The following is a 57092-nucleotide window of genomic DNA, read 5'->3' on the forward strand; positions in this document are numbered from 1 at the left end:
CTGACGGTGGTGACCGGCTGGTTGAACGCGGTCAGCCCATCGGTCCACGGCGCGTTGCCGCCGCCGGACGTGAATAGCGCCAGAAACTTCCAGAACGCATCGACGATCGACGACGCGAACTCGGCGGCGCGCGTCGCCAGATAGGCGAACCCGTCGGTCGGCGCGGCCTCCTCCGGCAACTCGATCACCGGCGAGGGGGCGGGATCGGGCGCGAGGGTGGGCGTCGGGACCGGCGTGACCATGGGCGTGGGTGTCGGCATCGGTTCGACGATCACCACCGGCGTAGGCGTCGGAGTGGGCGTCGAAGACGACACCGGCATCGGCATCGGCATCGGCATCGGCATCGGCACGGTCGTGGGCGACGGCGTGGGGCTGGGCGCAGGCGTGCCCGGCACGACAGGTGTCGGCGTCGGTGTCACCGCTGGAGTGGGCGTGGGGGTGGGCGTCGCCACGGGTGTGGGCGCGACGATCACGATTCCGCCGTCGCTGGACGTCGGGAGCGGGCTGGGCGTGAGACCTGGTCCGGCGCTTCCGGGTCCGACGACCGGAGGCGGGGTAGGGGTGGGCGTCGGGGCCGTGACGACGACCACCGGCGCGGTCGAGCCGGTGCTCCCGCCGCCACTGCCGGCGCCACCGCCACCGCAGCCGGCCAGCGTGAGCGACGCGGTCGCCAGAAGAAGATGTGTACGTAGCCGCGAGATCGACACGATGTCTGCCCGAATCCAAACTGTCACCGCCAATCCGGCGGATGGCAAGCAGTTACGCGGTGCGGCTAAAGGCGAGGTTAATTGTCGGGAAATGTTGGCAGGGGAACGGTGTTCTCGCAACACGTTGCGACGATGCAACGATCGGCGTGATGACCTGACCGATATGGCTTACCCGATGTTAACGGGTTGGGGATACTATGAAGGTCCGCCGATGTAGTTGAGGAAGTTTGGCATGATGGAAGCGACGATCAGGGGGACGACCGTGAACGACGACGCCGCAGCCGCGTTGCGTCGCGGTGTCGGCTTCGCTGCGTTGTTCGGCCTGGCCGGCGTGGCGGCGATCGCCTGCACTGCGCGCGGGGCAGCGCCCGTTCCGGGCCCTGCGACCGATCGCCTGCTGGCACAGGAAGCGCTGTGGACCGCCGAACTGACCGGTGCGTCCACACTGGCCTTTGCGCCGGGGCTGGTGGCGCGGCGTAACGATCCCGTCGCCATCGCGGCGATGGCGGATGCCCGCCGGAGGCTGATGGCGGATGCCGCCGCCGCCGAGGCGCGCCGTGGCGTGGTGCTGCGGCGGATCGACGACGCGCGCGCCGAACGCGACCTCAACGAATCGCGCAACACGGTCGTGATGCTGAAGCTGGACTCTGCACTGGAGAAGCGGTCCATCGCGCAGCAGCGCGGCGACCGGGTGGAATATGCCGCGCAGGATCAGGCGATTCGCACGCTGAGGATCGTGTCGGCCAAGGCGATCAACGATGCCGCCGCTGCCAGCCGGACCATCAATGCGCTGGGAGAACAGATGGCGGTACTCGCCGCGCGCGACCGAGATCACGCACAACGGCGACTCGACGATGTACGGGCCAAGCTGCGCGGCGCCTGATCCTCAGACGCCACGCGCGTGAAGGTCAGTAGGAGCCGCGCTGAAGCAATACGCTGGGCACGGTGTAGGCGATGATCTTCACGTTCATCGCGCAGGACCGCGCGCGGCTGTAGGTTACATCGTAAGCGACACGGCGACGATACGACACGTCGTTGCGCCCGCCGACTTGCCACAGGCCGGTGATCCCCGGGCGCACGGCGCAATAATGTTCGAAATACCGCCCGTAGCGGCTGATCTCGCCGACGACGATCGGTCGCGGGCCGACCAGGCTCATGTCGCCCCGCACGACATTCCAGAGCTGCGGCAGCTCATCGAGGCTGGTCTTGCGCAGGAACTTGCCGATGCCGATGACGCGCGGATCGTCGCGCAGCTTGTGGTCGCGCTCCCATTCCGCCCGTGCCTCGGCACTGGTCTCCAGCAGGTGACGCAGCCGCGCATCGGCATCGACCACCATGCTGCGGAACTTCAGGCACGGAAAGGAACGCCCGCCACGGCCGATCCGCTGATGCGCGAAGATCACCGGGCCGGGATCGAGGAAATAGATCACCGCCGCCACGACCGCCATTAGCGGGGCGAGGATGATGAGCGCGATGACCGCCAGCGTCACGTCGAGGACGCGACTGGCGATATCGTCAAGCCGTTGCCAGCCGCTCGAGCCGTTGGCTACGCCGGTTTCTACCGGCATGGCCGTGATGGTCGCTTCATGCACGGGCTCGCTCCCTGGACGTCACGCTGCATTGCAACAAATAGAACAATAAGGCGATGGTGAAAACCGGAAGAAGTTTACACTTCGCTCGCCTCACCGCGCCGCCACGACGCTCCGTCGCGGCATTAAATTGTTGTTAACGTGTTCGGTTCCGGATCGGCAACCCCGATGTGCGGTGCAACCATCCTCGCCCCGCGCTCGCGAAAGAGCCCGTCCGCGAATGCCGTTTCGCCCACGCCAGGCCGGCGTCGGTCGCGAGGCGGGAGGTCGAGCCGAGCGGTTGTTTCAAGGGCGTCGTGGGTGTTGCTGATCGTGTCGGGAGGCACGCCGCGACCGCGCCGCTCCGTTGCCCGGAACGGTTCGCAGTCGGCAATCCAGAGGACCGAAAGCCGCGCTGGACGGCTTGTCGTCCTGTTCCATTTTGGGGCGTAAACGCGATTGAAGGACGAATTTGCCGTGCAGTGCCTCGATACGGCGCGTCGGCTCCCGATCACCGCGTATTGCCGGTCGACGGGCAATACGGCCGGATCGTCAGTGCGATAGCCAAGTCGCCAATGTGTCGCGACTCGGCCAAGACGCCTTAATTCCGCACTGACCCGATACGGCGATCGTACCGCTACCCAAGGACGGTCGGCCATCGTCGGGGGCTAGAGCAGGCTGGTCAGACCCTTGGCGATTCCCGCCCACAGCAGTGCCGAGCCACCCAGGATCACCGTCAGGCGCACCGCGCCCGGCAGGCGCCGTATCACCGGTTCAGGCAGCGGAGCGACCATCGGCGCGCTCGATGTCATCTGGATGACCGTGCCGCCACGAAACGTCTGCATGACTTCCGCCCGGCCCAGCGCATCGACGAATTCGCAGCCGTAGCCGCCGCTCACCTGGCGCACGACCCGCGCGCTGGCGCGGCCGCGACCGGGCAGGCCGATGGTCACAGTGCTGCCGATCTCAAGCCGCGAATCGGTCGCCACGCTGAACCCCGTCTCGGACAGGTCGCGGACATAGACATCGGACGCGTGGGCGCGCTCGTCACGCAGCGTGGATGGTTGGTTGATCGGTTGCCGCTCGGCAGAGCGGCGATCGTCGGTATCGCTGGGTAGCAAGATCGCTGGAAGCAGCATCGCCGCACCTTTCGTTGATTTTCAGGGGACTAGCGCCACGCCACCTACCAGCGGGTTAACGCGGGGTCGGTTTGCGGACGACGGAAACTTCGCGGATGCACTTCGTTCATCGAGGTGACAGGTTTCTGTGCCGTTCCGGGACGGGTCGGCGACAGGGCAGCGAAAGGAGAGACGGGTGGCCTTCGATCGTGCGGAACCATACTCGCTTAGCGGCGTGCCCCTCGTCTTCGATCGGTTCGGCCTGATCGGCCCGTTCGTGGCCGACGTGACCGACCCGCTGGAGGCCGCGCGCGGCGTGCTGTTCGGCATGGCGCTGGCGCTGCTGATCTGGACGGCGATCGTCGCGTTGGTGGTGTAAGCGGCGTCGCCCGCACGGTGGTGGGTCACGACGCCGGCACCACGTGTGGCTTCGCCGTCCAGCTAAATCCGGCGAACATTTTCAGCTGCTTGCCATTGCCCAGGTCGCCACCGTTGCAGCTCAGCAGCTTGTTGATGCAATTGTCGGTCCACATCTTCATGGCGCCGTCGTCCCACGCCCCGAACCAGTCGGCGTGAAAGGTGCTGCCCGGGCGCATCACCGGCATGCCCGGCATTTCATCCGATGCCAGATGCCAGGTCGGCTTGCTGCGGTCCCACGTTCCCGACGTGTCGAGATCCGCATCCACGGTGTACCAGACGCCCATCGTGAACGCCGGAATGACATAGGGATGCGTGGCCGGGCACTTCTCGTAACCCCAGTCGCCGTAGCTGGTGTACGCGATGTGCGAGCGGTGGTCGGCGCTGTCGAGGTTCTTGCCGTCCCAGCAACTGGGGGCGGTAATGATCGCGCCCAGCTGATTGCCGACCCCGCAATGCTTCGCGGCTTCGACGATGTCCGTAAAGTGGCCGGACGTGGCGGTCGGTCCCTGACAGTTGAAATATCCGGCCCCGGTTTTCGGCGCGCCGTTTATCATGTCATAGCCGAAGACGAAGCGCAGGCCACGCGGCAGGGCGACGCACGTCTTGCCCATGCGCTGGCACGACGGACTGCTCTCGGGCAGGCGCTTGTAATAGACGCTGATGAAATCGGGACGGACGACCCCGCCCTTGCCGTTCAGCATCGCCGGCATCCAATAGGCGCTGCGATTGAGCGGACTGTTGCACGTGCTCGCACCGCTGGTGCGCAGGCTCTGATAAGTCGAATGGGCGTTGGCCAGCGTGTTGCCGAAGAACTGGTGCAGGTGCGACTTGCCGGCCTGACCGGGGAAGACGACCGGATCGTCGCGCAGCTCGTGGCTGGGATTGCAGATGAAACGGAACGCGCCGACTACATCGGGCGCTGCGCTCGCCGGCGTCTCGCCGGTTCCCCACGATGGCACCAGTTCGCTGGCGACATCGAAGTTGCTGGCGATATGCGACGCGTCTTCCTCGATCGACAGGCTGCCCGGGCTGACCGTGGCCGGCGTGGGCGTGGGCGTGGGCGTCGGTAGCGGGGCGGGGGCCGGGGTCGGCGAAGGGGCGGGCGCGACGGCGACCGGTACGATCGCCGCCGTGGCACCGGTTCCGCCGCCGCTGCCACCCCCGCCGCCACCGCACGAAGCGAGGGCAAGCGCCGCGACCATGTACGTGAGGGATCGACCGGCATCACGCGTCAGCGTGCCCGGTGCCGCGCGCCGCAGCGACATCATGCGAGAACTCCATGCCCGTGATCGCGGAACCGCGTTCCGTGGGGATGGCTCGTTCTACCGCGGGCTGGTTAGGGCGCGGTGAAGGCGCATGGTTAGGCGCTGGTAAACCTTCCCGCAGCGTCCGGGCCGGAGACGGTGCCGCATGTACGCGCCGTCTCCGGACGGCGCGCGGCACCGACCGGGTCAGGCGGCCTCAGGCCGGTACGGGGTCGGAGCGAGCCTCGTCATCGTCGTCGGGGGTCGGTCGAGCGGCCGCCCGGCGGCGGCGCACGGGCGTCCAATAGCCCATCTGGTGGCACAGGCCGGCGATCATTCCGACCAATGTGGCATACAGATACTGTACGGTCGCCAGCACGAAGATCCATTCGTACATCGAATGGACCGCGACGACGATCAGCGCGGCGGCGGCCCCGACCAGCAACTCGCCGCGTGGATCGCGCCTGAACCGCCAGGCGCAGCGCAGCGCGACGATGATCGGCCACAACATCATGATCGTGAAGGTGACCGCGCCGGCATAGCCGGTTTCCGCGGCGGTCAGCAGGTAGACGTTGTGGACGTGTGCGCTACGGCTGCCGAACACCGGCGCGACGCCGGCGCGGCTGGAATAGCCCTGTGTGTTGGCGACGATCACATAGTGATTCGCGCCGACCCCGAACGGATAGTCGTGGAGCATCGCGGTCGCCGCTTTCTCGAAGGCGGCGCGTTCGTCGTAATCGCCTTGCAACGGCGCCTTTTCGAACCGGGCACCCAGCGTGGCATAGGCGAGCGGCGCGGCGATCGTCATGGCGGCGATGGCGAGCATCGCCCCCTTGCGCTTGCGCGCGGTGGAGTGTCGCAGCAGCGACAGCCCGAAAAGCAGCACATAGCCGAGCCCCGCCAGCCCGATCGTCGCGCGTGAAGCCGCCAGAATGGCGATCAGCCCGCCCGACACCGGCCCCAGCCACATCCACTTGATCTTCTTGGTCGCCAGCAGCAGCGCCAGCGAGGGGAAGACGACGAAATGCGTGATCATGCCCAGCAGGTTCTGGTGCCCGAACGTGCCTGCGGCCTGCACCACGCCGTGCGCACGCTCGTTGATCGACATCACCGCCTGATACGCCAGCCCGAAGATCAGCCCCTGCAGCAGCGCCTTGGGCGTGCGCGGATCGCGGCAGGCGATCGCCACGGCGGTGACCAGCAACGCCACGCGGCCCAGCTGCCACGCATAGAACAGTGTCGGCATCGGGACGTCGGTGCGTGTCGCGCTGAACAGGACCGGGATCGCGAACAGGCCGATCGGCCAGCGCAGGTTGGCGACCCGCGACCGGGCGGGCGCGGCCGCGATCACCACGACCGAGATCGCGTCGACCACCGACAGTTCCAGCCCCTTGTTGAACCCCGGCCACATCGCCCAGGAAATCGGGGCGACGGTGAGGTGCAGGATGCCCGAGAAGAACTGCGCCAGCCCCAGCCCCATCATCACGCGTGGCAATTGCTGCGGATTGCCGCGCAGCCAGCCGATCGCGACCGGCAGCAGGCCGAGGACGAAAAGGAGTGCGATCCACTTCATGCGAACGCCGCCACCAATGCTGCCGCCACCACGCCGCTGCCCAGGATCAGCGCGCGCCGGAACGCGGCCGGGTGGCGGGTCGCCAGCCGCTTGCTACTGCGCGCGAAACCGGCAACCTCCTGCAGGCCGCGCCACCGGTCGAAGAACCGCAACGATGCGATGTCGGTCCGCGACGGGCGCTGGTCCGCGATCGGCGGCAGCGCGAAATGCGTGACCAGTCCGGGGTGTGCGCGGCGGAACCACACATAGGCACCATCGACCGGCGGATGATCCGCCCGGCCGAGCAACTCACGCAGATACGCCGCCAGCCGCGGCACCACATCGGCGCGGAACCCCATGCAATGCGCACCGATGATGTCGCTGCGGTGCAGGTCCTCCGGGGTCGTGGCATAATGGCCGCCGTAGAAGATCTGCCAGTCGTCGGGCAGTACGGCGTCGCGCGCCGTAGCGGTGAAATCGACGTCGTCCTCCAGGATCAGCACGCTGGCCCCGTGCGTCGCGGCATCCTCGAGAATTGCGAGATGGCTGTGATAGACCCCGCGCGCGCCGATCGAGCTGAACGTGCCCGCCTCGTCGAAACGGCACGCATCGAAGAACGCGACGCGCGGATCGTGCCCGGCACCCAGCCGGCGCAGTTCGCCCTGCATCTCGGCCCGCCGGTCGGTGCGATGCTTCAGGTTGATGATCCGCACCCGGTCGAAATGATCGAACAGCATCGCCTACTTCCCGCCGAACCGCTGTACGAGCGGGGCGACCGCCGTCGCGATGTCGAACTCACGTTCGACCTTGGCGCGCGCCGCCGCCGCCAGCCGGTCGCCAAGCGTCGGCTCGTCCAGCAGGCGAGCGATCGCGCGATGCAGGTCCGTCCAGTCGCCGGGCCGGAACAGCAACCCTTCCACGCCGTCCTCGATCAGCTCCGGAACCCCGGCCACGCGGCTGCCGATCACCGGCACGCCCATCGCCATCGCCTCCATCAGCACGATCGGCAGCCCTTCCATGAAGCTGGGCAACACCAGCAGGTCCGCCCGCGCGATCGCCGCCAGCGTCGCCGCCTCGTCCAGCCGCCCGGCGAAATGCACCCGGCCGGTCAACCCGAGCCGCGCGACCGCCGCCTCGATCTCGCCCAGCATCGGCCCGTCGCCCACCAGCGTCAACGACGCGTCGAGCGGGGCGATCGCCTCCAGCAGGCCCAGATGGCCCTTTTCGGCCGAGAGCCGCGCGACGCATACGATCGCACGGCGCGGTCCGGCATTCCGTGCGGCGGGCGGGGGAAGTGCGGGCAGGTCCAGCCCGCAGCGCACGACGGCGAACTTGTGCCAATGCGCCGGTGCGGTGACGCGCATCGCCTGCGCACGGCCGAACCACGACACGCAGGCGGCAAAATTCGCCGCTTGCAGCTTCGCGCCCAGCATCAGCCCGGCGGGATAATCGGTTTCCGATATACCATGCAGCGTCAGGCTCCATGGCAGCCGCGCGAAGCGCGCTGCCATCATCCCCACGGTCGCGCCGGCGTTCGCGAAATGATTGTGGACGTGGGTGATGCCGTCCACGCGCAGCATTCGCGCCAGCACCACCGCCTCCGCGAAATGGAACATCGCCCACAGCAACGCCTTCGTGCCCGGCGCGCGGTGGCGCATGGCGAGCCGCAGCAGCGACAGCCAGTCAGCCGGCCGGGTGAAGAACGCCCGCAAGTGCGTGCCCAGCAAGGCAAGCGGCGACAGGGGCAGTACGAAGCGGGTTTCCGCGAAGGACGCCTTGTCCTCCGGTGCCTGCATTTCCGCGTCGGACGGCCGGCGGATGCTATAGGTCTGGATATCCACGCCATGACGGCGCAGGCTGTCTACTTCGCGCCGGATGAAGGTGTGCGACGATGCCGGATACTGGCTGACGACATAGGCGATGCGCGGCACGGTCATTTGTAGGTGATCGCCGATGTGAGGTGGCGTTGCCGCCGGTAGCGGACGATGCCCTGCATCTCCGGGAACTTCGCCAGCATCGTGAAGAAGGCGTGCGGCCACGCCATCCCGCGCGGCGCATGGCCCCGCAGCGCGATGCGGGCGACCTGGGCGGCGAAGGCGACGACCGGCAGCAGCAGGAAAGCGGGATGGATGAACAGCGCGAGCGCGACGCCCACGAACGGGATGATGCATGTCCACAGGGTCGCGCGTTTCACCTCGGCGCGGTACAAGGGCGGGGGCAGCGCGGCGGTGGCATCCCCCGCCTGCGCATAGCCGAAACCGCCACGGACGGCGCGCCACCACCATTGACGAAAGCGCAGCATCGCGGCGTCGTGACGCGTCATCTCCGCATCGATCCGCCACACCCGCGCACCGCCGGCGCGCAGCCGTGCACACAATTCCGGTTCCTCGCCCGCGGTCAGGTCGTCGCGGAAGCCGCCGGCGCGGCGCACCACGTCGGCGCGCATCAATGCGTCGCCACCGCAGGCACCGGCCTCGCCCACGGGCGTGTCCCATTCCATGTCGCACAGCCGGTTGAACACCGACGCCGCCGGAAACCGTTCGCGCCGCCGGCCGCAGACGACCGCGACATCAGGATGCGCGTCGAGGAAGGCGGTCGCGGTAGGCAGCCAGGCGGCGTCCAGTTCGCAATCACCGTCGATGAACTGCACCAGCGCGACGTCGGGCAGCGCCGCCAGCCCGGCATTGCGGGCGCGCGCCGCGGTGAACGGCAATGCCATGTCGAGATCGACGACCCGTGCGCCCAGCGTACGCGCGCGATCCGCGCTGCCGTCGGTGGAAGCGGAATCGACATATACCACCGCCGCGCCGCTGCCCTCGACCGAGCGCAGGCATCGCGTCAGCCGCTCGCCTTCGTTCCGGCCGATCGCGACGATGCCGATCCGCGTCGGCGTGGGGGAGGGGGGCGGGGTGAAGGTCATGCGGGCGAAGCGGTCGTCCAGTGAGCGTTGCGAATCAAGACGGATTGATCCACCGCCGGCTCTCTAGCACCGCAGGCGTTAAATTCGAGGCGCCGTGCGACACCTGCGCCAGCGATGGCGCGACACAAGGACATGACGATGCGCATATTGTTCGCGCTGCCCGGGTTTCACCGCTTCGAACGCGGCGCGGAGATCGCGCTGCTGTCGCTGGCCACGGAACTCGGTCGGTCGGGCGAGCAGGTGACGGTGATCGGGTCGGGCGAGCCGCGCACCGGCACGCCGTACCGCTTCGTCCATGCCGGATCGGTACGACGCGAGCGGCTGGAGCGGATGCCGCGCGTGCCCGCGCTGCGTAGCGAGACGGGGTGGGAGGAGGCGACCTTCGCCCCGGGGCTGTTGCGCGCTTATCGCCCCGCCGACCATGACGTGACGGTCACCTGTTCCTTCCCGTTCACCAATTGGGTTCTGCGCCGCCCGGTGCTGGGCGGCCGTCGCCCGCCGCACGTGTTCGTCACGCAGAACGGCGATTGGCCGGCGGTGTCGAACGACGCCGAATATCGCACCTTCGGCTGCGAGGGACTGGTGTGCACCAACCCCGATTACCTCGCGCACAATCGGGATAGCCGGCGCTGCGCGTTGATCCCCAACGGCATCGATGCGACGCGCTTTATTCCCGGGGCGGCGGAACGTGCGCGGCTGGGCTTGCCGGAACGCGGGCCGATCGTGCTGATGGTCAGCGCGCTGATCCCGTCGAAGCGTGTCGCCGACGGCGTGCGCGCCGTCAGCCACCTGCCCGACGCGCAGTTGGTGGTGGCGGGCGACGGGCCTGAACGCGATGCGGTCGACCGGCTGGCGGGGGAGTTGCTGCCCGGTCGCTTTCGCCGCCTGACGGTGGCGGCGACCGAGATGCCGGCGCTGTACCGGTCGGCCGACGTGTTCCTGCACCTGTCGAAGGAGGAATCGTTCGGCAACGTCTTCATCGAGGCGCTGGGCTGCGGCACGCCGGTGGTCGGGCACGACTCGGAACGGCTGCGCTGGATCGTCGGTGAGGATGCGGTGCTGCTCGACACGCAGGACCCCGTCGCGGTGGCGCGCGCACTGGGTCAGGCGATCGCCGCCCGCGACACATTGGTGCCGCGCGGGGTAGCGCGCGCCGCGAACTTCGCCTGGCCCCGCGTAGCCGCGCAATATCGCGCGTTCTTCGAGGAAGTGATCGCCGCGTCGCGTTGATCCTCGTCCCGTCCTCCGGCACCGGTGCCGGAGGACGGGACGACGGACGGACTTACGCCACGAAGTCGCGGAAATAGTCGATCGTGCGTTCCAGCCCCTCGCGTAGCTGCACCTTCGGCTCCCAGCCGAGCTTGCCGCGTGCCAGGGTGATGTCGGGCTGGCGCTGCATCGGGTCATCCTGCGGCAACGGGCGATAATCGAGCGTCGAGGTCGAACCCGTCATTTCGATCACCAGTTCGGCCAGCTCGCGGATCGTGAACTCGTTCGGGTTGCCGATGTTGACCGGGCCGGGGAAATCCGGCTCGCTGTCCATCAGTTTCAGGAAACCCTCGACCAGGTCGTCGCGGTAGCAGAAGCTACGGGTCTGCGATCCGTCGCCGTACAGTGTGATCGGCTCGTTCTTCAGCGCCTGCATGATGAAGTTGCTGACGACACGCCCGTCCGCCGGATGCATCCGCGGACCATAGGTGTTGAAGATGCGCGCGACCTTCACGTCCACGCCCAGCTGCCGGTGATAATCAAAGAACAACGTCTCGGCACAGCGCTTGCCCTCGTCATAGCACGAGCGGATGCCGATCGGGTTCACGTTGCCCCAATAATCCTCCTTCTGCGGATGGACGTGCGGGTCGCCGTACACTTCGCTGGTCGATGCCTGGAAGATGCGGCACTTCAGTCTTTTGGCCAGCCCCAGCATGTTGATCGCGCCGATCACGCTGGTCTTGGTCGTCTGGACCGGGTCGTACTGATAATGGATCGGGGAGGCCGGGCAGGCGAGATTGTAGATCTCGTCCACCTCGACGTAGAGCGGGAAGCATACGTCGTGGCGCATGAACTCGAAGCGCGGATTGCCGTGCAGATGATCGATGTTGCGCTTGGCGCCGGTGAACAGATTGTCGACGCACACCACCTCGTCGCCACGCTCCAGCAGCCGGTCGATCAGGTGCGAGCCGAGGAAGCCCGCGCCACCCGTGACCAGGACGCGCTTACGTGACTGATAATTCCGGGCCATTCCGCTCAAATCCCCTGCTCTGCCTGTTGCGCTGCGATCACGAAGCGTTAGTCGGACGGCTACTAAGGACGCGTTACGCAACCCGCAAACATTGATATGGAAACCGCACGATGAAGCGGATCGCGATCCTCGACGGCTGGCGTGCGCTCAGCATCCTGCTGGTGCTCGCCGGGCACCTGTTGCCGTTGGGGCCGGCGCGCTTCGCGATGAACGGCGCAGTCGCGGCGACCGGCATGGCGCTGTTCTTCACGCTGTCGGGCTTCCTCATCACGCAATTCCTGCTCCACCGGCCGGACGTGCGGGCGTTCCTGATCCGGCGACTCTTCCGGATCCTCCCGCTGGCATGGGCGGCGATGCTGGCGCTGGTGGTGGCGACCCGCGCCGATGCGACGACCGCGCTGGCCAATGTCCTGTTCTTCTCCAACCTGCCGCCCACCCGGTTGCTGCACGGCGGCGAGCATCTGTGGAGCCTGTGCGTCGAGGTGCAATTCTATCTGGGGATCGCGTTGCTGGTCGCGGCGTGCGGCGTGCGGGGGCTGCGCGTCCTGCCGGTGCTGTGCGTCGGCGTGACAGTGGTGCGAATTCTGCAGGGCGCGGTGATGAGCATCTATACCTGGCAGCGCGTCGACGAGATCCTGGCGGGTGCGACGCTCGCGTTGCTGCATGCCCGTTATGGGGGACGGGAACGTGCGTGGCCGCAATGGCTGCCGTTGCTGCTGCTGGCGGCAACCATCGCGTCCGCGCATGATGCGACCGGCGCGTTCGGCTATCTCCGCCCGTATTTCGCGGCCGCGACGGTCGGCGCGTCGATCGTCGCCGCGCCGGCGTGGATGCAGCGGCTGTTCGGCTCGCGTCCGGCGCGCTACATCGCCGAAATCTCCTATGCGTTGTACGTCTTCCACGGGATGCTGTCGGCGACGTGGCTGGGCAGCGGCGACAAGGTCGTTCGTTATGCGAAGCGTCCCTTGCTGTTCGCGGTGACTTTTGCCGCCGCGCACCTGTCGACCACGCGCCTCGAACAGCCGATGATCGACCTGGGCAAGCGGCTGGAGCGTCGTCGCGCGCCCGTCGCCACGGGTTAGCGCCCGGCGCGCAGCCAGCCGGTCGGCCGCTTGCGCGCCAGCCCCAGGTACAACGGGATCTTCCACAGCACGTACAGCGGAAGTCGCGCAGCGGCGCCACCCGACAGAAACGGCCGCCCGACCCGCATCCACGCCACGACCAGCGCTGCCAGTGAAAGCGCCAGCAAGCCCCCGAGCAGCGCCGCCGGCGCGGCGGACGCACCCGCCAGCATCAACAGGCCCAGCACCGCCAGCCCAGCCCCGTCCAGCAGCAACAGCAGCGTCAGCGGCGGCACCGCGAGGCTGAGTCCCGCCCACAACGCGCGGGGATCGCGCGCGCGCAACGCCGCGCCGATCGCGGGGAGCGCACGGGTGCGCGAGGTGGCGATGAAGCCGCCTTCCCAGCGCGTCCGCTGCTTCAGCGTGCCCTCCGCGCTGCTCGCTGCGCTCCACACCGTCGCGTCGGCGGCGAAGCGCGGCAGCAGCCCGCGCCGCGCCAGTTCCAACCCCAGCGCCAGATCCTCGACGATATCGGCGGTCGCCAGTCCGGCATCGCGGAACACCGGCCACGGAAAGGCCATGCCGGTTCCGGTCAGGTTCACGCGTCCCGCCAGCCGCCAGAGCCCGCGCTGGCGCACCAGATTCTTGATGACGAACGCGAAGTTCGACACCTGCACCATCGGCGCGGCGGACAGGTCGGGGCTGAGCAGATTGACGGCCTGCACCGGCCGTTGCGACGCGGCACGCGCCATCGCGACCAGCGAGTCGCGATCGGTCGCGCCGTCGGCGTCGAGCACCATCACCACCGCGGGCGGTGCGGCGGCGAGATGGTCGCGCGCATGGGCCAGCGCATAACCCTTGCCGCGCCGCGCCGGGTCGTTGCGGCGGAGCACCTCCACGCCGGCGCGCTCCGCGGCCGCGGCGGTATCGTCCTCGCAATTGTCGGCAACCACCAGCACCCGGCAGGCCGGGGGAAGTTCGGGCAACAGGCGCGCCAGCGTGCCGGCGATGATCGTGCCCTCGTCATGGGCGGGCATCACGATCACCGTCGCTGGCGGCGGCGCGCCGTCGGCAAGGGGCGTCGACGGCGCGGCGCGCAGGCCGGCGATCACCTCGACCGCGAAGGTCGCGGTCATCAACACCAGCGGGATGGCCAGCATCACCGCCGCGATCGTCGCGATCACCTGCATTGTCGACACGCCCCGTTCCTTCGCCCTTGCCCGCGTGGTGCCTGTAGGCGGTGGCGCGCGCAATCGCCATGCCATGCCCGCAGTTTACCGGACCTTGACGATCCCGGGCGCAAGAAGCCGCCGTCCCGTCGCGGGAGCGTCCGGCCGCCGGCGCGGTGTCGCGTCGGTTGCAGGGGAGGATGGGCTTGTCTACATGGGGGAAGCCGGAAGGGGCGCCGGTGCCAGCTCGGATTGTGCCCGCGCGTCGGAATAGAAAAAGGTGAATAACGAAGCCGTCGGAATACGGGAGGCCGCGGATGGCGGGCCGGTGCAACGGCGCGCTCCGCTGCGGTGGCCGGCCTTGTCCGCCGCCGCGTGGTTGCTGATCGTCGGCATCGTCGCGCTGGCCGTGCCGACCATGATGACCATCGCACGCGTCAGTTGGTCGACCGAACAGGGTGGGCATGGCCCGCTGGTGCTCGCCACCGGCCTGTGGCTGATGTGGCGCGAGGTGCCCGCCGCACTTGCGCTGCGGACGCCCGGTAACGGCCTGCTGGGTGCGGCATTCGTTCTTGGATGCCTGCTGGCCTATATGATCGCGCGCATCACCGGGATCATCGAGGTCGAGGGGTTTGCGCTGTACGGCGCGCTGCTCGGCACCGGCTATCTGCTGTTCGGCGGCGCGGTGTTGCGTGAATTGTGGTTCCCGCTGCTCTATCTGGGTTTCATCTTCCCGCCACCCGATCAATTGGTGGCGATCATCACGCAGCCGATCAAGATCATGATCTCGGAGCAGGCGGTGAACCTGCTTCATGCGCTGGGCTACCCGATCGGCAGTTCGGGGGTGTCGATCCAGATCGCGCAATACGACCTGCTGGTCGCGGCGGCATGCGCCGGGCTGAACTCGATCATCAGCCTGACCGCCATCTGCCTGTTCTACGTCTATGTCCGCCACCGCGCCAACTGGCGCTACGCCGCATTGTTGATGCTGACGATCGTGCCGATTGCGGTATTCGCCAATTTCGTTCGCGTGATCCTGTTGATCCTCATCACCTATTATTTCGGCGATGCGGTCGCGCAGGGGTTCGCGCATGATTTCGCCGGGCTGGTCATGTTCCTGATCTCGGTACTTACGATCTTCGCGCTGGACGGGCTGGCGACGCCGCTGCGCCGCGCGCTGGGGAATGGCGATGACGACTGACCGCTTCGACGGCCCGATGCTGAACCGCCGCCGCGCGATGCTGGGCGGTGCGTTTCTGCTGACTGCGGGCGTGGCGGCGGCGCGCGTGCCGCGCCACCACATCGACCTGCTGGGCAGCCGCAAGCTCGACAAGCTGATCCCCAACCGGATCGGTCAGTGGGAATTCTATTCCAAGAGCGGGCTGGTCGTGCCCCCGGCGGACCAATTGTCGGACGCGCTCTATTCGCAGCTGCTGACCCGCGTGTACCTCGCCGCCAATTCGCTGCCGATCATGTTGCTGATCGCGCAAAGCGGCGGGCAGACGGGGGTATTGCAGGTCCACCGTCCCGAATATTGCTATCCGGCGGGTGGCTTCACTCTGTCGCAGCGCGCTATCATGCCGGTGCAGTTGCCCGGCAGCACGCTGGATGCGACCGCCATTTCGGCGCAGTCGGACGATCGAAGCGAGCAGATCCTGTACTGGACGCGGGTGGGCGAGGACATGCCCACCACCTGGGCGCGGCAACGCTGGTCGGTGGCGCGGGCCAATCTGAAGGGCGATGTGCCCGACGCGGTGCTGGTGCGCGTGTCGACGCTGACGAGCGATCGCGCTGCCGGGATGGCGGCGATGACGGAATTCGTGCGCGACATGTTCGCGCAGGTCGCACCGGACGTGCGCCGGATGCTCGACATCGACGCGCGCTGACATTCGCCGTGCGCGCCGTCGCGCCGGCCGCGCGATCAGGAACGGCGGGGCAGGTCGATCGGCTTCAGGACCAGCAGGATGAAAGCGAGGTTGGCGACGATCAATGCGCTGGCCAGCAGGTCATGACCCTCGTTCCCGAGATAATTGGCCAACGCGCACATCGCCGCACCCGCCATGTAGGCGATCATCGAATCCTGGCGATCGTCGGACATCGACCGCTGTAGGAACAGCACGACGAGGCCGGCGAAAATGGCCAACGTGACCCAATCGTAAACCGTTTCCATTCAAAGGTTCCCATATCCCGCACCGAAGCACTACAGGATTTGTTCAGGCGGTGCTAGTAACGGTGCCTTATCGATCGAGGGGGTAGTATATGTTTAAGCGTAGTGCATTGCTTGCGATGACCGCACTGTCGCTGGTGACGGCGGCCTGCGATCGCAAGGCCACCGGACAGAGCGTCGCCGTGGTGAATGGCGAGGAAATCTCGGCCGGGGAACTCAACGGCGAGCTGCAGCGCGCGAACGTGCCGCCGAGTGCCGACCAGAAGCTGGCGCGCCAGCAGCTGTTGCAGGGATTGATCGATCGCCGCCTGCTCGCGCAGGAAGCGCGCAAGAACGGCGTCGACAAGTCGCCGGAGTTTCTCAGCCGCCAACGGCTGATGAACGACGAATTGTTGATCGCGATGAATGCGGAGCGGCAGGCCGGCAGCCAGAAGCTGCCCGATCAGGCCGCAGTCGACGCCTTCATCGCCGAGAACCCCAACGCGTTCGGGCAGCGCCAGATCCTCGCATTGCAGCAGATCGCGCTTGATGCGCCGTCCGATCCCAAGGTGCTGGCGCCGCTGGCCGATGCGCATTCGCTGGATGCCGTGGCGGCCACGCTGACCCGCCTGAAGATCCCGTTCACGCGCACCAGCGGACGCCTCGACACCGCCAGCGTCCCGCCCGAGGCGCTGAAGCGGATCTTCGCATTGCCGCCGACCGAGCCGTTCGTGCTGCCCGCGAACGGCAAGTTGTTCGCCAACGTGATCGTCGCGCGTGAGCCGGTGACGATGTCGCAGGAGGACATGCGCAAGGCCGCGATGGGTGCGCTGCGTCAGCAGAACACGCGCACCGGACTGACGGATGAGGTCAAGCAGCTCCGTTCAAAGGCGAAGATCGAATATCAGGCGGGTTATGCCCCGGCCGCTGGCGCCACCCCGGCGGCGGGCGCCACCAAGAAGTAACGGCACCGGGCGGGCCGGCGATCAGCCGGCTCGCCACGGATCAGGCGGTGCTTGCCTCTTCGCGTGTTGCATGAGTAATACACCCCTTTGGTTTTGGGGAAAGACGATGCGGATCGGAGCGGTGATGCGGGGCGGGGTGATCGTCCTCCTCGCCGGGATGACGTCGTTGGCTGGCGCGCAGGACTACCGGCCCGTTTTCCGCCCCGACCGACTCAAGGGGCCGCCGCCTGGCCCGCCGAACCAGGTATTGGTGCTGGGCAGCCCCCACCTGTCTTCGTACAAGACGCTTCGTTCCGACGCGCTGACGCCGTTGCTCAACCGGTTGTCGGCATGGCGACCTGAAGCGATCGCCACCGAAAATCTGTCGGGGATGCAGTGCGAGTCGCTGCGCCGCTATCCCGCGCGGTACGAACAGGGCACGCTCGATTATTGCCCCGATACCGACGCCTTCGGCAAGACGCTCGGCCTGGACGTGCCGGCGGCGACGGCGGCGGCGGAGCGGATGCTCAGCGACTGGCCCGCCGCCCCGACCGCGGCACAACGTCGGCGGCTCGCCGCGCTGTTTCTGGCGGCTGGGGAGCCGGGCTCGGCGATGGTGCAATGGCTGCGGTTGTCGGGCGGGGAGCGCCGCGCCGGCGACGGTCTCGACGCCGCGATGATCGCCGAACTGACGCGGCGCCGGACGCGCCCGAGCGAAACCGAATGGGTCGGGTCGGCGCTGGCTGCGCGGCTGGGACTGGAGCGCCTCTACAGCGTGGACGACCATAGCGCCGACTTCCCGACGCCGCCCGCGCTGGAGAAAGCGTATGAAACGGCGATCACCCGCGTCTGGGATAATCCGGCGGGCAAGCGGCGGCGGGCGATACTGGCACCGCTGGAGGCGGGTTTGGCAGTGCCGGGCGGTATGCTGTCCTTGTACCGCGGCTACAACACGGCCGCGGCGCAGGAGCTGGCATACCGCAGCGATTTCGGCGCGGCGTTGCTGGAGCCTTCGCCGCAACGGTTCGGCCGCGGTTATCTCGGTTATTGGGAAGTACGAAACCTGCGCATGGTCGCCAACGTGCGCGACGTGCTGTCACTGCATCCCGGCACGCGGTTGCTCGCCATCGTCGGGGCCTCGCACAAGGGCTATTATGAAGCCTATCTCAATCAGATGCACGATGTGCAGCTGGTCGATGCGGCGAAGGTGCTGCGGTGAAGCGGCGGGCGCCCGGCCGGGCGCCCGCACGCCGGATCACTTGTTGTAATAGTCGCTGTAGCCCGCGCCATAGCCATAGCCGTAATTGTCGGTCAGCAGCCCGCCGTCGAAGCGGTTGAGCACGACTCCGGCGCAGGGTGCCTGATCCAGCACGTGCAACGCATCCTGGATCTGCTTGCGCGTGGTGCGCCCCTCCTCGACGATCATGATGAACGCGTCGAGCTTGGTGGTGACGATGGTGGCGTCGTCGTTGGCGAACACCGGCGGCAGGTCGCACAGGAACATGCTGTTGGCTGGCCGCGCGCGCATCGCCGCGATGACCGCATCCATGCGCGACGACGACAACAATTCCGCGGAGCGTGCCGCGGCATTGTCGGTCGGCAGGATCACCAGCCGCTCACCCTCTGGATGCATCGCCAGGTCGAAAAGCGCGGGCACGGTTCCTTCCAGATAGTCGCGCATGCCGCGTTCGACCGGGATGCCGAAATTGGACGCGATCGAGCCGCGGCGCAGGTCGAGGTCGATCAGCGTCGTGTCGATCCCGGGGGTGCGCGACAGTGCCGCGGACAGGTTGGTCGCGATGAACGACTTGCCCACGCCCGGCGTCGCCGACACGATGCCGAACAATCGCCAGCCCTTGTTGCGATGAAGCTTCAACAGCCGCGACCGCAGCATGTTGAACGGACGCGAGCGGACGTCGCGGCTGTCGAACCCGTAGATGCCGCGTTGCTTGGCGAGCGCGGTGGACCATTCGAATTGCCGCGCCTCCTGCAAGGTCGGGATCGATGCGTCTGGCCGCAAGTCGTCGGCGATCTTCGTCATCACTACCTCGGTCATCACAGCGCCCCCTGCGGCGCGTCGGCCTTGCGGCGACGCCGCGGCCACGCGGGCAGGCGGAAGCGACGGCGGGGTTTCTCACCCGGCGGCAAGTCCGGCGTGAAGGTCGGCACCAGCGCCAGCGGCTCCAGCCCCAGTCCCTGGATCTGTCCCACGCCGCGGATCGGGCGGAACAGGAACTCGACGGCCAGCGCGAGTACCAGCCCCAGGCCCAGCCCGCCGCCGATGCCGCCGCCGATCAGCATCAGGCGATTGGGGGACACCGGCTTGTCGGGGGCGGAAGGCGGGTCGACCACGGTCAGCCGCTCACCCTTCTGTTCCTGCGCCATGCGTGCGGAATTCTGCGCGCGCAAAACGTTGCCCGAAATTTCGCGAAGCTGGTCGCGCAGCCCTGCGGCACGCGCCTCTAGTTGCGAAACCTCTTCCTGCAACGCCGGGCCGCGTGCCTGGGCGGCCATGCCCGCCGCGGCGCGCGCGGTATCCTGCGCACGATATTGCTCCAGCTGCGCGATCTGCGCGTTGTTCGCCTGGATCTGGCCCTGGATCAGCGTCGTGTCGGAGGTCGATCCTTGCGCCGCGGCGATCTCCTGCGCCTGTTGCAGGCGAGCCTTGGCGCGGACCACGTCCGGATGGCTTTCGGCGAATACCGCGCGTGCCGCCACCAGCGCCGATTCGGCCTGCTGGACGATCGGGTCCTTGCCGCCGCTGCGCCGCGATTGCGCGATCAGCTGCCGGTTCTCGCTTTGCAGCTGCGCGATCTGCGCGCTGTAGCTGCCCGTGTTGGGCGCCATCATCACGCCACCGCCGGCCAATGCGGCGCCGTTGCGCGATTTGATCGCGGTAATCTGCGCCTCGATGCGATTGATCTCGCTGGTCAGCTTGCCCGATTGATCCTGAAGGAAGTCGACGGTGTTGTTCGCCTGCGCCGCCATCGTGGTGGCGTCGATTTCCAGGAAGCTGCTGACGAAGCTCTGCATCACCGCCTGCGCTTTCGCGGGATCGGCGTAATCATAGGTCATCGTGAACGCGATCGTGCTGGTGCCGCCGGGCTGCGCGCTGGCCCCGGCACCGATGTCGCCGCTCACCGCCTGCAGCTTGGTCGCCTCCTGCATGGTCGTCACGATCGACGACAGCGGCTTGGAGCGCCGCTCGCGCTCGTACAGGCCGTTCTGCTCGATCAGCTCGATCAGGTCGCCGCGGCTGAGCACCTGTTCGCGAATCTTGGCGATCCGCTGGTCGATGATCGTGTTCATCGGCGAACTGACCAGCGTGGACGGAAGCTCCTGCGATTCGACCAGCAGCGTCGCCGTCGACCGGTACACGCGCGGCAGGACCAGCGCGGTCACCACGCCCGCGATCGACAGCAGCACGAACGGCACGATCACCAGCCACTTGCGCTCCCACAGGATTCGCGGAATGTAGTTGATGAACCCGCCGCCCGCGGCCGGTTGTTCTTCACCCAGATCTACGCTGTCACTCACCGACGGTCGCCCAATCTCGTTCGCAGGAAAAGTCTGAAGGTCAGGTCGGACGGGTTGCCCAGTCCGCCGCCGGTCGCCTGCCGGTATCCTGCCGATGCGCCGACGAAGAGCCGTTGCGTGAAGCTTCGTTCGTAGCTGACGATCCCGCTCAGGAATCCGACCTGCGGCACCTGCAACGTGTCCGACGTGGCGGTCAGGCGCGAATAATCGATCATGCCGCGCAGGACGTCGTTCTCGCGCAGGCGATAGGAATAATCGAACGATCCGCCGTAGCGCCGGGAGATGTCACCAAGCCCGGTAGCCTGCGCGTCGCTGAACGCGCGCACGCATTGCGCCGAGCGTCCGGCGGTGCGGCAGCCGTCGAAGGTGCCGGAAAACCCGGTGGCCTTGGTGGTGCGCAGCGGCGTCGTCGAGGAGATGAAGACCGCGCCGAGGCCGAGCGAGAACCGCAGGCGTTGATCGATCTGGTGGCTCAGCGTGCCCTGCGGCGAATAGGACGCACCGGAAAAGCCGCGTCGATCGTAGTCGGTCCACGATCCCGTGCCCTGAAAACCCACGCTGGTCCGTTCAGAAAGGGCGCGGCTGTAGCCGAGTGTCGCCCCGGTGGTTCGCGACGACAGCAACGCGCCGCTTTCCCCGCCATAGCTGATGCGATTGGCGCTGGCGCGCCCGGTCAGCGTATCACGCGGACCGAAGCGCCAGTCCGCACCCAGCGAGGCTACCAAAGAGTTCTGCCGCTGGTTCAGCCCGATCAGCGAGATATCGGGGGTGCCGAGGTCCGGACCGGGATTCGGATCGACGACGCCGACCACGCCCAGCCCGCTCTGTCCGACGATCGAGCTTTCGTAGGACACGTCGGCGCGCGCGCTCAACGTCGAGGTCAGTGCGCGGCGCGCCTGCGCCTGCACGCCATAGCCTTCGGCGGCGTTGTAACGGTTGAGATAGTCGCTGCGCCGGTAATGAGCGATCAGCGACGCTTCGTTGCGTTCGTCGACGACCGTCAGCTGCGGCGAGATCATCAATTCGGTGGCCACCGCACCTTCCGCGTCGCCGCGGATCAGGAACGGATTGGTCGAATAGCTGCCGCCGGCAGAGACGTCGACGGCCAGCCGCGTATCCTGCGCGGCGGCGGGGAGCGCCGATACACCCGACAGCGCGACCGCCAGCGACAGCGCCGCCCGGCGGCGCGGATGAGTGAACGGCACGATCACGGGACGATGACCGTGTCGCCGCCGCGTACCATCGGCAGGGTTTCGTTGTTCACGTCCGCGACCGAGCCCTTCATCACATCGCTCAGTCGCACGCGGATCGCCTGCGCGCCGGTGGGCGTCTTGCGGATGATAATGACATTGCCAAGCTGCGCGAACTCGGCGGGACCGCCCGCGAAGCTGAGCGCCTCCAGCACGTTGACGTAGCGACCGGGGTTGAACGACCCCGGGCTGCGCACCTTGCCCAGCACCGAGAATTGCAGACCGGCCGAGGTCTTCACCGACACCGTCACCTGCGGCACCGCGGTGCGATATTGCGATTCGAGTCCTTTGGTGATCCGCGCCTCGATCTCGCCGGGCAACGCGTTCATCGCATCGACCTTGCCGACCAGCGGGAAGGAGAAGGTGCCGTCCGGCAGGACGCGCACGCTGCGCTGCAGGCGTTCCTCACCCCAGACGAAGACGTCCAGTTCGTCGCCCGGGTTGATCCGGTACGCATTCGGCGCGGCGGCCGAGGCCGCAGCGGCGCGCGGCGCGGCTGCAGGCTGTTGCGCCAGCGCCGGTGCGGCCTGCACCAGCAGCAGGAGGATGCCGCAGAAAAGCTTGGTCATCATGTCTTCCCCCACGCCCGCGTGCAGGGCAAGTGACGCCGTCCTGCACAAGGTATTCGATTATTTGCCAGGCCGTCCCTTATCGGGTAATGCGCCGATCGTCAGGTGCCTTACAGCATTTTCCTTACGAAATACGTACGAGATTGTCGGGGGCGGGCAGTATCCTTGTGCGCGGTAACGGTAAGGCGGGGGTGAGGCGGCCTTGATAAAGCGTATGACGGGCAAGGGGGCCGGCATCGTGGCGGCGGCGCTGCTGGCGTTGCTCGGCGGTTGCCGTTCGCCCGAGGATCGCGCTGCGAAGTTCGCGGCGATGTACGAAACCGCGATGGCGGACAACAATCCCTATATGGCACGACTGGCGATGCTGCAGGCCGTCAGCCTTCAGGATGCGAACCCCGATTACTGGCGTTCGCTGGGCGGCGTGCAGCTGTCGCTCGGTGATTATTCCGGCGCGTTCAATGCTTATCTCCGCGCCAACGAACTCGACCATACCAACCCGCAGGTGCTGCAGGCGTTGGCGGATCTGGCGGTGATCGGCGGTCATACCGAGGATGCGCAGCGTTATGCCAGGCAGGTGCTGCTCCTTCGCCCCGACGATCTCGCCCCGCAGACCACGCTCGGCTATGTCGCGCTGCGCAAGCGCAATTACGACGCCGCGCTGCAACATGCCGATAAGGTGCTGGCATCGCGGACCGACGATTCGAATGCCACCATTCTCAAGGCGCGTGCGCTGGCCGGCAACGGGGATGGCGATGCCGCGCTGGGCCTGTTGCGCGATTATGTGGCCGGGCATCCCGACGATCCGGCTGCGCTGGACGCGCTGGGCGATTTGTCGGGCCGCCTCGGCAACCTGGCCGGTCAGAAGGACGCGCAGCGCAACGAGCTGGCGCTGCGCCCCAAGGACCTGGCCCTGCGGGTGAATTACGCGCGCACGCTGTACCGGCTCGGTGAACGCGGGCCAGCGCACGATCTCACCTTTCCGATGGCGAGCGGCGGCGCACACGGCGGGTTGCTGATCGACATCCTCGGGCTGTGGCTGCGGTACGAGCCGCGCGACCGCGCGATGGCGGAGGTGCGGCAACTTGCAGCGCAGGCGTCGCCGGCCGACAAGATGCGCTACGCCTATTTCCTGATGATGGCTGGCGCACCCGACGAGGCGGAGGCGATGGTCGCACCCTTGGTGTCGCCGCCCGTCACCGCCGCCAATGCCGCGCCGCTGGCATTGCTGGCGCAGGCGCAGGCGATGCAGGGGCGCGATGACGAGGCGCTGAAGCTGCTGGGTACGGTACTGGCGTTCGACCAGGGCAATATCGTGGCGTTGCGCGCGCGCACGGACCTGTACCTGCGTACCGGGCGCGGCAGGCCGGCGGTGTTCGATGCGCAACGGCTGGTCGCCAGCAAGCCGCGATCCGCCGACGATCGCGTGCGACTGGCGCGCGCCTATGCGCTGGCCGGGCAGCCGCAATTGGCAGAGAATACGTATCGTGCGGCGATCGAGGATATCGGGGGAGCCGAGCCGAAGCTCTTCGACGGCCTGCGACGGTTTCTGGTCAAGACCGGCCGCACGGACGAACTGGCGGACGTCGAGCAGCAATTTGTTGAGCAAAAGCGGTTAGCCCGTTCGCAGTGGTAAAGCGGACCGACGGTGATCTTGGCGTAATGGAGCAGAGGCGGGTGGGGGGTTCTCGTACGACACAAGGGCGGCGCTTCACGTCGAACGTCATCCCCTCGATGGTGTTCGTCATGGACCTGTTGTGCCTTGTCGTCAGCGTTCCCGTCGCCGTGATCCTGTACACGGTCAGTACGGGCCTGATCGTGGTGCCGGGCGTGCACACCGCCGCGGGCTTCATCGCGGGCGTGGCATTTTTCCTGATCCGGCAGTCGCGTGGCGTGTACAGCCAGTCGTTCGTGCTGCTGCAATCGGGCGATACGGCGGTGGCGCTGGATTATCTGGTGTCGGCGCTGCTCAGCAGCGCCATCGTATGGCAATTCGGGCTGGTCGACGAGTTTTCACGCGGGCTGACGCTCGCCTATGTCGGTTCGGCGACCGGTTCGCTGTTCGTCAGCCGCTTCGTGCTGCGGGTGGCGCTGCGCCGACTGGCCGATGGGGGGCGCATCCGGCAGCGGGTGGTGCTGTATGGCGCCGATCAGGATACGGTGGAGCGGACGTGCCGGATGCTCGATCTGCAGGCGTTGCCGCAATTGCTGCTGGTCGGGGTTGCGGACGATTACTCCCGGCCGACCGCCCCTGGGTCGCTGGGCAACCTGCCTTTTATCGGCGGCTTTCCGGAGTTGCTGGCAATGGCGCGCGAGGGCGAGGTCGATCAGGTGCTGATCGCCTTGTCCGACATGACCCGCGAGCGCATCGACCTGATCATCGAGAAGCTGAGCGACGTGGCGATCGACGTGTCGCTGATCCCGCGTGAGGCGATCGCGCTGGCGCCGGACTATCGCGTCAACTTCGTCGGGCAGATCCCGGTGCTGACGCTGTGGCAGCGGCAAATGCGCGACGGCAACACCATCGTGAAGGATGTGGAGGATTTCGTCGTGGCGACGCTGGCGCTGGTGTTCCTGGCGCCGTTGTTGCTGCTCACTGCGCTGGCGATCAAGCTGACCAGCCGCGGGCCGGTGATCTTCAGGCAGCCGCGGTTCGGGTTCAACAACCGCGAGATCATGGTGTGGAAATTCCGCTCCATGTACACCGACCGCCAGGACGTGAGCGGTGCGGCGCGCACCACCAGGGACGATCCGCGCGTCACGCCGGTCGGCCGCTGGATCCGCAAGCTGAGCATCGACGAACTGCCGCAATTGTGGAACGTCCTGCGCGGCGAGATGTCGATCGTCGGGCCGCGCCCGCACGCCACGCACATGAAGGTGGGCGATCACTATTATTTCGACGCGGTGCGCGGCTATGGCGCGCGTCACCGGGTAAAGCCGGGCATTACCGGGCTGGCGCAGGTTCGCGGGCTGCGCGGCGAGATCCATACCATCGAACGCGCCAAGCGCCGGGTCGAGCTGGATCGCTATTACATCGACAATTGGTCGCTGGGACTCGACCTGCGCATCATGGTCGAGACGATCGTCAATCTGGCGTTCGACAAGAATGCCTATTGATCTCCCGGCGGCGCCCGCGCGCCGATCGTTCCTGAACATCGACTTCGATCCGCTCGACATCGATGCGGCGGTCGCGTGGCTGGCGCGTGTCGGCCGCGGCGACCCCTATCGCTATGTCGTGACACCAAACGTCGACCATCTCGTCCGGCTCGAAGCATCGGGTCGGGACGAGGCGACGGCGCGCGAATTGTGGCAGGCATATCACCAGGCGACGCTGGTGCTGTGCGACAGCCGGGTGCTCGCGCGGCTGTCGCGTTTTTACGGCGTCACGCTGCCCCTCGCCCCAGGCAGCGACCTGACGGTGCGCTTGTTCGCGGAGGTCGCCCAGCCGGGTGACCGCATCGCCATAATAGGCGGCGATGCCGCGTTGCTGAAGGCGCTGCGCACGCGGTTCACCGATCTCGACCTCGTGCAGCACGTTCCGCCGATGGGGATGCTGCGTAACCCCGCGGCGCTGGAAGCGGCGGTCGCGTTCGGTCGTGAGGCGGACGCGCGCTTTCTGTTGATCGCGGTCGGATCGCCGCAACAGGAACTGCTGGCCGCCCGGATCGCAGCGGCGGGGGGCGCGACGGGCTGTGCGTTGTGCATCGGCGCGTCGCTGGATTTCATTGTCGGGCGGCAACGGCGGGCGCCCCGCATCGTCCAGCGGCTCGGGCTGGAATGGGCGCATCGGCTGGCGTCGCAACCCGGGCGATTGTGGCGCCGCTATCTGATCGACGGTCCACGGATTTTCCGCATGGCGCACGTGTGGCGTCGTGAGCGAGGCGGGTGAACGACCGTTGGACGCCGGGGATCGGCGATCCCGGCGCAATCGGCTGGTTCACCGTCGCTGGCTATTTGATGGCAGCAGTGTGCTGCAGCCTTGCCGGATGGAGGCGGGCAGGAGTTTCGGGACGAAGTCGGGCGTTCTGGGGCATGCTGGCGCTCACGATGCTTGCGTTGGGAATCAACAAGCAGCTGGATCTGCAATCGTTTTTAACGCAGGTCGCGCGGGATATGGCCCGTTCGGGCGGCTGGTACGGTGCTCGTCGCGCTCTTCAGGCTGCGTTCATGTCCGCGTTGGCGCTTTCGGGGGCAGTGTTGGTGTTCGTCATCTGGCGGCACAGGAGCGTGCTGCACTGCAATATGCGCATCGCGATCTTCGGACTATTCTTGGTTGTTGCTTACGTGATATTTCGAGCGGCCTCTTTCCACCACGCCGGGTTGGGAATAGATCTTCCAGACACTATCCGGAATAGCAGATGGCTGCTCGAGGTGGGCGGCATTGTTATCGTAGTGTTCGCCGCACTGCTGGAGCGCCTCGCGCCGGCCGTCCACGCTCGGCGTAAAGGCGCTTGGCGGGTCCGATAAGCGCTACGCAGGGGTGCGGACATTTATTTGCGATCGTTGGGGATTCTTGTCCCAAAACCGGACGATGCCCCTGATGGTGCACTGCAGCCAAGGCTTCTAAACAGCGTTCAACACCTGCCTGGACGGTGTATGGCCATTCCAAGCAGTGCAGTGAACACACACGTAAATCATAAAGCACTAGCGACATTTTTTTTGATGGTTTCCGAAGCGTTAAGGTGCGATACATCGACTCGGCGGTGGCTCCGGCTCAGAGCACACCTCCCGCCAGGATCGGCGGGGTCGCGCAAATGGTACGGACGGGCGTCACGCAAGGTTCAAGGGGAGATACAGGTTATGAAGAAGTTTTATGCAGCTGCCGTAATGGCGGGCGCGATGATGGCAACGCCGGCAATGGCCGCAAAGCAGGTCAACGCCGAGGTTGGCCTCAACCAGACGGCTCCGGGGGTTTTCACGGGCACGTTCGGCAACACCGTGAACAACAACCAGTTCGAGTCCAACGTTGATGCGAACCTGTTCTACACGGACACGTATCAGTTCACCGTGCCGGACATCGGCAAGGTGGGTGCGAGCGCCGTCACGCTGACGTTCGACGGCACGCTGACCTTCACCGAGATCCTGCTCAACGGGACCGCGCTGAAGATCAATCAGGTGCTCGACGGCGGCAACAACGTCGTTGGTTATTCGGCGATCTCGCCGCTGGGCGGCCTGGCATCTGCTGCCAACCCGCAGAAGCTGTCGGTGACCGGCCGTCTGACCGGTACCACCGGTACGTACACCGGCAACGTCCGTTTCGAGACGGCCGTTCCGGAGCCGGGCACCTGGGCGCTGATGATCCTGGGCTTCGGCGTCGTCGGTTACGCGATGCGTCGCCGCCCGTCGGTGCGCTTCGCACAGGCGATCTGATCGCGACGTCGCTTCCGACGCAGCGCGTCGGGGGTGGCGGCGAACCGGAAAACGGCGGTGTGCCTCGCGGCACGCCGCCGTTTTTCGTTGCCGCGCGGTCATGATCGCATCCGTCGGCGGTGCTGACCATCGGGGCATGGCGCACGCTCGGCTCGACGCCGATGGTAGCGAGTGGTTAGGGTCACGCGACTAGACCATATCATCGTGACCCGGAGCGCCGCCCTGTCGAATCACCTGCCCGCCCGCCGCGCCACCGCCCGCGCGCTTCCGCCAGCGGAAATCACGCGATGACGATCGGCTTCGTGATCCTGTCGCATCGCGAACCGGCACAGGTGCTGCGGCTCGTGCAGACGCTGAACCGGCTATACGGCGACCCGCCGATCGCCTGTCATCACGACACCGCGCAATCCCCGATCGATCGAAACGCCTTTCCCGGCAACGTCCGTTTCGTCGACCCTGCGATTCGCACCGGCTGGGCCAAATGGTCGGTGGTGCGCGCCTTCCTCGCCGCGCTGCGCCTGCTGTGCGATCATGCCGATCCGGACTGGTTCGTGCTGATGAGCGCCGCCGATTATCCGGTGTGCGGTGCCGATGCGGTGCGTGCCGACCTCGCCGCGCTCGACGCCGATGCGCTGATCGATTTCCGCCAGATCGGCGATACCGCGCAGAGCGCGGCCGAACGGTTCGGCCCACGCAATCCCGAACTCGACCAGTTCGAGGCCGACGGCAATCGCCGGCTGAAATGGAGCCATTACGAGGGCGCGGAACTGTGGTTGCCGATGCTCCGCTTCGGCGACGCCGGGCGGGGGGTGCGGCCGGGACGCTTCACGGTTCATCTGCCGTTCGCCACCCCGCTCCGCCCGTTTTCGCGCGCCTTCCCGTGTTTTTACGGCGACCATTGGTTCACCGGCAGCCGCCGGGCCGCGCAATTGTTGCTGAACCCGACCGCGCAGCACCTGCGGCTGCAACGGCATTTGACCATGCGTACCAGCCCGGACGAATGCTATTTCCAGACGGTATTGTGCAACGAGCCCGGGCTGCGGCTGGAACGCGACAACCGTCGTTACGCGCAATGGAACGGCGGGGGCGCGCATCCGCAATCGCTGACCGAGGCCGACCTTCCGGCGATCGCCGCGTCGACGGCGCATTTCGCACGCAAGTTCGCGCACGGGGCGCCGGTGCTCGACCGGATCGACGCGATGCTGTTCGGCTGAGTCGAGGGCGCGCGACGATGACGTTTCGCCGCCTGCTGGGCTTGCCGCCGGTGCATCGCGCCCGCGTGCCCCCGGGTTATCGCGTCTATGCGATCGGCGACGTCCACGGGCGCGCCGACCTGCTGCGGCCGTTGCTCGGCTGGATCGGCGAGGACAGTGCGAAGCGCGGCGCGGTGGAACACGTGCACGTGGTGTTGTTGGGCGATCTGGTCGATCGCGGCCCCGCCTCGGCGCAGGTGATCGAGCTGCTTTCGAGCGGCGATGCACCGGGTCGGCGGCACTTCCTGCGCGGCAACCACGAAGAGATGATGCTGGAGATCATCGACGGAGAGGTCGCGGCCGCCAGCAACTGGCTCGCGCACGGCGGAGTCCAGACGCTGGAGAGCTATGGCATCGACCCGGCACCGTATTGGGACGATCCGGAGGCGTTGCCGGCCGCGATGCGCGCGGCGATCCCGGCGGCGCATGTCGCCTTGCTGCGCGCGATGCTGGGGCAGGTGCGAATCGGCGACTATCTGTTCGTTCACGCTGGCATCCGCCCCGGCGTGCCGCTGGACCAGCAGGACGGACGGGATCTGCGCTGGATCCGCAAGCCGTTCCTGGGCAGCCGCGCCGATCACGGGGTCGTGGTCGTGCACGGCCACACCATCGCGCCGACCGTGCAATTCCGTCATAACCGCATCGGGATCGACACCGGCGCCTATCGCACCGGCCGGCTCACCGCTTTGGGGCTGGAGGGGGAGGCGCGCTGGGTGCTGACGAGTCGCCTGGACCTGCCGTGATGCACGCTTTCCCGCGTCGTCGGTCGTGGCTAGGGCAACGTCGATGATAACCTTCGTTCTCGCACGGGCCGACAATGGTGTGATCGGCGTCGACGGACGGCTGCCGTGGCGGCTGCCGGCCGATCTGAAGCGCTTCAAGGCGCTCACCATGGGCATGCCGATGGTAATGGGCCGCAAGACGTTCGAGAGTTTCCCCGCGCCGCTGCCGGGGCGGCGGCATATCGTGCTGACCCGCGACCGTGGCTGGTCGGCGGCGGGCGCGGAGGTCGCGCACGATGTCGCCGGGGCACTGGCGCTCGCCGGCGCGGGCGATGTGACGGTGGTCGGCGGCGCGGAGATTTTCGCGCAGTTCCTCGATCGTGCCGATCGTATCGAGCTTACGGAGGTGCATGCATCCCCAGTTGGCGACGCGGTGGTGCCCGCATTCACCGGCTGGCATGAGATCGCGCGGGTGCACAATCGCGCGGAGGGCGATCGCCCCGCCTATGAATTCGTGACGCTGGTACGGTGACGCTGGTACAGCGGATGGGCAGCCGCTAAGGGCAGCCGATGCAGCGGCTTGACGGCGGCGCGACGGTGCCCGCGCATCTGGCAGGCGGGATCGTAGCGCTCGGCAATTTCGACGGTTTCCACCTCGGCCATCAGGCGGTGGTGGCGCGCGCCGTCGATCGCGCACGGGCGGAAGGCCGCCCGGCGCTGGTCGCCACCTTCGACCCGCATCCGGTCCGCCATTTCCGCCCTGATGCCGTGCCGTTCCGGCTGACCACGCTCGATCAGCGCGAACGGCTGTTCGCCGCAGCGGGGGTCGATGCGATGGTGGTTTTCCATTTCGACGCGGCGCTTGCCGCGCTTACCGCCGACGCGTTCGTCGCGGAGCGGCTGGCGGCTGGCTTGCGCGTCGGCGGGGTGGTGACGGGGGAGGACTTCACCTTCGGGCGTGCCAAGAGCGGCGACATCGCGACGCTGCGCACCGCCGGCGAGTCGGCGGGCTTTTCGGTCGACACCGTCGGCGCGGTGATGCTCGACGGCGAACCGGTGTCCTCCACCCGCATCCGGGGTGCGTTGCGTGGTGGCGATCCGCGCGGCGCGGCGCGGCTGCTGACGCGGTCCTATGCGATCGAGGGGATCGTGCAGCACGGCGACAAGCTGGGCCGCACGATCGGCTATCCGACCGCCAATCTGGACATGGGACCGTATCTCCGCCCCGCCTACGGGATCTATGCAGTACGTGGTCGTCTGTCCGATGGGCGCGTGCTGAATGGCGCGGCGAACCTTGGCATCCGTCCGACCTTCGACCCGCCCAAGGAGTTGCTGGAGCCACATTTCTTCGACTTCGCCGGCGATCTGTACGGGCAGCGAATCGAGGTGGAACTGATCGAATGGCTGCGTGCCGAGGCCAAGTTCGACGGGCTGGAGGCGCTGATCGCGCAGATGGACCACGATTGTGCCCGCGCACGCGAGTTGCTGGCGGGCTAGAGCCTCGTTAAGGCTGTCGCCCACATGGCCGACGCACCCGATACACCGCGCGACTGGCGCGATACCGTCTTCCTGCCGAAGACCGACTTCCCCATGAAGGCGGGCCTCGCGCAGAAGGAGCCCGCGATCCTCGACCGCTGGAAGCGGATCGGTGTCTACGACCGGCTGCGCGAGCAGCGGCAGGGACGTGAGCGGTGGATCCTCCATGACGGTCCGCCCTACGCCAACGGCGACATCCACATGGGCCATGCGATGAACAAGGTGCTGAAGGACGTGATCGTCCGCAGCCGTTCGTTGATGGGTTATGACGCGCCGTACGTGCCCGGCTGGGATTGTCACGGCCTGCCGATCGAATGGAAGGTCGAGGAGGCGTATCGCGCCAAGAAACTGGACAAGGACCAGGTGCCGGTCGCGCAATTTCGCGCCGAATGCCGCGCCTATGCCGACAAATGGGTCGCGGTGCAGGCCGCCGAGTTCGAGCGGTTGGGCATCATGGGCGATTGGGAGAATCCCTATCTCACCATGCGCTACGAGGCCGAGGCGACGATCGCGGCGGAATTGCTCAAGTTCGCCGAGAGCGGCCTGCTGTATCGCGGCGCGAAGCCGGTCATGTGGTCCCCGGTAGAGAAGACCGCGTTGGCCGAGGCCGAGGTCGAGTATGAGGATGTCGTCTCGACGCAGATCGACGTCGGGTTCGAGGTGATCGACTGTCCCGAATATCCGGGGCTGGCCGGCACGCTGGCGGTGATCTGGACGACGACCCCGTGGACGATCCCGGTCAATCAGGCGCTCGCCTACGGCTCGGCGATCGATTACCTGCAGTTCGAGCATGACGGACGGCGTTATCTGGTCGCGGAGCCGCTGATGCCGGCGTTCATCAAGCGCACGGGCATACCGATGGGCAAGATCATCGCGCTCATCAAGGGGCCGGTGCTGGAAGGCGCGACCGCGCGGCATCCGATGCATCATCTGGGCGGCTTCTTCGCGACCCCGCGCCCGTTCCTCGAAGGCGCGTTCGTCACCACCGACGCCGGCACCGGCCTGGTCCACATGTCCCCCGACCATGGCGAGGACGACTTCCTGCTGTGCAAGGCCAACGGCATCGAGCCGGTGTTCGCCGTCGACGGCGCGGGTATGTACCGCGCTGACTGGGCGTGGCTCGGCGGGCAGGGCAGCGTCATCAACAAGAAGTTCGTCGCCGCCGAAGGGCCGATCTGTACCGACCTGCGCGCGACCGGCGGGCTGCTGTCCGCCAGCGATGATTTCGCGCACAGCTATCCGCATTCGTGGCGGTCGAAGGCAAAGGTGATCTTCCGCGCGACCCCGCAATGGTTCATCCCGATGGATGTCGCCGCGGGCCAGGCGGGCGCGGCTGGCGACTCCGCCCGGCCAGGCGCTGAGCAGCCCGGCGCTGCGCAGGCCGGAACCTCTGGCGACGGTGCCTCGTCCAGCAACGACGCCACGCTCCGCCAGATCGCGCTCGACGCCATCGCCCGCACGCAGTGGGTGCCTCCCCGTGCGGAGAACCGCATCCGCTCGATGGTGGAGGGCCGCCCGGACTGGGTCATCAGCCGCCAGCGTGCGTGGGGCGTGCCGATCGCGCTCTACGTCCACCGCGAAACCGGCCAGTATCTGAACGATGCGGCGGTCAACGCGCGGATCGTCGCCGCTTTCCGGGAAGGCGGCGCGGACGCATGGTTCACCGCCGACCATCAGGCGCTGCTGGGGTCCGCCCACGACGCGGCCGACTATCAGCCGGTCAACGACATCCTGGACGTGTGGTTCGATTCGGGCAGCACCCACGCCTTTGTCGTCGAGGCGCGGTACGGGGCCGGCACGCGCGCGAACCTCTATGTCGAAGGGTCCGACCAGCATCGCGGCTGGTTCCAGTCGTCGCTGCTGGAAAGCTGCGGCACGCGCGGGCGTGCGCCCTATGACGCGGTGCTGACGCACGGCTTCGCGCTGGACGGGCAAGGGCGCAAGATGTCCAAGTCGCTCGGCAACGTCGTCGATCCGCTGAAGGTGATCGGCGAATCGGGCGCGGACATCCTGCGGCTTTGGGCAGTATCGACCGACTATTTCGACGACGTGCGGATCGGCAAGGAGGTGCTGGCGACCTCGTCCGACGCCTATCGCAAGCTGCGCAACACCTTCCGCTACCTGCTCGGCGCGCTCGACGGGTTCGACGATGGCGAGCGGGTGCCGGTGGCGGAGATGCCTGAGCTGGAGCGGTACATGCTCCACCTGCTCCACGCGCTCGACCGCGAGCTGAAGGAAGCGGCGACCGGCTATGAGTTCAATCGCTACGTCCGCCGCCTGACCGATTTCTGCAACGAGGATCTGTCGGCGTTCTTTTTCGACGTCCGCAAGGATTCGCTCTATTGCGACGCGGCGGGCGACACGAAGCGGCGCGCCTATCGCACGATGCTCGACGTGCTGTTCCACGCGCTGGTGCGCTACGCCGCGCCCGTGCTGGTCTTCACCGCGGAGGAGGCATGGCAGGCGCGCTTCCCGGCCGACGACAATTCGGTGCATTTCCTGGAATGGCCGGTCTTGCCCGATCAGGCCGCACAGGACGTGTCGCAACGCTGGCTGGCGATCCGCGCCCTTCGCGAGCGGGTGACCGAGGCGATCGAGCCGCTGCGTCGCGAAAAGACGATCCGCTCCAGCCTGGAGGCTGAGGTGACCGTCCCCGAATTGCCGCTGGACGCCGACGCGCTGGCCGAGCTGTTCATCGTCGCGCGAGTGGCGGAGGCACCGACCGTCGAGGTCACGCGCACCGCCTATCACAAATGCGGGCGTTGCTGGCGGCACTTGCCCGATGTCGCTGTGGATGGCGACCTGTGCGCCCGCTGTGACGAGGTGACCGGCGCCGCGGCTGCGGGAACGACGGCGTGATCCCGCGCGGCGGCATGTTGATCGCGGGCGTGGTGTTCGCGATCGACCAACTGGTGAAATGGTGGGTAACCGGGCCGCTGCAGATCGATTTCCTCGGCGCGTATCGCACGATCGTGCCGATCTTCGACCTGCGTTTCACCAAGAACGAAGGCGTGTCGCTGGGAATGCTGCGCGCGGAGACCGACACGACGCGCTGGTTGCTGGTCGCCTTCACCGCCGCGATCGCGGCGGCGGTGGCGGTGTGGATGTTCCGCGAGCGCAAGCGGGCGGACCAGCTGGCGTTGGGGCTGGTGCTGGGCGGCGCGCTCGGCAACATTCTCGATCGCATCCGGCTGGGCTATGTGGTCGATTTCGCCGACCTGCATTTCGGTGAGTGGCGGCCGTTCCTGGTGTTCAACGTCGCCGATGCCGCGATCACGATCGGCGTGCTGATTCTGCTGGTGCGCGCGCTCGTGATCCGCGAGAAGCGCGACGATGTTTCGGAGAATGTCCATGCGTAAGTCTGTCGTCGTCGTGTCCACCATGGCGACGCTCGCGCTGCTCGGCGGTTGCGGAAAGCGTGGCTACGACCGCGCGCGTCCCGACGAGTTCGCGGTGGCGCGTCAGGCGCCGCTCATCATCCCACCCGATTTCGCGCTGGTCCCGCCCCAGCCGGGCGCCGCCCGTACGCAGGGCAACAACCCGCAGGCGCAGGCGATCGACGCGCTGTTCGGCGGCCCCGCCCGGCGCAGCGCAGGCGAGACCAGCGTGATCGACCAGGCCGGCGGCGCGACAGCAGCGACCCCCGGCATCCGTTCGGGCGTCGGCGATCCGCAGACCAACGTCATCGACAAGGGACAGACGACCAGCGACATCGTCGCCGCGCCGCAGGGCGACGGCCAGGATGCACGTGCTTCGGTGGGCGGCGCTGCGGCAACCGCACCGACGGCCTCACCCGCGCCGTCGACCCCGCCCACGCCGGCCGCTGCTCCGACGCCGCAGCCAAAGTAATCCCGAGTGGTGCGCTCCTGCACCGGCAGGCGCGCACCACAGCCATCGGCGATCAGCCCCGGCTGAAATACGTTTTCCCGGTGCCTTCCACTCTTTTCCGAGACAGCGGGCGGCGCAGCCACAGCGCAATCATGCGGCGTCGTCCGCCTCGCGACCCGGCAGGCTTCGTACGTAGATGTCGCGCTGAGCGAACGGCATGCCGATCCCGGCTTCCCGGAACATCACCCATAAACGGTTCAGCACGTCCGAGCGCACGTTACCCACGCCGCTCTCGGGATCGCTGATCCACGCCAGTATCTCATGCTCCACGCCATCCGTGCCGAACGCGGTCAGCCACACGTTCGGCTTGGGGCTGTCGAGCACGCGCGGTGATTCGCGCGCGGCCTTCAGCATCAACTCTTGCGCCAGCGTCAGGTCGCAGTCGTAGGGGACGCGGACGGAAATCCGCACCCGGACGTTGCGGTCGGAATAGGACCAGTTCTCGACCTCGCGGGTCATCAGATCCTCGTTCGGGATCAGATATTCCTTGCCGTCGCGCGTGACCACGGACACCGCACGGACCCCGATCTTGTTGACCCAGCCAAAGCTGGTGCCGACCGCGATGACGTCGCCCGGCTTGATCGAGCGATCCAGCAGCAGGATGATCCCCGCGATCAGGTTGCCGATCGTCTTCTGCATGCCGAACCCGACCGCCAGCCCGAACGCGCCGGAAAAGACGGCGAACGCGGTCAGGTCGATACCCAGCAGGTCGATCCCGAACAGGAAGGCGAAAACGACGATCGCGATCCCGGCGATCTTCTGCGCCAGCACCTTCTGCGTGGGGTCGAACGCGCGCGCATGCGAGATGGTGTGCGCGGTAATGCGGTTGGCGAGCCGCACCATCGCCATCAACACCACCAGCGTCACCAATGCGCCGACCAGCGCCAGCAGCGACAGCCGCCTGGTCCCCACCGTCACGCCGATCGCGTCCAGCGTGGAGGTGATCGGCTCCAGCCCGCCGACCGCGTGGCTGAACAAGGCGGTGAACACCACCACCTCGACCACCGCCGCCGCCCAGCGCGGGATGCCGACGCCGCGCATCAACTGGTGCGCGGTCAGCGTCGCCGCCGCCGCCATCGCGAAGCCGATCGCCGCCGCGGCCAGCGGACCCCATCCCCACACGACATAGACGAACGCGAGCAGCAATGCGGCGACGCCGTGCCGCACGATCGTGGCGATGCGCGGGCGCAATCCCTCGACATGCGCGCCGACGCGGTCGCGCCACCATTGCGCGACCCGCGCACCGGCGATCCGCTGCGCCGCGACGCCCGCGGCCAGCGCGATCAGCGTCAGTGTCCCCGCCATCGCCAGTTCGACCAGGTCGGCCTGCGCCGGCACCATCTCGAACAATGCGGTGAGGTCGTTCACGCCTGCGCCGCCCGCCACGCGTCCAGTCCGCGTTCGAGATCCGCGATCAGATCGTCCGCATCCTCCAGCCCGATCTGTAGCCGCACCAGCGGCCCGGCGAAATCCGGGGTGGTGGCGGAACGGTGACGCTGCGGGTCGACGGGGACCGCCAGGCTTTCGAAGCCACCCCAGCTATAGCCGATCCCGAAATGTACCAGCGTGTCGATGAAGGCAGTGCGGGCCGCGTCGTCGCCTCCCGCCAGCACGAACGAGAACAGCCCCGCCGCGCCGCGGAAGTCGCGCCGCCAGATGTCGTGGCCGGGGCAGGAGGGCAGCGCGGGGTGCAGCACCCGCGCCACCTCGGCGCGTGCCGCCAGCCACTGCGCGATGCGGAGCGCGCTCGCCTCATGCCGGTCCAGCCGGACACCCATCGTGCGCAGGCCGCGGCTGGCGAGATAGGCGTCGTCGGCGCTTACCACCTGCCCAAGCTGGAAGCTGGTGTCGCGAAGCGCGGCGAAGCGCCCCGGCCCGGCGGTCACCGATCCCATCATCACGTCGGAATGGCCGCCGATGTACTTGGTGCAGGCGATGATCGAGTAATCGACGCCGCGTTCGATCACCGGGAACAGCAGCGGCGTCGCCCATGTATTGTCGATGACCGTCGCCACCCCGCGCGCCTTCGCGGCGGCGACGATCGCGGGCACGTCCTGCACCTCGAAGGTCAGGCTGCCGGGGCTTTCCATGAAGATCACGCGCGTGCGTTCGCCGATCAGCCCGGCGATTCCGGCCCCGATCAGCGGGTCGTAATAGCGCGTCGTCACCCCCATGCGCGCCAGCAGCTTGTCGGCAAGGCCGCGCGTGGGATCATAGGCGCTGTCGACCAGCAACACCTCGTCGCCGGGCGACAGCAGGGTCAGCAGACACGCCGACACCGCGGCCACGCCCGAGGGGTAGAGGAACGTTCCCTCCGCCCCGGGCTCCAGATCGGTCAGCGCATCGGCAAGGCTCCACTGCGTCGGGGTTCCGCGTCGACCGTAGAACAGCCGGTGGTGGGTGTCGCGCGCGCCGGTCGCGCGAAGGTGCGCGACGTCGTCGTACAGGATCGTCGAGGCGCGCCAGACCGGGGTGTTGACCACGCCGCCGGTCCATTCCCGGCGGCGGCCGCCGGTCACCAGCCGGGTGGCAGGGCGCAGATCGTCGTCGTGGTCGCTCATGCCTCACCCGTGGTTTTGGGGGTTGTGGGGTCGCCGCCCCATTCGGTCCAGCTACCGTCGTAGACCGTGGCCTGCGCGCCCAGCAGGTGCGCGCCGAACGCCAGCACGCTGGCGGTGATCCCCGAGCCGCAGGTCATCGCCATCGGTCGGTCCGGATCGACGCCCGCCGCCGTGAAGGCAGCGGCGAGCGCACCATCCCGCTTCCATGTCCCGTCGGCTTCGAACAGCTGCGGATAGGGGAGGTTGCGCGCCCCGGGCATATGACCCGGCGCGACGCCGGGGCGGGGATCGGCCTCCGCTCCGGAAAAGCGGGCGGCGGAACGCGCATCGACGATCTGGATGCTGGCGTCCTGCTGGATCGTGCGCATCGCCGGCAGATCGACCAGCCCGATACCCGACCTCGCGACGTCCACCGTGGTCTGCGCGACGGCGGCTCCACCCTGCTCCAGCGTCCGCCCCTCCGCGATCCACTTCGCAAGCCCGCCGTCTAGCAGCGCGACCTGCCCGAAGCCAAAGGCGCGTAGCATCACCCATGCGCGGGCGGCGGTGCGGTGCGGCGCGTCGTCGTACAGCACGATCTGGTCGTCGGCATGCAGCCCCAGCCGTCCGGCACAGGCGGCGAAATGCGTCGCGCCCGGCATGGTGGAGGGAAGGGCTGCGTCCGGTTCGGCGAACCCGGCGAGGTCCATGAAGGCTGCGCCCGGTATGTGCCCGCCCGCGAACGCCGCGGCGGCATCGCGCGGCGCCTCCCCTGGCAGTCCGACGTGATAGCTTGCATCGAGGATGCGTAGGCCGGGCGCGGCGTGGTTCCCAGCGAGCCATTCTGTGGTGACGAGAGCATGCATGACGCTTCCATAGCGTGCGCGCGCCACCGGGGAACAGGTCGCAATTCGCGTCTCGCCGTCCTATGTGCCGGCGCATGACCCCGATGCATCTAGGCCAGGCCAGCACGTTACCCGCCTCTCCCGAGCAGGCGGTGCTCGACTATGTTCCCAACCCACGGTCCGCGCAGACTTATCTGGTGCGCTTCACCCAGCCGGAGTTCACGTCGCTGTGCCCGGTGACCGGCCAGCCCGATTTCGCGCACCTGGTGATCGACTATGCGCCCGACGAGACGATCGTCGAGTCGAAGTCGTTGAAGCTGTTTCTGGGGTCGTTCCGCAATCATGCCGCTTTCCATGAGGATTGTACCGTCGGCATAGGCGAGCGCCTGTTCCGCGAGATGCGGCCGCGCTGGTTGCGCATCGGCGGCTATTGGTATCCACGCGGGGGCATGCCGATCGACGTCTTCTGGCAATCGGGCGCCCCGCCGCAGGGATTGTGGCTCCCGGAACAAGGCGTTGCACCCTATCGCGGTCGTGGATGAAGCACCGTCCCATGCTGCGGTGCGGAATGTCAGCAACCTTTCGTCTTTACAGGAGTTTTACCCCTTGACCACGAGCGCAGCGGGCGCCGTATCCATTTGCAGAGGTAAGGGGATGAAGCAGTCGACCGGAGCGCTGGACGTTGGGCATATCGCGCTGATCGGTAATTTCCTGCCGCGAAAGTGCGGGATCGCGACCTTCACCACCGATACCTACCAGGCTCTGCGTGCGCGCTTCCCCGATATGCAGGTCGACGTCTACGCGATGGACGATCATCCTGGTCGCTACGACTATCCGGCGGCCGTGACCGGCGCCATCCCGCAGCATGATCGAACCGCCTATATCGCCACGGCCCGCGCGATCGAGAACAGCGGAGCGCAGGTGCTGTGGCTTCAGCACGAATACGGCATCTTCGGCGGTGAGGCGGGAGGGCATATCCTCGATCTGCTCGATCGCGTTTCGATCCCGCTGATCGTCACACTTCATACCGTCCTTGAAAAACCAAGCGCTGCGGAGCGTACCGTTCTCGAAGGACTGTTGCGGCGTGCCGCGAAGGTCATCGTGATGGCCGAACGTGGTCGCGACATTCTCGAGCGCGTCTACGGCGCGAACCCGAAGCAGATCGCCAACATCCCGCACGGCGTGCCGGATCGCCCCTTCGCCGATCCGGAGGCGTTCAAGGGCCGTTTTGGCTGGACCGGGAGGCGCGTCATCCTCACTTTCGGGCTGCTCGCCCCTGGCAAGGGGATCGAAACGATTATCGAGGCGCTGCCAGCGGTGGTGGAGCGGCATCCCGACGCGATGTACGTCGTACTTGGCGCGACCCACCCCAATCTCGTCGCGCACGAAGGTGAAAAGTATCGCGATTCGCTCCGCGCGCATGCCGACCGGCTCGGCGTCGGATCGAATGTGGCGTTTATCGACGCCTTCGTCGATCACGAGGATCTGATCGATTATCTGCAAGCCGCGGACATCTACGCCACGCCATATCTGAACCCGGCGCAGATCACGAGCGGGACGCTCAGCTACGCGGTAGGTGTCGGCAAGGCGGTGGTATCCACTCCCTATGTTCACGCGACCGAAATTTTGGCCGACGGGCACGGCGTGCTGGTCGACTTTCGAGATTCCGCCGCATTCGCGCGTGAAATCAATGACCTGCTCGGCAGTTCCCGAAATATCGGGCAATTGTCGGCTCGTGCCTACGCGCGTGGCCGCACGATGATCTGGCCGCGCGTGGTGGAGAAGGCGATGGACGAGTTGATAGCAAGCCTGGCGACGCGACCGCATCGGTTGCTCCACGCCGGAAAGGCCGACAAACAGGTGTTGGCTCCCGATATCTTGGCCGTTGAACGAATGAGCGATGCCACCGGGATGCTCCAGCATTCGATCTTTTCGGTGCCCGACCGGCGTCACGGTTATTGTATCGACGACAATGCCCGGGCGCTGATGCTGATGAGCAGCGTCGAAGATCTCGATCCCGTCACCCGCGACAAGTGGATGACGATCTATGCATCGTTCGTCCAATATGCGTGGAATCCCGATGCGCGTCGTTTTCGCAATTTCATGAACTTCGATCGCACGTGGTGCGAGGATGTCGGATCGGAGGATTCGAACGGCCGCGCGCTGTGGTCGCTGGGTGTCACCGCTCGCGACGCGCGCGAAGCCAAGCATCGTGACTGGGCAAAGGCGATGTTCGACGCCACTGCCAGCCTCGCACTCGACCTCGGCAGTCCGCGGGCACAGGCGTTCGCGATGCTGGGTGCGGCGGCGATGCTGGAAGCGTCGCCCGGGCACGATATGGCGTTGCAGATCCTTCGTCGCTTCCCTGACGAGCATCTTGCGTTGCTCGACGCGGCGCGCCGTCCGGAATGGGGCTGGTTCGAGATCGTGCTGGCCTATGACAATGCTCGCCTGCCCGAGGCGATGCTTCGTGCCGGGATGGCGTTGGGGCGGGCGGACCTGATCGCATGCGGTCTGGATACGCTGGACTGGATCGTCGGCCGTCAGACCGCGCCGGAGGGGCATTTCCGCGCGGTCGGCTCGGAAAGTTTCGGGCGGGTCTATGCCGAGCCGCTGCCGTTCGACCAGCAGCCGCTGGAGGCGCAGGCGACGATCGACGCATGCGCGGCGGCTTTCGACGCCACGGGCGACATGCGCTGGTTCGATGAGGCGAAGCGCGCGTACGACTGGTACCTGGGCGTGAACGACCTCGATCTGCCGCTGGCGACGCAGCGGGACGGCGGCTGTTTCGACGGATTGATGCCGACCGGTTTGAACCGCAATCAGGGCGCTGAGTCCATTCTTGCGTTACAAATGGCGTCCTGCGCCATTTCAGGGCTTTCAAAGCGCGCGGGAAGCGTGGCAGGGACGGCACGCGTTATCGCCTGATGGCGGCATCGCACGTGTCCTGACGTCACAATATACGAGGCTGGTCCTTGGAGCTGTTCAACCACCGGCTACGTTTGCACGCCGACCCGTCGCGCGTGGTGGTCCGTCCCTTTCACATCGGCTGGATCGCCAACGCAAAAGGCGTCAGCCGTTCGCAGCGGCTGATCAGCGAGGTCATGGACATGTCGCCGCAGGAGGCGCGCGACCAGCTCGACCTCGTGCTCAAGGATTTCGAGGCGCGTCACTGGCAGACGCGTCGCGTGTTCATGACCCGCTATGACGAGATCGCAGCGGCGCACGATCTGGACGGCAGTCGCATCTCCGATGAGAAGCGGCAGCTGATCGGGGCGTATTTCTGTCACGAATACAGCTACGCTGCCGCCGCGCTGATGAACCCCAGCGCCGTCCCGCACCCCGATCAGTCGGGGATGGAGGATGGCGCGCAGCGGATCGTCATGTCGCTACGCGCGGTCGGGGAGGGTCATATTTCCTCGGTGGCCTTCCGCGAAGGCATCATCACCAGCAACAACGAGCTGAAACTGGCGCCGGAGCCGCCGTTCGCGACCGCTACGGATGCTACGGGTACCGATGAGGAAGCGCCGCCACATGGCCCGGTGACCGTCCATCGTCACCGCGACAGCACTTTGTCCGGCACGGTGATTTTCCCGATCACCGACGCACAGTCGAAGGGACTAGAGGATCTGCGCCTTGTGCATTTCCAGCATGAGGACGGCAGCTTCGAATGGCTGGGCACTTACACCGCCTATAACGGGGCGACGATCCAGTCCGAGTTGATGCGCACCCGTGATTTCCGCGCGTTCGATCTGATCCCGATGACTGGCAGCGCCGCCCGCAACAAGGGCATCGCGCTATTCCCGCGCAAGGTCGGCGGCCAATATCTTTCGATCGGGCGGCAGGATGGCGAAAACCTGTACCTGCTGCGCACCGACGACCTGACCCATTGGGACGATGGCGAGCTGATCCTGAAGCCCGTATTCCCGTGGGAGTTCGTGCAGATCGGCAATTGCGGCCCGCCCATCGAGATCGATGAAGGCTGGTTGCTGCTGACCCACGGCGTCGGTGCGATGCGCAAATATTCGATCGGTGCGGCCTTGCTCGACAAGGAAAATCCCGCTCGCGTCATCGGGCGCACGCGATCACCGATCCTCGCCGCGGCCGATCAGGATCGCGAAGGCTATGTGCCGAACGTCGTCTACACCTGCGGCGCGATGAAGCATGGCGACAAGTTGTTCATGCCCTACGGCATCGCGGATAGTTCGGTGGGGTTCGCGTTCGTGTCGATCAAGGAATTGCTGGGAAAGATGTGATCTTCGGCGCTGCCGGAGGCAGCGAGCCGGCGGTCTTCGTCCGGGATGGGCCGGGGCATCTCCTCCGGATCGATCAGCCGGTCCGTCGTCACGCTCGAAGAGGCGGGAGCCGGGTGCTTGCCGTCCTGGATGGTTCGCAATCGTCGAAACGACGAGGGGGCCGGAACACAATTTCGGGCGGTTCGGCTATCGGATCTATTGCGTTGATATGCCGCTACTGCCCGGTCAAGCGCGCGAGATGCGGTTCCACACCCGCCTGTGGCACCGCGGCATCGCTAATGGTGAGGCGGATACGCGACTGGTCGCGAACGGCACGTTCCTGAGAAATGACGAGATCGCGCCGCAGATCGGTATGGCGAAGTATCGGCACAGCTCCGCAGCCGCCGGGCTGCTTCGCAAAACGCTCGCGTCGCGCGCCGCCATACGTGATGGAATGGCGGTTTGGGCTCGATGGACATCCGGCGTCCTATGGGTGCTGGATTGCGCGCCATTGTAGATTGCTCAGCTGTTAGAGCGAATTGCGCTCGCACGATCGTGCAAATTTGCTCCACCCACCCGTCATTGCGAGCGTAGCGACGCAATCCGAGCGTCGCGCGGAACGCTGGATTGCGTCGCCATGCTCGCAATGACGGCGCTTGCGGACACGGCCGAATGGCGATCGGCCCTGGTTAGTGCCCGCTTGCCCCCTTACTCCTCGCCGGCGTCCGCCTTCTTCGCTTTTGCAGCGGGCGTCTTCGCGGCGGTGGTCTTGCCCGCTGCCGGCTTCTTCGCCGCCGCCTTCTTGGCAGGCGCTTTCTTCGCCGGCGCCTTCTTCTTCGTCTTGCCCGCCGGGGCCGCTGCGGCGCGATCGTCGATCAGCTGCGCGGCTTCCTCCAGGGTCAGCTGCTCGGGCGCGACCGTCTTGGGCAGCGTCGCATTGGTCGTGCCGTCGGTGACATAGGGGCCGTAACGCCCTTCCATCAGTCGCAACTCCGCCTCGGTTCGCGGATGCGCACCCAGTACCTTCAGCGGCGCGCGCGCCGCACCGCGCGCCGGTCGCCCGCCGCCCGCCGCCGCTTCGGCCAGCTTGACGACCGCGGCGTTCATGCCCGTTTCGAACACTTCCGCCGTCGAGGTCAGCCGCGCATATTTTCCGTCGTGGACCAGATAGGGACCGTAGCGACCGATGCTGGCCGCAATGTCCTTGCCGGTTTCGGGATGCACGCCGATGGTGCGCGGCAGGCGCAGCAGTTTCAGCGCCATCTCCAGATCCAGCTCGCCGATGTCCTTGGGAATCGACGCACGCTTCGCTTCCTTGCCGTCGCCCAGCTGAATATACGGCCCGAACCGTCCGCTCTTGCGCTCCACCGGCAATCCGGTGTCGGGGTCCTGCCCCAGCGTCTCCGGCCCCGCATCCTCGCCATCCGCCTCACCGCCCTGGGCGAAGCGGCGCGTGAATTTGCATTCGGGATAGTTGCTGCACGCGATGAACGCACCGAACTTGCCGCCCCGCAGCGCCAATTGCCCGGCGCTGCACGCGGGACAGAGCCGGGGATCGGAGCCGTCGGCCTTTTCCGGAAAAAGATACGGCGCGAGGAACTGGTCGAGCGCGGCGGTCACCTCGCTCGGCTTCTGCTCCATCACCTCGGCGGTGCGCGGTTTGAAGTCGCGCCAGAAGGCATCGAGCACCGCCTGCCATTGCGCGCGGCCGCCGGACACGTCGTCCAGCTCCTCCTCCAGCCCGGCGGTGAAATCGTAACCGACGTAGCGTTCGAAGAACCGTTCGAGGAACGCGGTCACCAGCCGGCCCGATTCCTCGGCGAAGAAGCGGTTCTTCTCGACCCGCACATAGGCGCGGTCCTTCAACGTCTTGATGATCGAGGCATAGGTGGAAGGGCGACCGATCCCCAGCTCCTCCATCCGCTTGACCAGCGACGCTTCGGAGAAGCGCGGCGGCGGCTGCGTGAAATGCTGCTCGGCATCGACGCTCTTGCGGGCGGGGGCATCGCCCTCGCGCATGCGAGGAAGCCGGCGTGCATCGTCGTCCTGGCTGTCGTCCTGCCCTTCCTCGTACAGCGCGAGGTAACCGGGGAAGAGCACTACCTGTCCGGTCGCGCGCAGCACGTTGCGGCCGGTGCCGTCGGCGAGGTCGACGGTGGTGCGCTCCATGCGCGCCGACGCCATCTGCGACGCCAGCGCACGCTTCCACACCAGATCGTACAGCCGCGCGTGATCGCCGCCGCCGACGCGATCCTTGCCGAAATCGGTTGGCCGGATCGCCTCGTGCGCTTCCTGTGCGTTCTTGGCCTTGGCCTGATATTGCCGTGGCTTGTCGGGCACGTAACTGCCGTCGTAGCGATCGGCGATCGCGGCGCGCGCGGCTGAGATTGCGCTGCCGTCCATCTGCACGCCATCCGTCCGCATATAGGTGATCGCGCCGTCCTCATACAGTTGCTGCGCGATCCGCATCGTATGGTCGGCGGAGAAGCCCAGCTTGCGCGCGGCCTCCTGCTGCAATGTCGAGGTGGTGAAGGGTGCCGGCGGATTGCGCGTGGCGGGCTTGGTCTCGACGGTCTGGACCGAGAAGCGTCCGGCCTCCACCGCCGCCTTCGCCTTCAGCGCGTCGCCCTCGTTGCCGATCGACAGCCGGTCGAGCTTCTTGCCCTCCCATTGCACCAGCCGCGCGGAAAAGGGCGTGCCGTCCTGCTCCATCGCGGCGGTGACCGACCAATATTCCTGGGCGCGGAACGCCTCGATCTCACGTTCGCGGCTAACGATCAGGCGCAGTGCCACCGACTGTACGCGGCCCGCCGACTTGGCACCCGGCAGCTTGCGCCACAGCACCGGCGACAGCGTGAAGCCGACCAGATAGTCGAGCGCCCGTCGCGCCCGATATGCGTCGATCAGGTCGGTATCCAGCTCGCGCGGGGACAGCATCGCCTGCGTCACGGCCTGTTTGGTGATCGCGTTGAACGTGACGCGCTGCACGTCCTTGGGCAGCGCCTTGCGCTTGGCCAGCACCTCCTGCACGTGCCACGAAATCGCCTCACCCTCGCGATCGGGATCGGTGGCCAGGATCAGGCGGTCGGCCGTTTTGGCGAGGTCGGCGATCGCCTTCAGCTGCTTGGCCTTGTCGGCGTAGTTTTCCCACTCCATCGCGAACCCGTCGTCGGGGTTCACCGATCCGTCACGTGGCGGCAGGTCACGGACGTGACCATAGCTCGCGAGGACGCGATAATCCGAACCGAGATACTTCTCGATGGTTTTGGCCTTGGCGGGCGATTCGACGATGACGAGCTGCATTGATGCCTAACTAGGGTGCTTCACACGTGTACGCGAGGGTGGAGCGGGGCGGGGGAGGGGTCAATAGCGGGTGGGTGGGGCGTCCAAGGTGGATTTTGCGCCGTCGACGATGCTGGCGGCCTGCACACCGGTGCGCATCGGTTCACGACGCGGCTCAGCTCAGGCTGACCCGCCCGCCGGCGTGGCGTTCCAGCCGCCCGGCGAGTTCCATTTCCAGCAGCACCATTTGCACCACCGCGGGAGCGCAGCCGGCCTGCCGCACCAGTTCGTCGACCCCGACGGCGACCGGCCCCAGCAGCGAGCCGATTCGTTCCCGCTCGGCATCGCTGGCATCCTCCGGCGGCGGCGCGCCCCAGCCGGGTGCGGGCGCGCGCACCGCCGCCCGCGCATCGATCGGGCGCAACTGCTCCAGCACGTCGGCGGCATTCTGCACCAACGTCGCGCCGTCGCGGATCAGCGTGTTGCATCCTTGCGCACGCGGGTCCGACGGATGGCCGGGCACCGCCATCACCTCCCGTCCTTGCTCCCCCGCCAGCCGCGCGGTGATGAGCGAGCCGGAACGCGGCGCAGCCTCCACCACCAGCGTCCCCAGCGCCAGCCCCGCGATGATGCGATTGCGGTGCGGGAAGTGCCGCGCGCGCGGCTCGGTGCCCGGCGGCATCTCCGCGATCAACAGCGCTGTGCCCGCGATCCGCTCCTGCAAGGCAGCGTTTTCGGGCGGGTAGGCGACGTCTATCCCGCCCGCGATCACGGCGATCGTCGCGGTGCCCGCGCCCTCATGGGCGGCGGTGTCGATCCCCCGCGCTAGCCCGGAGATCACGCTGGCCCCCTCCGTCGCCAGTTCCAGCGCGATGCCGCGGGCGAAGCGGCACGCCGCGGCCGACGCGTTGCGCGCCCCGACCAGCGCCACCGGGACACGCGTCGTCAGCGACAGGTCGCCGCGCACGGTCAACACCGCCGGCGCATTGTCAATTTCCGCCAGCAATGGAGGGTAATCGGCGTCGCCGAGGAACAGCAATCGCGCACCGAGCTTCTCGACCAGCTGCCGCTCGCGTTCGATCGCGGCCGGCGAGGGCGGCTGCGGAAGGCGACCGCCGCCGCGTCGCGCCAGATCGGGCAAGGCATCGAGCGCCGCCGCCGCCGACCCGAACCGTGCCAGCAACTGGCGATAGCTGACCGGTCCGATCGATGGTGTGCGGATCAGCCGTAGCCGGGCGGCCACATCATCCACCGGCCCGGTCACCCACTCATCCGATCATCCACCCGCAGGATCGTCCGTCGCATCGACCTTCGATTTGCCGACGCGCGGCTCCGTACCGTCGATCAGCCGGGCGATATTCGCGCGATGCTTCCACAACACGATCGCCGCCAGCGCCATCAACAACGGCACGATGTCGAAATTGCCGAGGATCGCGGCGGTGACCGGGGTGCTGATCGCGGCCGCCATTCCGGCCAGCGAAGAGACGCGTGTCCCCGCCAGCAATGCCAGCCACAGCAGCGCGAACACCAGCCCGATCGGCCAGCCGAGCCCCAGCGCGACGCCCATCAGCGTCGCCACGCCCTTGCCGCCGCGAAAGCGCAGCCACACCGGATAGCAATGGCCGATCAGCACGCCCGCCGCGGCCAGCGGCTGTTCGCCCGGCCACATCCACGCCACCGCCAGCACCGCGACCAGCCCCTTGGCCAGATCGAGCAGCAGCGTCGCCGCCGCCAGTCCCTTGCGCCCGGTGCGCAGCACGTTGGTGGCGCCGATATTGCCCGAACCGATCGTCCGCAGGTCGCCTGCGCCCGTCATGCGCGTCAACAGGACGCCGAACGGGATCGAACCCAACAGGTATCCGATCAGCAACGCCGCGAACGGCGCCATCCAGAAGATCTCGGTCGGCAGCGTCCCATCCCCCTTCGTACGACGGCCTTAGCCGAAACATTTCGGGTACGCCACCGCACAGCGTTGCCCGACCTCGCCGATCCGGACTAAGCGCGTTGCGTGAGCGACGACGCCCCGATCCTGTTTTTCGACTCCGGCGTCGGCGGCTTGTCGGTGGTTGCGCCGACGCGGCTGCTGCTGCCGCATGCGCCGATCGTCTACGCCGCGGACTCGGCCGGCTTTCCCTATGGCACGCGCAGCGAGGCGGAGATCGCCGCGCGCGTGCCTGCACTGCTCGGGCGGCTGGTGGAGCGGTACCGCCCGCGGCTGGTGGTGATCGCGTGCAACACCGCCTCGACGATCGCGCTGCCTGCGGTGCGCGCCGCGCTCGACGTCGCGGTCGTGGGCACCGTGCCCGCGATCAAGCCGGCGGCGGCGATGAGCGTCACGCGCGTCATCGGCGTGCTGGGGACCGAAGCGACCGTAAGGCAGCCCTATGTCGACGATCTCGCGGCGCGGTTCGCGGGCGACTGCACCGTGTTGCGTCACGGATCGGCACGGCTGGTCGAGCTGGCTGAACGGGTGCTTGAGGGTGTCGCGCCAGCCGCGGACGCGGTGGCCGCCGAACTGCACGGGCTGTTCGGGCAGCCCGGCGGCGAGCGAATCGATGTGATCGTCAACGCGTGCACGCACTTCCCGCTGCTGGAAGGCGACATGGCCGCCGTCGTACCGCCGCATGTCCGCTTCGTCGACGGCGGGCCGGGGATCGCACGCCGCATCGCATATCTGACCACCGGCCAGGGCTGGCCTGCGGAGCCCCCGGCGCATCGTCTGGTCTTCACCCGGCTGGACGGGCGCGAACGGCGAATCGCGGACAGGTTGTCGGCACACGGCTTTTCGGCGGTGGACGCCTTGTGACACCGCGGGGTAGGGCAATTTGTCCACCCTTTTCGATCATAGAGAATGTGGTTCTGCGCTGGCTATCGTCGCCGGCAGGGAGTAATCGCGGGCACCATGACGACGGAGAGCATCGAGGCGCGCGGCGTGGATTACTCGCGCGTGTTCACCCAGGCGATCGACCGGCTGCACGCAGAGGGTCGATACCGCGTGTTCATCGACATCCTTCGGAACAAGGGGATGTTTCCCAACGCGCGCTGCTTCGCCGGGCACAATGGGCCGAAGCCGATCACCGTCTGGTGCTCGAACGACTATCTCGCGATGGGGCAGCATCCCAAGGTGATCGCGGCCATGGAAGAGGCGCTGCACGATGTCGGCGCAGGGTCCGGCGGCACGCGCAACATCGGCGGCAACACGCATTATCACATCAACCTCGAAGGCGAACTGGCCGACCTGCATGGCAAGCAGGCCGCATTGCTGTTCACTTCGGGCTATGTCTCGAACGAGGCGACGCTGTCGACGCTGGCGCGGGTGCTGCCGGGGTGCATCATCTATTCGGACGAGTTGAACCACGCCTCGATGATCGCGGGCATCCGCAATTCGGGATGCGAGAAACGCGTGTTCCGCCACAACGATCTGGCGCATCTCGAGGAGCTGCTGGCCGCCGACGATGCCGGCGCACCCAAGCTGATCGCGTTCGAAAGCGTGTATTCGATGGAGGGCGATGTCGCGCCGGTCGGTGCGATCTGCGACCTGGCCGACAAGTATAATGCGTTGACCTACCTCGACGAGGTGCATGCGGTCGGCATGTACGGCCCGCGTGGCGGCGGCATTTCGGAACGGGACGGCGTGGCCGATCGGCTGACGATCATCGAGGGGACGCTGGGCAAGGCGTTCGGCGTGATGGGCGGCTATATCGCCGCCGATCGCACGATCGTCGACGTCATCCGCAGCTACGCGCCGGGCTTCATCTTCACGACATCGCTGTCGCCCGTGCTGGTCGCGGGCGTATTGGCGAGCGTGCGCCACCTGAAGCAGTCCAGCGCCGAGCGTGACGGGCAGCAGGCGGCGGCGACGACGTTGAAGGCGATGCTACGTGACGCCGGGCTGCCGGTGATGACGGGCGAGACGCACATCGTGCCGGTGATGGTCGGCGATCCCGTGAAAGCCAAGAAGATCAGCGATATCCTGCTCGCCGAATATGGCGTGTACGTGCAGCCGATCAATTATCCGACGGTGCCGCGCGGGGCCGAGCGCCTGCGCTTCACCCCCGGTCCGGCGCACAGCGAAGCGATGATGCGCGAACTGACCGATGCGCTGGTCGAGATCTGGGACCGGCTGGAAATGCGCATCGCGGCGTAACGTCGCTGTGCGGGCGCGGTCGCGGGCCGCGTGGCGAGCGGGGCCGCAGCACCTCCGGATGACGGATCGAAGCGGGACCGTCCGGCCTCCAGGACTGAACATCGGTCTGCGTCGAAGCAGGACCGGACTTCGGTCGAGACCGCAACAAGAACCCCGAACGGGTGGGCCGCCATCGCGGCGGCTTTCGCGCCCTATTTGAGCGCTTCGTCGCGCTGCGCCAGCAATGGCGGCTGGTATGGCAGCGGCGCATCCGCCGGCATCGTGGCCAGTTCCGCAGCGATCGCGGCGGCGCGATCCTTTGCCGAGGGGTGCGTGCGGCTGTGGAACATGCCGCCGTCGATGCTCGATCCATGTTCGCGCCAGAAACGCACCGCCAGCTGCGGGTCCCAGCCGGCATTGCGCAGCAGATAGGCGCCGAGCAGGTCCGCCTCGGTTTCGGTGCGGCGGAACAGCCGCGCGTTACGGCCGAATTCCGACAGCAGCCCCCATTTGACGCCCGCCGTCTCAAGGCGGACACGATGGCGCAGGATCGCATGCGCCAGTTCGTGCGCGACCACGACCGCGATCTGGTCATCGCCGAACCGTTCGAACAGCGCGCTGCCGACCTGCACGACCTTCCCGTCGGACGAGGCACCCAGCTTGCGTCCGGTCAGCACCTCGAATTCGACGCGGCAGCCGACGCGCGGCTGCACCACCACCCGGCGCTCGGTTCCGGCACGCCGCAGCGTCAGCGGCAGGGGCGCGGAGACGACGCGCGCGGCGATCCGGGCCTGCGCCGCGTCGCGGGTCGCGCTGGTCAGCGCATCGCTCCTCACCGGCGCGGGTAGCGGCTGGCCATCGATCGCGATCACGCCGTCATCCGCGACCACCCCGGCCTGCGCGGCGGGTGCGCCCGGCACGACCAGTTCCACCGCCACCGGCGCGGCGAAGCCGTCGCGTACCTCGGCGGGATATTGATCGGCGGCATGCAGCGTCGCGCCGATCACCGGCTGCTGGTCGCGGCAGAGGGCGGCATTGGCGGTCGTCAGCCGCCACGCGATCGCCGCCAGCCGTTGGTCGACCTCCAGCAGGCTGGGCGCGGCGTGCGCCGGAAGCGTGGCGAGCGCGAGCAGAACGGCGAACAGGCGGAACATCATACGCATCACTCGTGGGGGCGCGCGGCCGGGCGGAAGGTGGCGGGTTCGATCCCGTGGCGTTGCAGCCGGTCGTAGAGGCTGCGGCGCGGCAATTGCAACTCCGCCGCCGCAGCCCCCACGTCGCCGCGCACCCGTTCCAGCGTGGCACGGATCGTCGCCGCCTCGAACCGGTCGACGCGCTCCGACAGTGGCAGCTGATCGGCGGCGCTCGCATCGCCGCCGCCCAGCCCTAGCACGACCCGCGTCGCAAAATTGCGCAATTCTCGCACGTTGCCGGTCCAGTCGTCGCTCACCAGCCGCGCCTCGACCGCCGCATCGATCATCGGTCGCGGTCGCCCGAACCGCTCGGCGGCCTCCCCCAGGAAGAAGGCGAACAGCAGCGGCACGTCGGCGCGGCGTTCGCGCAGCGGGGGAATGCGCAACCGCACGGTTTCCAGCCGGTACAGCAGGTCGGCGCGAAACCGGCCCTCGCGCGCGGCGGTCGACAGGTCGGTCTTGGCAGCGGCCACCACGCGCAGGTTGACGATGCGTGGCGCAGCACCCGGCTGCGGCAGTTCGCGTTCCTCAACGACGCGCAGCAGCTTGCCTTGAAGCGCCGGCGACATGCTGTCGATCTCGTCCAGGAATAGCGTGCCGCGATCGGCATCGGCGACGCGGCCCGGCGACGCCCGGCTGCCGAACAGCGCTTCGTCAGCGATCGCGTCGGGCAGCGCGGCGCAATCCACCGCGACGAACTGGCGGGTGCGACGGTGGCTCCACCGGTGGAGCAACAGCGCGACCAGTTCCTTGCCGGTTCCCGTCTCCCCCTCCACCAGCACGTCGACATCGACATCGGCCAGTTGCCGGATCGTCTCGCGCAGCCGCACCATTACCGGCGTCTCGCCGATCAGCGGATATTGCGTTTCCGCTTCTTGCGCGGCGATCCGCAGCCGACGATTTTCCAGCACCAGCCGCCGGAAGTCGAGCGCGCGGCGCACGCTGGCAATCAGATGGTCGGCGGCGAACGGTTTGGCGATGAAGTCCCATGCGCCGCGCTTCAATGCAGCGACCGCGGTGGCGATGTCGCCATGCCCGGTCATCAGGATCACCGGCAGTTCCGGATCGCGCGCCGCCACCGCCTCGGCCACCGCATGGCCGTCCATCCGCGGCATGCGGATGTCGCTGACGATCACGCCGGGGAAGTCGGCGCCCAGCCGCGCCAGCGCCGCGCGCGGATCGGCGAACGGCTCGGCGTCGATCCCGGCGATCGCGAAACTGTCCGCCATGGCGGTGCGCAGGTCATCGTCGTCGTCGATCAATATGACCCGCAGCGCGGGGGCGGGCGTCGGTGTCTCGCTCATGCGCGCCGCAACGTCGCGACGAACGCCGCGCCGCCCAGGGGCGAGGCAGCGATCTTCAGGCTGCCCTCGAACTGCGCCATGATGTCGCGCGCGATGCCTAGCCCAAGTCCCAGCCCCTCGGGCTTGCCGGTGACGAATGGACTGAACACCTCTTCGCCCAGCACGGGGTCGATCCCGCCACCGTTATCCGCCACGGTCAATCTCACCCACTCCCCGTCCTCTTCCACCAGCAACGCCACACGTGGATGGTCGCGCCCGGTCACGGCATCGACGGCATTGTTGACCAGATTGACCAGCACTTGTTCCAGCCGCACGCGCCCCGCGATCACCGAGGGCTGCCCGTGTCGCGGCCAGTCCATCGCCACCCCCGCAGCACGCAGCCGGTCGCCGACCAGCAATCTGGTGCCCTCGATCACCTCGTCGAGCGCCACCGGCTCGATTCGGCCGGTGCCGCGCCGCGCGAACCGCCGCATCTCCTGCGTGATCGATCCGATCCGCGCCGTCAGCGCCACCGCGCTTTCCAGCGTCGCGCGCACGCGGTCCAGCCGGTGGTGGTCGAGGTGATGTTGCGCATTCTCCGCCAGCGTGCGGATCGTCGCGACCGGCTGGTTGATCTCATGCGCAAGGCCGGCGGTGATCGAGCCGAGCGACGCGAGCCGGTTGGCCTGCGCCAATTCCTCGCGTGCGGCACGGAACCGGCGGTCGGCCTCGGCGCGGCGCTCCATCTCCGCGCTCAGTTCGGCAGTGCGCTCGGTCACCGCCTCCCGCAACGCCGTGCGCACCGCCGCGCCGCGCGCCGCACGGGTGGCGCGCCAGGTCAGCAACCCGGCGAGCAGCACCAGCACCAGCACCAGCGTGGCCGTCGCCAGTCGGGCAAGCCCCGTCGCCTCGCGCAGTGCCCCGGCGAACGGTACCGTGCGCATCAACTGCCATCCCGACGTGTCGAGCGTGGTGGTCACGCTCAGCAAACGCGGGTCCGCGCCGGGCCGCAGCGACGTCAACGGCAAGGGTTCGCGCCCGAACTGCCCACTGGCGCGGATCCCCGTCCGTGTGGCGGGCGACAGCGGGCGCAACGTGCGGAATCGTTCGCGCCGGTCGGTTGAGGCCAGCACGATGCCGTGCGGGTCGATCAGCATCGTGGTGCCGGGATCGTTCGCCCAGGCGCGCGCCACCGCGTCGAATTCGACCTTCACCACCACCACGCCCAATGGCCCGGTCGTGCCGTCGATGCGCCGCGCCATGAACAGGCCGGGGCGGCCGCTGACATTGCCCAGCGCGAAATATTCCGCGGCCGCGTTCCGTACCGCCAGGCGGAAATACGGGCGGAAGCGATAGTCGTGGCCGACGAAGCTGCTCGGCGTCGCGGCGTTCGACGCCGCCACCGTCATGCCGCGCGCGTCGATCGCGTAGATGACCGCTGCGCCGGTACGCTGCGCCAGCGGCGCCAGCTTACGGTCTAGCCGACGCGCCGCGTCGGTGCCGACCCCGCCGGTCAGCGCGTCGCGCAGGTCGCCATATTCGCTCAGCACGATCGGCAGCAACCGGTACTTGGCCAGCTCGCTGTCGAGCAGCCGTGCCTGTTGCCGTGCGGTTGCCAGCGCGGCATCCTGCGCTTCATCACGCGCTCGGCGCGTGGTCCACGACAGTGCGACCAGATAGAACAGCGCCGTCGCCATCAGGATCGCCAAGGGGACGATCAGCCGCACAGGACGCCGAAGCAGGGGCATGAGTGCGGGATATCGCATCCGGGCGTGTGAAGTCACGCAGGATTTCGCGAACGTCGAGCTGATCCATACTAAGGTCAATTAAAAGTTACCCGGTAATTCATAACTTTACCGTATCGCGCAGATAGTTTTCGCGAATGTGCCTGTACGCTTCATGCTGTGTGCAAGCCGAGGGACACGGCAAGAGAGGGACGAATGTACGACGAATCCAACGACGTGCGCGGCGCCAGGATGGCGATTCGCGGCATGCTGCTCGGTGGTGCCGTGCTGGCCGCATTTCCCGCGCTCGCCGCGCCGCTCGACCCCGTCGCGCCGCAACTGACCGGGACGAAGGAAGCGCCCGCCACGCCGTCCGTCGTCGGTTATCCCGCGATCGGCAACGGCGAGGGAACGGTGCAGGGCAAGTACAACGTCTCGCGCTGGGCCGAGGACTGGCGCACGATGCGCGATCCCGCCAAGCGCGACGACCCGCTCGACCGGCTGAAGTATCTGCCGCTGACGCAGGATGGCGAGGTCTATCTCACCTTGTCGGGCGAGTTCCGTTACCGCGTGCAGGCGACGACCAATCCCGACCTGCGCGACCGCGAGGCGCAACGGCAGGAGCGTTACCGCATATTCGCGGGCGCCGACCTGCACCTGGGCGAGCATGTCCGCTTCTACGGCGAACTGGCGAAGGCGCGGCTCGACGGCGTGAATCTCGGCACCCCCGGCGCGAACCTGCGCAACGCACTGACCCTGCAACAGGGGTTCGGCGAGGTGAAAGGCCGGATCGGCGACGCGGAGGTCGGCGTGCGTGGTGGGCGTCAGGAATTCTCCGACGGCCCCAATCTATTGATGGCGGTGCGCGACGATCCGACGCTGCACTTCGTGCTGGACGGCGTGCGCGGCTATGCGCGCGGCAAGCGCCTGCGCGCCGACGTCTTCGACCTGCGCTTCGTCAATTACGGGCGAGAGGGGATGAGCGACGATCGCACCGACGGGTCGCGCCGGTTCAGCGGCGTGACGTTTGGCTACGCCGTGCCCAACGACTTCCTCGGCACGTCGAAGCTGTTCTTCGATCCGTTCGTGTGGCGGCTGCGCAACCGCAACGCGGCGTGGGGCGGGCAGACCGCGCGTGAGGAACGGATGTTCTACGGCCTGCACCTGTACGGTGACGTGGACCGCACCACCGTCGACTGGACCGTCAACTATCAGGACGGAGAATTCAACGACCGCGACATCAGCGCGTGGCAGGTGTTCCTGGCGCAGACGTGGCGCGTGGCCAAGGATGCCAGCGCGCCGCGGGTCGGCGTTCACGTCGACTACGCCAGCGGTGGCGGCGGGGCCAGCGGCACGGGCACGCTGCGCACGCCCAGCGGCCTGTACGGCAACAACATCTACTACAGCTATCAGCTGTTCCTGACCCCGACCAACCTGCTGGCGATCTCGCCCAACATCACGGTGCAGCCGGTCAAGAACCTGCGTGTCACCGGCGAGTTCACGATGGCGTGGCGCCCGAACGAGGACGAGGCGGTATACCGCGCATCCGGTGCGGCGTTCGCCAACACGCAGAACGTAGCGGGCAAGCACATCGCCAACCTGATCCGCGCGCAGGCGGTCTGGGCGCTGACGCCGCGGGTGTCGTTGACCGGGCGCTACGAACATATGATGGTGAAGGACGCGCTGTCGAACGCCGGTTACAAGAATTCGGATTTTCTGGCGGCGTGGGCCAGTTTCCGCTTCTGACAAGAAACGAACGGGAGAAACATCGATGGCCAGTGAGCCTGTGACCGCGAGCCGCCTGAAATCGATCATCGGCGGCTCCACCGGCAATCTGGTCGAATGGTTCGACTGGTACGTCTACTCCGCGTTCACGCTGTACTTCGCGCCACATTTCTTCCCGTCCGACGATCGGACGGCGCAATTGCTGAGCGCCGCGGCGGTGTTCGCGGTCGGCTTCGTCATGCGGCCGATCGGCGCATGGATCATGGGCATCTACGCCGATCGGAAGGGGCGCAAGGCGGGGCTGACGCTGTCGGTGACGCTGATGTGTCTCGGCTCGCTCATCATCGCCTGCACCCCGGGCTATGCGACGATCGGCGTGTTCGCGCCGGCGTTGCTGGTGCTGGCCCGGTTGATGCAGGGTCTGTCGGTGGGGGGCGAATACGGCGCCAGCGCGACGTACCTGTCGGAGATGGCGGGCAAGTCGCGGCGCGGTTTCTTCTCGTCGTTTCAATATGTCACGCTGATCTCGGGTCAGCTGCTGGCCATCATGGTGCTGCTGATCCTGCAATCGGTGATGGAGCGGTCGGCGCTGGAGGAATGGGGCTGGCGCATCCCGTTCGTCGTCGGCGCGCTGCTGGCGGTGGTGGTGTTCTACCTGCGCCGTGGCCTGGCCGAAACGCAGAGCTTCAAGAACACCAAGGGCAGCGACGCGCCCAAATCAGGCTTCCTCGTGCTGCTGAAGAACCACCCGCGCGAGACCGCGCTGGTGATGCTGATGACGGCGGGGGGCACGCTCGCCTTCTATGCCTATTCGATCTACATGCAGAAGTTCCTGGTCAACACCTCGGGCTTCAGCAAGGAAGTCGCGACGCAGATCAACGCCGTGACGCTGTTCGTCTTCATGCTGCTGCAACCGGTGGCCGGCGGCC

Annotated in this window: 53 protein-coding genes (2 of these 53 running past the window's edge); 29 read left to right on the forward strand and 24 right to left on the reverse strand. The window is 67.3% G+C overall.

Annotated features, from left to right (window positions below; translation table 11 throughout):
* Positions 1–242, reverse strand: the 5' portion of a protein-coding gene (locus ASE95_RS12070) for a DUF1800 domain-containing protein (RefSeq protein ID WP_056636514.1). Its footprint begins 1561 nt before the window's first position; 242 of the gene's 1803 nt are visible here — the first part of the coding sequence; the start codon lies at positions 240–242; the stop codon falls past the left edge of the window.
* Between ASE95_RS12070 and ASE95_RS18310 the strand changes: the two genes are divergently transcribed.
* Positions 235–924: a hypothetical protein gene (locus ASE95_RS18310; protein ID WP_162234690.1), complete on the forward strand. Its 690-nt coding sequence runs from the start codon at positions 235–237 to the stop codon at positions 922–924. The genes ASE95_RS12070 and ASE95_RS18310 overlap by 8 nt on opposite strands.
* A gap of 15 nt (positions 925–939) precedes the next feature.
* Positions 940–1590 carry a hypothetical protein gene (locus tag ASE95_RS12080; protein ID WP_056636516.1) on the forward strand — a complete coding sequence of 217 codons (651 nt, stop codon included), beginning with the start codon at positions 940–942 and terminating at the stop codon, positions 1588–1590.
* Between the two features lie 25 nt (positions 1591–1615).
* Here the strand turns inward: ASE95_RS12080 and ASE95_RS12085 are convergent, their stop codons facing one another.
* Complete coding sequence (locus ASE95_RS12085) at positions 1616–2299, reverse strand: sugar transferase (protein ID WP_235528298.1); 684 nt, start codon at positions 2297–2299, stop codon at positions 1616–1618.
* Positions 2300–2943: 644 nt separating this feature from the next.
* Positions 2944–3414 carry a PilZ domain-containing protein gene (locus ASE95_RS12090; protein WP_056636518.1) on the reverse strand — a complete coding sequence of 157 codons (471 nt, stop codon included), beginning with the start codon at positions 3412–3414 and terminating at the stop codon, positions 2944–2946.
* Positions 3415–3589: 175 nt separating this feature from the next.
* On the opposite strand from ASE95_RS12090, the gene ASE95_RS17725 reads away from it, so the two are divergent.
* Positions 3590–3772 carry a hypothetical protein gene (locus ASE95_RS17725; RefSeq protein ID WP_156348022.1) on the forward strand — a complete coding sequence of 61 codons (183 nt, stop codon included), beginning with the start codon at positions 3590–3592 and terminating at the stop codon, positions 3770–3772.
* A 25-nt stretch (positions 3773–3797) separates the two neighbouring features.
* Here the strand turns inward: ASE95_RS17725 and ASE95_RS12095 are convergent, their stop codons facing one another.
* From ASE95_RS12095 to ASE95_RS12115, 5 genes are all read right to left on the reverse strand, one after another.
* The gene (locus tag ASE95_RS12095; RefSeq protein ID WP_056636520.1) at positions 3798–5081 is read right to left on the reverse strand and encodes a DUF1996 domain-containing protein; all 1284 of its coding nucleotides are present in this window, start codon (positions 5079–5081) and stop codon (positions 3798–3800) included.
* Between the two features lie 193 nt (positions 5082–5274).
* On the reverse strand, positions 5275–6630 hold the full coding sequence (locus tag ASE95_RS12100; protein ID WP_056636523.1) for an O-antigen ligase family protein: 1356 nt from the start codon (positions 6628–6630) through the stop codon (positions 5275–5277).
* Positions 6627–7346 (reverse strand): hypothetical protein, encoded by a 720-nt coding sequence (locus ASE95_RS12105; RefSeq protein WP_056636525.1) that lies wholly within the window; start codon positions 7344–7346, stop codon positions 6627–6629. Before ASE95_RS12105 ends, ASE95_RS12100 begins: the two co-directional genes overlap by 4 nt.
* Positions 7347–7349: 3 nt before the next feature.
* The gene (locus ASE95_RS12110) at positions 7350–8546 is read right to left on the reverse strand and encodes a glycosyltransferase family 4 protein (protein ID WP_056636526.1); all 1197 of its coding nucleotides are present in this window, start codon (positions 8544–8546) and stop codon (positions 7350–7352) included.
* Positions 8543–9529: a glycosyltransferase gene (locus tag ASE95_RS12115; RefSeq protein WP_056636527.1), complete on the reverse strand. Its 987-nt coding sequence runs from the start codon at positions 9527–9529 to the stop codon at positions 8543–8545. Before ASE95_RS12115 ends, ASE95_RS12110 begins: the two co-directional genes overlap by 4 nt.
* Before the next feature lie 138 nt (positions 9530–9667).
* Between ASE95_RS12115 and ASE95_RS12120 the strand changes: the two genes are divergently transcribed.
* Positions 9668–10759, forward strand: a complete 1092-nt coding sequence (locus tag ASE95_RS12120; protein WP_056636861.1) for a glycosyltransferase family 4 protein — start codon at positions 9668–9670, stop codon at positions 10757–10759.
* A gap of 52 nt (positions 10760–10811) precedes the next feature.
* Here the strand turns inward: ASE95_RS12120 and ASE95_RS12125 are convergent, their stop codons facing one another.
* Positions 10812–11768 (reverse strand): UDP-glucuronic acid decarboxylase family protein, encoded by a 957-nt coding sequence (locus ASE95_RS12125; protein ID WP_056636529.1) that lies wholly within the window; start codon positions 11766–11768, stop codon positions 10812–10814.
* A 110-nt stretch (positions 11769–11878) separates the two neighbouring features.
* Here ASE95_RS12125 and ASE95_RS12130 point away from each other — a divergent pair, with 110 nt between their 5' ends.
* A complete protein-coding gene (locus ASE95_RS12130) occupies positions 11879–12850 on the forward strand; it encodes an acyltransferase family protein (RefSeq protein WP_082450114.1) in 972 nt (323 codons plus the stop codon).
* Here the strand turns inward: ASE95_RS12130 and ASE95_RS12135 are convergent.
* Entirely contained in the window at positions 12847–14019 is a 1173-nt protein-coding gene (locus ASE95_RS12135) for a glycosyltransferase family 2 protein (RefSeq protein WP_056636531.1), read from the reverse strand. The genes ASE95_RS12130 and ASE95_RS12135 overlap by 4 nt on opposite strands.
* A gap of 259 nt (positions 14020–14278) precedes the next feature.
* Between ASE95_RS12135 and xrtV the strand changes: the two genes are divergently transcribed.
* Positions 14279–15199: an exosortase V gene (xrtV, locus tag ASE95_RS12140; protein WP_235528299.1), complete on the forward strand. Its 921-nt coding sequence runs from the start codon at positions 14279–14281 to the stop codon at positions 15197–15199.
* Positions 15189–15884, forward strand: coding sequence for an exosortase-associated protein EpsI, V-type (gene epsI, locus ASE95_RS12145; RefSeq protein ID WP_162234691.1), 696 nt, complete (start codon positions 15189–15191; stop codon positions 15882–15884). Before xrtV ends, epsI begins: the two co-directional genes overlap by 11 nt.
* A 35-nt stretch (positions 15885–15919) precedes the next feature.
* Here epsI and ASE95_RS12150 read toward each other — a convergent pair whose 3' ends face one another.
* Positions 15920–16168, reverse strand: coding sequence for an XrtV sorting system accessory protein (locus ASE95_RS12150; RefSeq protein ID WP_056636536.1), 249 nt, complete (start codon positions 16166–16168; stop codon positions 15920–15922).
* An 89-nt stretch (positions 16169–16257) separates the two neighbouring features.
* On the opposite strand from ASE95_RS12150, the gene ASE95_RS12155 reads away from it, so the two are divergent.
* A complete protein-coding gene (locus ASE95_RS12155; RefSeq protein ID WP_082450115.1) occupies positions 16258–17109 on the forward strand; it encodes a SurA N-terminal domain-containing protein in 852 nt (283 codons plus the stop codon).
* Positions 17110–17215: 106 nt separating this feature from the next.
* Positions 17216–18307 carry a DUF5694 domain-containing protein gene (locus tag ASE95_RS12160; RefSeq protein WP_056636540.1) on the forward strand — a complete coding sequence of 364 codons (1092 nt, stop codon included), beginning with the start codon at positions 17216–17218 and terminating at the stop codon, positions 18305–18307.
* A gap of 36 nt (positions 18308–18343) precedes the next feature.
* Here the strand turns inward: ASE95_RS12160 and ASE95_RS12165 are convergent, their stop codons facing one another.
* Genes ASE95_RS12165 through ASE95_RS12180 form a run of 4 tightly spaced genes read right to left on the reverse strand, consistent with a single transcriptional unit; the run spans position 18344 to position 22444 of the window.
* Positions 18344–19144, reverse strand: coding sequence for a CpsD/CapB family tyrosine-protein kinase (locus ASE95_RS12165; RefSeq protein WP_156348023.1), 801 nt, complete (start codon positions 19142–19144; stop codon positions 18344–18346).
* On the reverse strand, positions 19144–20625 hold the full coding sequence (locus ASE95_RS12170) for a GumC family protein (RefSeq protein WP_056636545.1): 1482 nt from the start codon (positions 20623–20625) through the stop codon (positions 19144–19146). The genes ASE95_RS12165 and ASE95_RS12170 overlap by 1 nt, the downstream gene beginning before the upstream one ends.
* Complete coding sequence (locus tag ASE95_RS17945) at positions 20622–21836, reverse strand: hypothetical protein (protein ID WP_056636547.1); 1215 nt, start codon at positions 21834–21836, stop codon at positions 20622–20624. Before ASE95_RS17945 ends, ASE95_RS12170 begins: the two co-directional genes overlap by 4 nt.
* On the reverse strand, positions 21833–22444 hold the full coding sequence (locus ASE95_RS12180; RefSeq protein WP_056636869.1) for a polysaccharide biosynthesis/export family protein: 612 nt from the start codon (positions 22442–22444) through the stop codon (positions 21833–21835). Before ASE95_RS12180 ends, ASE95_RS17945 begins: the two co-directional genes overlap by 4 nt.
* 214 nt (positions 22445–22658) lie before the next feature.
* Between ASE95_RS12180 and ASE95_RS12185 the strand changes: the two genes are divergently transcribed.
* The 12 genes from ASE95_RS12185 (at position 22659) to ASE95_RS12240 (ending at position 35171) form a co-directional block, all read left to right on the forward strand.
* Positions 22659–24077: a tetratricopeptide repeat protein gene (locus ASE95_RS12185; protein WP_056636549.1), complete on the forward strand. Its 1419-nt coding sequence runs from the start codon at positions 22659–22661 to the stop codon at positions 24075–24077.
* A gap of 41 nt (positions 24078–24118) precedes the next feature.
* Positions 24119–25558 carry an undecaprenyl-phosphate glucose phosphotransferase gene (locus ASE95_RS12190; protein WP_235528300.1) on the forward strand — a complete coding sequence of 480 codons (1440 nt, stop codon included), beginning with the start codon at positions 24119–24121 and terminating at the stop codon, positions 25556–25558.
* Entirely contained in the window at positions 25548–26330 is a 783-nt protein-coding gene (locus ASE95_RS12195) for a WecB/TagA/CpsF family glycosyltransferase (RefSeq protein ID WP_056636552.1), read from the forward strand. The genes ASE95_RS12190 and ASE95_RS12195 overlap by 11 nt, the downstream gene beginning before the upstream one ends.
* The gene (locus ASE95_RS12200) at positions 26327–26908 is read left to right on the forward strand and encodes a hypothetical protein (RefSeq protein WP_156348025.1); all 582 of its coding nucleotides are present in this window, start codon (positions 26327–26329) and stop codon (positions 26906–26908) included. Before ASE95_RS12195 ends, ASE95_RS12200 begins: the two co-directional genes overlap by 4 nt.
* 360 nt (positions 26909–27268) lie before the next feature.
* Positions 27269–27811, forward strand: a complete 543-nt coding sequence (locus ASE95_RS12205; RefSeq protein ID WP_162234692.1) for an FxDxF family PEP-CTERM protein — start codon at positions 27269–27271, stop codon at positions 27809–27811.
* A 287-nt stretch (positions 27812–28098) separates the two neighbouring features.
* Complete coding sequence (locus tag ASE95_RS12210; protein ID WP_056636557.1) at positions 28099–29025, forward strand: beta-1,6-N-acetylglucosaminyltransferase; 927 nt, start codon at positions 28099–28101, stop codon at positions 29023–29025.
* Between the two features lie 17 nt (positions 29026–29042).
* Entirely contained in the window at positions 29043–29807 is a 765-nt protein-coding gene (locus tag ASE95_RS12215; RefSeq protein WP_056636560.1) for a metallophosphoesterase, read from the forward strand.
* 43 nt (positions 29808–29850) lie between these two features.
* Positions 29851–30318, forward strand: a complete 468-nt coding sequence (locus ASE95_RS12220; RefSeq protein ID WP_056636562.1) for a dihydrofolate reductase — start codon at positions 29851–29853, stop codon at positions 30316–30318.
* 38 nt (positions 30319–30356) lie between these two features.
* Complete coding sequence (locus ASE95_RS12225) at positions 30357–31283, forward strand: bifunctional riboflavin kinase/FAD synthetase (protein WP_056636564.1); 927 nt, start codon at positions 30357–30359, stop codon at positions 31281–31283.
* 24 nt (positions 31284–31307) lie between these two features.
* Entirely contained in the window at positions 31308–34181 is a 2874-nt protein-coding gene (gene ileS, locus ASE95_RS12230) for an isoleucine--tRNA ligase (protein ID WP_056636566.1), read from the forward strand.
* Positions 34182–34195: 14 nt separating this feature from the next.
* A complete protein-coding gene (gene lspA / locus ASE95_RS12235; protein ID WP_056636874.1) occupies positions 34196–34681 on the forward strand; it encodes a signal peptidase II in 486 nt (161 codons plus the stop codon).
* A complete protein-coding gene (locus tag ASE95_RS12240; RefSeq protein ID WP_056636568.1) occupies positions 34674–35171 on the forward strand; it encodes a DUF3035 domain-containing protein in 498 nt (165 codons plus the stop codon). The genes lspA and ASE95_RS12240 overlap by 8 nt, the downstream gene beginning before the upstream one ends.
* 129 nt (positions 35172–35300) lie before the next feature.
* Here the strand turns inward: ASE95_RS12240 and ASE95_RS12245 are convergent, their stop codons facing one another.
* From ASE95_RS12245 to ASE95_RS12255, 3 genes are read right to left on the reverse strand one after another with little or no spacing between them, the layout of a single operon-like run.
* Positions 35301–36578: a mechanosensitive ion channel family protein gene (locus ASE95_RS12245; protein WP_235528301.1), complete on the reverse strand. Its 1278-nt coding sequence runs from the start codon at positions 36576–36578 to the stop codon at positions 35301–35303.
* Entirely contained in the window at positions 36575–37771 is a 1197-nt protein-coding gene (metC, locus tag ASE95_RS12250) for a cystathionine beta-lyase (RefSeq protein ID WP_056636570.1), read from the reverse strand. Before metC ends, ASE95_RS12245 begins: the two co-directional genes overlap by 4 nt.
* Positions 37768–38616 carry a sulfurtransferase gene (locus ASE95_RS12255; protein ID WP_056636881.1) on the reverse strand — a complete coding sequence of 283 codons (849 nt, stop codon included), beginning with the start codon at positions 38614–38616 and terminating at the stop codon, positions 37768–37770. The genes metC and ASE95_RS12255 overlap by 4 nt, the downstream gene beginning before the upstream one ends.
* Before the next feature lie 74 nt (positions 38617–38690).
* Here ASE95_RS12255 and queF point away from each other — a divergent pair, with 74 nt between their 5' ends.
* From queF to ASE95_RS12275, 4 genes are all read left to right on the forward strand, one after another.
* On the forward strand, positions 38691–39137 hold the full coding sequence (queF, locus tag ASE95_RS12260; protein WP_056636572.1) for a preQ(1) synthase: 447 nt from the start codon (positions 38691–38693) through the stop codon (positions 39135–39137).
* A gap of 112 nt (positions 39138–39249) precedes the next feature.
* Positions 39250–41523 carry a glycosyltransferase family 4 protein gene (locus tag ASE95_RS12265; protein ID WP_056636575.1) on the forward strand — a complete coding sequence of 758 codons (2274 nt, stop codon included), beginning with the start codon at positions 39250–39252 and terminating at the stop codon, positions 41521–41523.
* Positions 41524–41570: 47 nt separating this feature from the next.
* Positions 41571–42851 (forward strand): glycoside hydrolase family 130 protein, encoded by a 1281-nt coding sequence (locus tag ASE95_RS12270; RefSeq protein WP_056636577.1) that lies wholly within the window; start codon positions 41571–41573, stop codon positions 42849–42851.
* Between the two features lie 208 nt (positions 42852–43059).
* The gene (locus ASE95_RS12275) at positions 43060–43347 is read left to right on the forward strand and encodes a hypothetical protein (RefSeq protein ID WP_056636579.1); all 288 of its coding nucleotides are present in this window, start codon (positions 43060–43062) and stop codon (positions 43345–43347) included.
* 191 nt (positions 43348–43538) lie between these two features.
* On the opposite strand, the gene topA is transcribed toward ASE95_RS12275, so the two are convergent.
* The 3 genes from topA to plsY all read right to left on the reverse strand — a co-directional run bounded on the left by topA (position 43539) and on the right by plsY (position 48000).
* The gene (gene topA / locus ASE95_RS12280) at positions 43539–46133 is read right to left on the reverse strand and encodes a type I DNA topoisomerase (protein ID WP_056636580.1); all 2595 of its coding nucleotides are present in this window, start codon (positions 46131–46133) and stop codon (positions 43539–43541) included.
* Between the two features lie 154 nt (positions 46134–46287).
* Positions 46288–47376, reverse strand: coding sequence for a DNA-processing protein DprA (gene dprA / locus ASE95_RS12285; protein ID WP_082450117.1), 1089 nt, complete (start codon positions 47374–47376; stop codon positions 46288–46290).
* 12 nt (positions 47377–47388) lie between these two features.
* Complete coding sequence (plsY, locus tag ASE95_RS12290; protein WP_056636583.1) at positions 47389–48000, reverse strand: glycerol-3-phosphate 1-O-acyltransferase PlsY; 612 nt, start codon at positions 47998–48000, stop codon at positions 47389–47391.
* A 120-nt stretch (positions 48001–48120) separates the two neighbouring features.
* Here plsY and murI point away from each other — a divergent pair, with 120 nt between their 5' ends.
* Both murI and hemA read left to right on the forward strand, forming a co-directional pair.
* Entirely contained in the window at positions 48121–48918 is a 798-nt protein-coding gene (gene murI, locus ASE95_RS12295) for a glutamate racemase (RefSeq protein ID WP_056636585.1), read from the forward strand.
* A gap of 96 nt (positions 48919–49014) precedes the next feature.
* Complete coding sequence (gene hemA / locus ASE95_RS12300) at positions 49015–50259, forward strand: 5-aminolevulinate synthase (protein ID WP_056636587.1); 1245 nt, start codon at positions 49015–49017, stop codon at positions 50257–50259.
* A gap of 191 nt (positions 50260–50450) precedes the next feature.
* Here the strand turns inward: hemA and ASE95_RS12305 are convergent, their stop codons facing one another.
* From ASE95_RS12305 to ASE95_RS12315, 3 genes are read right to left on the reverse strand one after another with little or no spacing between them, the layout of a single operon-like run.
* Complete coding sequence (locus ASE95_RS12305; RefSeq protein WP_056636887.1) at positions 50451–51392, reverse strand: M48 family metallopeptidase; 942 nt, start codon at positions 51390–51392, stop codon at positions 50451–50453.
* Positions 51393–51400: 8 nt separating this feature from the next.
* Positions 51401–52735 (reverse strand): sigma-54-dependent transcriptional regulator, encoded by a 1335-nt coding sequence (locus tag ASE95_RS12310; protein ID WP_056636589.1) that lies wholly within the window; start codon positions 52733–52735, stop codon positions 51401–51403.
* Complete coding sequence (locus ASE95_RS12315) at positions 52732–54411, reverse strand: sensor histidine kinase (protein WP_235528302.1); 1680 nt, start codon at positions 54409–54411, stop codon at positions 52732–52734. Before ASE95_RS12315 ends, ASE95_RS12310 begins: the two co-directional genes overlap by 4 nt.
* A gap of 243 nt (positions 54412–54654) precedes the next feature.
* On the opposite strand from ASE95_RS12315, the gene ASE95_RS12320 reads away from it, so the two are divergent.
* Together ASE95_RS12320 and ASE95_RS12325 are read left to right on the forward strand one after the other, a co-directional pair.
* On the forward strand, positions 54655–56184 hold the full coding sequence (locus ASE95_RS12320) for an alginate export family protein (protein WP_235528303.1): 1530 nt from the start codon (positions 54655–54657) through the stop codon (positions 56182–56184).
* Positions 56185–56209: 25 nt separating this feature from the next.
* On the forward strand, positions 56210–57092 hold the 5' portion of the coding sequence (locus ASE95_RS12325; RefSeq protein ID WP_056636592.1) for an MFS transporter. 404 nt of this gene lie beyond the right edge of the window; only the first 883 of its 1287 coding nucleotides appear in the window; its start codon is at positions 56210–56212; its stop codon lies off the right edge, out of view.

The sequence above is a fragment of the Sphingomonas sp. Leaf231 genome (assembly GCF_001421995.1).
Classification (GTDB): Bacteria; Pseudomonadota; Alphaproteobacteria; order Sphingomonadales; family Sphingomonadaceae; genus Sphingomonas.

Bases quoted from the DNA above. Each gene is read 5' to 3' on its own strand.
- ASE95_RS12080 (WP_056636516.1), top strand. From the start codon at position 940: ATGATGGAAGCGACGATCAGGGGGACGACCGTGAACGACGACGCCGCA.
- ASE95_RS12090 (WP_056636518.1), bottom strand. From the start codon at position 3,414: ATGCTGCTTCCAGCGATCTTGCTACCCAGCGATACCGACGATCGCCGC.
- ASE95_RS12095 (WP_056636520.1), bottom strand. From the start codon at position 5,081: ATGATGTCGCTGCGGCGCGCGGCACCGGGCACGCTGACGCGTGATGCC.
- ASE95_RS12100 (WP_056636523.1), bottom strand. From the start codon at position 6,630: ATGAAGTGGATCGCACTCCTTTTCGTCCTCGGCCTGCTGCCGGTCGCG.
- ASE95_RS12105 (WP_056636525.1), bottom strand. From the start codon at position 7,346: ATGCTGTTCGATCATTTCGACCGGGTGCGGATCATCAACCTGAAGCAT.
- ASE95_RS12110 (WP_056636526.1), bottom strand. From the start codon at position 8,546: ATGACCGTGCCGCGCATCGCCTATGTCGTCAGCCAGTATCCGGCATCG.
- ASE95_RS12115 (WP_056636527.1), bottom strand. From the start codon at position 9,529: ATGACCTTCACCCCGCCCCCCTCCCCCACGCCGACGCGGATCGGCATC.
- ASE95_RS12120 (WP_056636861.1), top strand. From the start codon at position 9,668: ATGCGCATATTGTTCGCGCTGCCCGGGTTTCACCGCTTCGAACGCGGC.
- ASE95_RS12125 (WP_056636529.1), bottom strand. From the start codon at position 11,768: ATGGCCCGGAATTATCAGTCACGTAAGCGCGTCCTGGTCACGGGTGGC.
- ASE95_RS12130 (WP_082450114.1), top strand. From the start codon at position 11,879: ATGAAGCGGATCGCGATCCTCGACGGCTGGCGTGCGCTCAGCATCCTG.
- ASE95_RS12135 (WP_056636531.1), bottom strand. From the start codon at position 14,019: ATGCAGGTGATCGCGACGATCGCGGCGGTGATGCTGGCCATCCCGCTG.
- epsI (WP_162234691.1), top strand. From the start codon at position 15,189: ATGACGACTGACCGCTTCGACGGCCCGATGCTGAACCGCCGCCGCGCG.
- ASE95_RS12150 (WP_056636536.1), bottom strand. From the start codon at position 16,168: ATGGAAACGGTTTACGATTGGGTCACGTTGGCCATTTTCGCCGGCCTC.
- ASE95_RS12155 (WP_082450115.1), top strand. From the start codon at position 16,258: ATGTTTAAGCGTAGTGCATTGCTTGCGATGACCGCACTGTCGCTGGTG.
- ASE95_RS12160 (WP_056636540.1), top strand. From the start codon at position 17,216: ATGCGGATCGGAGCGGTGATGCGGGGCGGGGTGATCGTCCTCCTCGCC.
- ASE95_RS12165 (WP_156348023.1), bottom strand. From the start codon at position 19,144: ATGACCGAGGTAGTGATGACGAAGATCGCCGACGACTTGCGGCCAGAC.
- ASE95_RS12180 (WP_056636869.1), bottom strand. From the start codon at position 22,444: ATGACCAAGCTTTTCTGCGGCATCCTCCTGCTGCTGGTGCAGGCCGCA.
- ASE95_RS12185 (WP_056636549.1), top strand. From the start codon at position 22,659: ATGACGGGCAAGGGGGCCGGCATCGTGGCGGCGGCGCTGCTGGCGTTG.
- ASE95_RS12195 (WP_056636552.1), top strand. From the start codon at position 25,548: ATGCCTATTGATCTCCCGGCGGCGCCCGCGCGCCGATCGTTCCTGAAC.
- ASE95_RS12205 (WP_162234692.1), top strand. From the start codon at position 27,269: ATGGCGGGCGCGATGATGGCAACGCCGGCAATGGCCGCAAAGCAGGTC.
- ASE95_RS12210 (WP_056636557.1), top strand. From the start codon at position 28,099: ATGACGATCGGCTTCGTGATCCTGTCGCATCGCGAACCGGCACAGGTG.
- ASE95_RS12215 (WP_056636560.1), top strand. From the start codon at position 29,043: ATGACGTTTCGCCGCCTGCTGGGCTTGCCGCCGGTGCATCGCGCCCGC.
- ASE95_RS12220 (WP_056636562.1), top strand. From the start codon at position 29,851: ATGATAACCTTCGTTCTCGCACGGGCCGACAATGGTGTGATCGGCGTC.
- ASE95_RS12225 (WP_056636564.1), top strand. From the start codon at position 30,357: ATGCAGCGGCTTGACGGCGGCGCGACGGTGCCCGCGCATCTGGCAGGC.
- ileS (WP_056636566.1), top strand. From the start codon at position 31,308: ATGGCCGACGCACCCGATACACCGCGCGACTGGCGCGATACCGTCTTC.
- lspA (WP_056636874.1), top strand. From the start codon at position 34,196: ATGTTGATCGCGGGCGTGGTGTTCGCGATCGACCAACTGGTGAAATGG.
- ASE95_RS12240 (WP_056636568.1), top strand. From the start codon at position 34,674: ATGCGTAAGTCTGTCGTCGTCGTGTCCACCATGGCGACGCTCGCGCTG.
- metC (WP_056636570.1), bottom strand. From the start codon at position 37,771: ATGAGCGACCACGACGACGATCTGCGCCCTGCCACCCGGCTGGTGACC.
- ASE95_RS12255 (WP_056636881.1), bottom strand. From the start codon at position 38,616: ATGCATGCTCTCGTCACCACAGAATGGCTCGCTGGGAACCACGCCGCG.
- queF (WP_056636572.1), top strand. From the start codon at position 38,691: ATGACCCCGATGCATCTAGGCCAGGCCAGCACGTTACCCGCCTCTCCC.
- ASE95_RS12265 (WP_056636575.1), top strand. From the start codon at position 39,250: ATGAAGCAGTCGACCGGAGCGCTGGACGTTGGGCATATCGCGCTGATC.
- ASE95_RS12275 (WP_056636579.1), top strand. From the start codon at position 43,060: ATGCCGCTACTGCCCGGTCAAGCGCGCGAGATGCGGTTCCACACCCGC.
- topA (WP_056636580.1), bottom strand. From the start codon at position 46,133: ATGCAGCTCGTCATCGTCGAATCGCCCGCCAAGGCCAAAACCATCGAG.
- plsY (WP_056636583.1), bottom strand. From the start codon at position 48,000: ATGGCGCCGTTCGCGGCGTTGCTGATCGGATACCTGTTGGGTTCGATC.
- hemA (WP_056636587.1), top strand. From the start codon at position 49,015: ATGACGACGGAGAGCATCGAGGCGCGCGGCGTGGATTACTCGCGCGTG.
- ASE95_RS12305 (WP_056636887.1), bottom strand. From the start codon at position 51,392: ATGTTCCGCCTGTTCGCCGTTCTGCTCGCGCTCGCCACGCTTCCGGCG.
- ASE95_RS12310 (WP_056636589.1), bottom strand. From the start codon at position 52,735: ATGAGCGAGACACCGACGCCCGCCCCCGCGCTGCGGGTCATATTGATC.
- ASE95_RS12315 (WP_235528302.1), bottom strand. From the start codon at position 54,411: ATGGCGACGGCGCTGTTCTATCTGGTCGCACTGTCGTGGACCACGCGC.
- ASE95_RS12320 (WP_235528303.1), top strand. From the start codon at position 54,655: ATGTACGACGAATCCAACGACGTGCGCGGCGCCAGGATGGCGATTCGC.